Here is a 56,501-nt window from a genome sequence, read left to right as displayed (position 1 = left end):
TCGAAGGAAGCTAAACGCCCTTGAAGTTTCTTGATCATCAGGAAGTTCGTGCTATGCTTGTTTTTTTTTTCAAGCAGAAGACGGCATACGAGTTACTGATCGGTCTCGTGGGCTCGGAGATGTGTATAGAGACAGGTCTGGATGGGCTGTGGTGATGTCGTCGCAGGCGTGGCGCAGCTCGTCGAGTACCGCGAGCGCGCGACGGCGTTCGTCCCGGTCAGGCGCATGCCAGACCCTCCGTTCAGCATCGGTGACCTCGCCTGCAGCCCGGGCGCGCGCGCCGACACCGAGCGCGTCGGCGGCGTCATCGAGGGGAAGGCTGGTGCAGGTCCAGGCCGTGGCCCGGCCGTGGCCAGTGCGGACGATCAGACCTGCGCCGACCAGCTTGTGCAAGCGGGACAGGGCGCCGTAGCTGTGGTCTCCGCGGGGCAGGCCGCAGGCAGCCGCCAGAGCTGTGGTGGAGGTCGCGGGGGAGTGCTGCAGGAGCTGGTAGAGCTGGCGGCAACGCTGGCCTAGAGCGGCCCATAGCGGGTGTAGCGGGGGTAGGGGGTGGGGGTGGGGGCCCTTAGGGGGTGTCCTGTCTTGTGGAGAATCCCCTCGGTAAAGCTCCTTCTCCTCGATTCCTACTGGTAGCAGTGTGTAGTGGTGTGCTTCGGTGCGGTCGATATCGAGACCTGATCGGAGATCCAGGCGTAAAACCCCGTACTCGACGAGGGTGCGGAGTTGCTCATTCGCGGTGGAGGGATCGATCCCGGCATGCAGCCACCCGGCCAGGTCCCGGCACGCGATCGGGCGACAGCTGGTCCCGCGGCCGTCAGTAAAGCGGTGGTAGATGAGTGCGCACAGGGCGGCTTCGAGGTCGGGGCGATCAATCCAGCTGCTCGCGTGCTCCAACCACTGGTCACACAGGAGCTGATCGGCCGGATCGACCGAGCCGCGGTAGTTGGTCCAGCGATCGACCTGGGCCTGCCAGAACACTCGTCCGCGATCGGCCCGGCTGCGGTACTTGGCGAAGACCGGGCGGTCGAAGAACGGTTCGGCGTCGTCCCAGTCACGGACGTTGACCTCCCACAGGGCCCGCCACGCCGCGACGGCAGCCTCCGAGCGCTGACCCGGCTTCGGCCGTGCATCCAGCGCGGCCTGTTGCTGGGTAGTGAACGGTTTCCGCGGCCGCCAGGACCCTGATACCGACACGGACCGGCTCAGGGCGGGAGAGGACTGCTGCGGTGTTTCCTGCGGTGCGCGGGTCGTCTTGTGGCGGCCGTCGGCGCCGGCCGCGTCGAGTGCAGCGGTGTGCCGACGATCGAGTTCGGCCAATGCGGTCTGGGCGTGCTTGAGTGCAGCGGCCGGTTCGATTGGCTCGCCGTCGAGGTCACACGGCGCACAGATGCCACCGTCGCGCTTGAATGAGGCTGACCCCGGCAGGCGTAGCGCGCGTCCACCGGTCACGACATCGACCGCCCGGGTGTCCAGACCAGCCCAGGCACGCACTGCCGCTACCGCCTCGACGAAAACGGTGCGGGCCTGGGCAGTGGGGAAGGCCCACGCCGTGTGGCGGGAGTCCGGTGAGCCGGAGGCTGCCAGATAGACCAGGACCGCCCCGACCGTGTCGGCGGCCTCGCACAGCTCGGGCAACACCAGGCTGGCGCACCTGTCGAGATCGATCGGCAGTAGATCCGACCGGAACGGAGCGACCACACCGCCCGGTCGGTGTTCGTCGTCGAGTCGACGGAACATCTCGGCGATGTCGCCGGCCGCGACGGCGATCGGCTCATTGTCGATCTCCGAACGCACCAACAGCCGAGACGGTGCCTCCGCTTCTGGGGCGGCCAGGAAACGGCACAGGGCAAGCTGATTCGACCGTCCACCGGTTCGCCAGGGCTTCTGTGTATCGGCCACGGGCGCCCGAGTGTCGAGGACGGCGGTCATCGCCGCGCGCCCATCGCCGCGGCCGGGCGGGCGCCGACGACCACGTGCCCATCGACGCGGTCACGCCACACATCAGCGGAGTCGGCGTCAACGAGGACCAGCACGGCATCGACCACCGTGGCCATCGGCTCGTCAACGGCCGCGACCAGCTGCGTCAGGCTCAGCGTGCCGCAACGCGCCAACATGGTGGCGACCGTGTGCTGGGCGTGCGCGATCGCCGCAGGTGTCGTGTGTGCGCCCGCAGTCGCTAGCGCCGAGCGAGCACTACACGCGGCCGCCATCGATAAGGAAGCGGCAGAAGCAGTGTCGTAATCAGCGGTAGCGGGGGCGTAGGCCCCGGTGGTCACCGAATCGGTTCTCGGGGCGTTCCCACACAAACCTCACCACACGTCACGACGAGCGTCTTGACCTGCGGTGATGAGGTGGTGGGGTGTGCAGATGGCGCGACACGAACGCGGTAGTTGCCCGTGTCGAAGGTGTGCTTTACCATCAGAAGTGCCTGAGGCGGCAATTCCTTCCTGTAAAGGGAGGCTCCGGGGTCTAGTTGGTAGCTAGAGTCCGAACCGTTCTTCGGGGTGAAGCGAAGCGGCTAACTTCGCTCCCCACTCGAAATCCGTGTACTCCCCTTCGGGGGGACCGGTGTCTCCGTCACTGTGTAGTTATTTCTCTGCTGGTGTCCTACGGCGGTGAACGTTCGGCCCCGCTACGGGCAAAACCATTGCTGCGCAAGACATTCGCGTGCAGTTCGCTACATGACGGAACCCTCCTTACTGGAAGTAGACATAGGTCCAAGCGTGATCGTTTCACGACCGTGACCTTCGACGATGGAGGCGCGCCACAGGTCGCCAACCTCGGAACGTCGGCTCGGAAGATCACGCGGCGGCTCCAGGGGCAGTGCGACGGTCAGGCTTCGGCCGCCGCCGCAGATACGCCACGAGCGACTGGGCGGAGATACGGTCACCGTCATCGTCGTAGGCATCAGCTGCCCAAATCAGTCCGCGTGGGGTGATGCCGCTCTCGGTGAGGTCCTGTCGACACGCCCGTAACGCTGGGCAACGCAGGCACGCTACGAGTGACTGAGTTGCAGTGGCGGGGGAGTGGACGAGGAAATCGAGATCCCAGTGCGCCGGCCTCCGAGCGCACGGCGTCGGTTGATCGATGACCATCAGCTGGCCTTCGGCGTAGTGGAAGCTACCTTGGCGTGACCACGGGCTCGGGCGTTGACGCCGCCCCACACACCGAAACGCTCACCAGCATCGGTAGCCCACTCTTCGCAGGCAGCCTTAACGGGGCATGCCTGACAGACCAGCCTGGCGGCCGCGGTCGGCCGTCCGACCTCGGGAAAGAAGATGTCGGGATCGGTTTGTGAGCAGATTGCGTCACGGACCCAGTCTCGAGGTGAGGGATCGATATCGAGGATTTCGGCCGCGAGGTCTGCCCATCCTCCGATGCGGCGATAGCCGGCGTTCACGCCACCACCGCCTCATCTGAGGTAGCGACGAATCGTGCAGCCGCCACCGTCGCCGCGCCTTCGGCCCACGCCAAGGAGGCTGTCAACGTGGTGCCGTCTCCGACAATCACGGCGCCGGCCTCGGGGCGGACAGCGACATAGCTGCCGGGAAAGAAGAAGTAGAGATAGCCAGGGTCTCCCCAGGAAGGTGTTGCTGGCGCCGGTAGGACCACCACATCGGTCCGATCGACGTCGGTGAAGGGATTGGTGTCGCGGAAGCCCGCCCACCAAGCAGCCGCGAGCAATGCCACTCCAGTGGTGAACGCGCTGTCCGCGGACAACTCCTGGCCCCGAGGAGTGTGCACAGTCCCAGCTACCGCCAGGACCATGTGCGGGAACTCAGCCACCGTGAATGGGGTGGTCCAGTCGAGTGTTTCTGGCTGTGGTGTTGGTGCTGCAACTGAGAGCACCGACGTGGCAGCGCCATTGAACGCAGTTGTGTTCGTCATGCTGCAGCACCCCCCATTTCGGCGAGATATCTGCGCGGCATCGGCGTGGTCAGCGCGCCGACACCCTTTCCATATCGGAACAGTTTCATATCGGGGTGCTCCTGAATGAGGGTGTGCAGGAGCCGCGGGAGAGGTCTAGCCTGAATTTCGGCCGGAGCCCTTACGTGCGGCTTGGCTTGGTGAAATCCCGGACCCACGTGCGCCGCGGTCTGCAAACTCGATGCGCGTGGGCTCGGGATTTTCTATGTCCGGTGGAGTGCCGTCCTTCCCGGTAGTGTCGAATAAATAGTATGTACACGTGGTACATCCTGAAGCGAGTGTAAGGGCGGTACGGCACAGTGTCTACACGTGAGGGCAACTCCAGTGCAGGCGGCAACGTGAGCCGTCGGGTCATGCGCGGGTTCAGCCCTGAAGCTCTGCGTGCTGCTCGCGGAACGATGCCAGTCAGGACGCTTGCCCGACTCGCGCGTGTTGGCAGGAGCACCGTGCATCACTGGGAAAGTGGGACGACTACACCTCAGGTGGATGTACTCCGGAAAGTGTGTGAACTTCTCGACGTCCCTATCTCGACGGTCGTGCAGATTGATCCAGCGAACGCTTACCCCGCCGACCTTCGAGTTCTTGCTGGTCTCACCCAGCCTGAGCTGGGAAGGGAGGCGAAACTGTCGACTGCGACCGTGGGGTACATCGAGCGAGGGGAGGTTGAGCTCACTGACTCTGCGCTGTCTACTCTTGCGCGTGCGCTGCGGGTCACCGAGACCGCCTACAAGGAGGCGTATGAACGAGCGCGGGTTCGACCACCCGATGAAGAGATGTGATTGCACGCGAGTTGTTCTTCCCTCCAAAGCACGGCCAAACGGGCGACACTAAGCCGCCATTACGTCGACCGTGGAGCGAGTAGCTCAGCTCCTCGGGAAGTGCCTCACACCATCGGCTACTGCTTGTTGGCGTGAGCGCGAACCACACTCTAACTAAGCATGTCGCATTGGTCCACACTTGCGGGTACGTGATTCGCGGCCAGACGATTTTCTAGGGGCCAGTTCATTTGGCCTGTGGTTGCCGGACCATCCCGTAAACTGTCGGTCCTGTGTCACCATGGCGATCGGGAAGTGTTATCGGAGCTGTGATTTGAAATCCGCGTGACTGGTAGAAGTCAAGCGTTCTTGCACGTGTACATACGAGAAATGCCGCCTCACTTCGTTCATCACACAACGACAGACGTTCGTCGAGTAAAGCCGATCCGAGTCCCGCGCCTTGTCGCGTAGGAGCAACTGCCAAATGCGCCAAGTACCAGTGCGCTGTGTCCGGGCGGTGCTGCTCGAGCAACGCGCGAGTTCGCGCGGCATGCACGATGTGCTGGCGAAACTCAATGAGGTGGTGCGGAACACTGAGGACAGAGGCCAGGAGGCCCGGAGCTTGCCCTGGGGGATCCCAATTGGCGACGGCAGAGATAATGCCCTCCTCGATAAGAGCGTGGACTCCACCAAGGGGCACGTGGTCGTATCGAAGGGCGGTCTCAAAGTACCGAGGCAAGATTTGGTGACGACGCGTCTGGCCAGGCCATAGTGAGGTCATAAGCGGGTCATCGGCAAACGCCGACGATAACACGTGGCACGCCGACGGAACGTCTTCGATGCTGAGCGGCTGGATTGTGTTACTCACGTAGCCTTTCTAGTGGACCAAGCCAGTTCTAGCTGAGATCGGTGAACTGAGGGCGATATGCACGATAAGCGATGGATCATCATAGATCTTCTCGACACCGAGACGCCGCGACGCGTGATAGGGCATAGCGCTCGAGCCCACCTGCGAGGTCTCGATCGCGTTCTGCGTGAACGCTTGCCGCCAGTCATGGTTGAGCGTGTGCGTGACGCTATTGCCGGGGCAGTGACGGAGCTGGGAGTGCACTCTCCCGCATCTACGGTTGACCGGTCAGTGGGGGAGAAGACTAGAGTCGTTGTTGCTGGAATCTACGGTCCAGATCATGAACTCTTCGGCGCAAAAGCCTGGGTGGGACCAACCGGAACTGAGCCTGGTGCTCCGCCTAGGGCATCCGGGTTCATTTGGGAAACAGACACGCGACTGATCCATCTTGCTGGGGTAGGTGACATTCTCGTACCTGAGCTGGAGACTGGACGATCTACCATCACTGCGCCGGAGTTTTTTCGAGTCTTCGAGCCGGAGGATAGCCTCTCGTTGATTCGATTCCTCATTGGCGGCATCGATGCCGATGATGGATATCACTGTGTGGCTAGGTATCTCGAGACAGAAGAGTCAGTAGCGGCGGTACATCTCGTGCTATCTGACAAAGTTGGAGATTTGGGCCGGAAGGGAATAGCGCACGATGTTGCCCCACCGGGCGGCAGCTGGCCAACATTAGAATCGGCAGCTTTGTCGGCGCTCCCTACCTTGTCTCCAGCCGATACCCACATCGTTCTAGTCGACATTGCAAAGGTGCGGTTGATTCGATGGCTGACCGACCCGATCAGGGAGGTTCAGTGGAAAGGCATGGTCGACAACAGGGACACGCCTCATCCTGCCGATGTTGAACGAATCTTCGCAACTGTAGCTCCAGTATTGGAAGGCTCCATCAAACGCGCTGAGGTTAATGGGGTTCGGCTGCGTCGCATAGGTGGTGGCTGGACCGTCGTAGACGCTGACGGAGTTCTCGTCGACGACCCTGCGTTGGAAGGCCCGAAACTGGGGCTTATTAGGTTTCGGGTAGTGGGCTTTAGTGACGAACCCGATCCGGTCCCTGCAGACGACCAAGGACATCCGGGGCTGTCGGAAGATGCAGCCCCATCGGTCTAACCGGGAGTGTAGATCGAACCATCACGTGATATCGCCGAACCTGCGTTTGCGTCCTCGTCTCCACGCTGCGGTGATCTGCTTCTCGGTGACGCCGTAGGCTGCGGCGAGTGATGTGCGGATGTGATCGGGGATAGGGGAGATGTAGGTTTCGGCGGAGTATAGGGGCGTTGTTCCGATTCCTGCTGTGTTGGCTGCATCTTCTCCTCGGAGTCCGCGCCATTGACGTAGTTGCTTCAGAGTGGGCTGATTGCGGGGAGTGTTTGTCAGATCTGCCGGGTGGATGTCGAGGATTTCGGCGACGCGAACTGCGTTGGCTTCGCTGGGGATGCTGCGCCCAACTTCCCAGCTACGCACCGTGCTGAGGGTGACACGGCAGCGTACGGCGATGTCCGCGCGGGTCATGCCAGCTCGTTTGCGAAGCAATGCAAGTCGTGATGGTTCGAAGTCCTCTAACCCGCCCGTGGCCATATCGGCACGATATAGGACGTGCTGATATGTGTCGGGGACGTAGTCGGTGAATGGCTCAGTACAAGTGGTCCTGCAGTCCAGGCAGTAGTTGGCAGTCGCCGCAGAATCCGGCAGGGGGTCCAGGCAGCAGTGCCAGCTGTGCTGGTCGAGGTGGTGGTGCTCGCAGTCACAACGGCGAGGTCTCACGGCCGGGGGCGGGTGCGTGTGCTTTTCATGGCCGGCCATTTGGAGGGTTCTCCTCTCGCAGTGCGGGTTTAGGGGTCCACGATGGGTATCAACAGGCCGCGGTGTCGGGCTTGGAGACACGTGAGGGACCTGTTGTTGTCGACTCTGGCGAACTATCTGGCGGCTCGCTGGCGCCACCAACGTCGCGATCACCGCACGTCTGGGTGAGCGCAGGTTCGAGGTCGCCCTGCCCGGACAAGTTGTGGACCGGGCGTGAGTGTTGTGAGGTGTCGGTGTGCAAACGCCGAAAGGGGCGTCCTGGTGGGCATCACTGCTGAGCGGGCAGTGTCTTGATGGGTGTCGGCTGCGGCCAGTCCCATTGGCCGGCTGGTTCGCCGGCCGATCCGGCGGGGACTAGCTGTATCAGCGACAAGGACGCCTCGTCGGAGAGGATGCTGGGTGAGCTGTAGTCGATGAAGGGGATGAGGCCTTCCACGTGGCCGGTCACGGTTGCTTTACCGATCGCGGTCGGTGTCTGCGAGAGTGTGGTGCCGTTGACTTCTTGGCCGCTGAGCGTGCGCAGAACCCAGTGGGTCGGATTCAGGTCGAATTTCCCGTCGACGACGTCGATGGAGACTGGGACGAAGACAGTCACAGTTGATGAACTGACGCGGCGGATGGTCGCTGGGTCTTTGACCTGGACGCGGATGGTGTAGCCCTCGCCGGAGATGGTTTGCATGCTGCCGATCGGACCCACCTTCGTGTTGTCGCTGGCGTCGGAGTTCACTCGAGGCAGCAGCGGCATATCTTCGCTGCTGGTTGCTGTCGTCCCGGTTGCTGTTGTCTCGGTTGAAGGGGAAGTAGTTGACGGTGGTGCGGTCGTCCGCGGAGCTCCGTCACTCGCAGAGTTGTCGCCGCACCCGGCCACAATTGTTGCTACAGCGAGTATTCCAAGAATGCTGCCCTTGACCAAGGCTTCCCGACCCATTCCCATCATTCCTCCGTAGGCTCGCTTCCGAGGACTTCTAGCGCGCGTCATCGTAGTGGTCGACACGGCGTGCAGCCCGGCCGCAGGCAAGGCGAGGGTCATCGCCAGCATCGGCCGATGGGATGACATTGGGGGTTGTGTGATGGAGCGGATGCCAGAGCAGGTGAGTGTGTCGCTTGTCGAACCACAGCTACCGCATGTCTGCATGCGTGGCGGCGGGCAGATGATGAACGTGGGCATCGGGTGCCAGCGTGACCAGTCAATCGGGTCACTGTCCCCAGCGCGGCGGCAAGTCGTGGGCGCGGAGGTTGAGGCTTAACTGGGCCATCGTCCATCACTGGACCGGAGGCCGCGTGGCTCGCGGCTCAGCCCGAGGTAGAAGGCGCAGTCGTCGCAGAACCCGGTGTCAGAGCCGAGGCAGCAGCAGTGTTCACAATGCCGGTCCTCGTGGTGGCAGACGCAGTCGGTGCGCAGTTCGATTGCCGCAGTGCCGGTCATGACGTCTTCCTAAGTGTACGGGGCTTATCGGGGCCTCAGGCGCTGCGGGGGTTGCGGTCGGCGCTGGTGGCGATGATCAGGGTGGGGGCGACTTGGTCGGTGAGCAGCATCCATGCGGCGTCCAGGTGTCCGCGGACGGCCTCGTGGTCAGTGGCTTTGATGCGTTCGATGATGGAGGCGACGATCAGGTCGCGGATCTGGGTGTCGTCGAGGCCGGTCATCTCGCATCCCCAGTAGTCGGGGTCGCAGCGGCTCAGGTGCACGGTCATGGCTTTGTGGATGATGCGCTGTTCGTCGTCGACGTCGGGTTCGGCCGACTGGCAGCGGCGTTGGTGCTGGGCGATGAGCACTTGCAGCTCGGTGCGAGCACCGGGCATAGCGGCTATCGGCGCAGGCTCAGGCGTGGTGGTCGTGGGTGCGGCGGCCGGTGGTGGGGTGTCGGAGGTGGTGGGTGTGGGGCCGAGGGTGGCCACGAGGTAGCGGACGGCGGCGGCGAAGTGTCCGGGTCGTGCGGCGATGCCGTTGACTCGGGCGCCTTCGTCCATGGCGATCGAGAACTCGGTCGAGGCCAGGATGCGGGGCTGCAGGTCACGTAGCCGTAGGTAGGCGGCGTACACGAACGGCTGTGCGGCCAGGGCGCGCACCTCGGGGGTGACCTCAGCAGGAGCGGGGTGGCGGTCAGCGGTCATGGCAGTGGTCCTCGGTCTCGGGGGGTTATCCGGCTTGGTGGTGGCGGTAGTGCGCCGGTGTAGATCTCGGCGATGATCTGGTCGAAGGCGATGATGTCGGTGGGTGCGAGTGCGGCGAGGATGCCCGAGTCGGTGTGGGCGGTGATGTCGGCAGTGCCGAATACCTGTCGCGGGCGCCCGATTCCGGCGGTGATGATGTGAGAGGCGACGTCGTTGTGGAAGGTCCCGGCCACGGTGATCAGTGGCCGGGGCGAACGTGGTTGGCAGATAGTGCGGTTGGTAGATATGCCGAAAGGGAGTGGGTGTGCCGTCCCCTCACGTGTGCCGACACAACCCACTCCCTTTCGCCAGTCCTCACCACGTGGGTGGGCGTATGGAGGTCAGGGGACCAGCAGGTAGTAGGACACCGGCTTGTGTGGGTAGGGGGTGGCGAAGCCCATGCCGAACAGTCCGGGTCCGGTGCGCAGCACCTGGGTGACCGGTGTGCCGCCGCGTGGTCCGGCGATCACTGGCTTGGAGGTGAACAGCATGGCCGGGAACGTCCAGTTGGCCTGGACGCGCACCTTGCATACCGGGTTGTGAGCCCACCCGGGTCCGTCGCCGGTGAATCGGCCGGGGTGGTAGGTGGCGAACACCTTGCCGGGTTGGCGCGGATCGGTTTTCACACTGATACGGATCGGGCCGCGGCAGTTGTCGTGGTTGCCGAGGGTCCAGATGTCATCGCCGGCGATCGCCAACCGCGGCGCCTCGGCGGGGCGAGCCGACGCAGCGCCGGAGGTGCCGGTCACCAGGCTCACCAGAGCGGCTGCCACGGTTGTCAACAGCACCAGCACCAGCAGCGTCACACCGCCGGCGCGGCGGCGGTGACGCTGCACCGAGACCGGGCGGGAGTAGGTGGGTGCCATGGTCGTCTCCTTGTGGGTCATCGCTTGGCCGCCGGCGCGGGTGCGGGCTTGTGTTCCTGGGGCCAGAGGGCCTGCGCGCCGGGCACAACCTTTTCGATCTGGTCGGTGGCCTGGCGGGTGACATCGGTGACGGTTTTCTGTGCCTGAGCGGCGGCGTTGCCCAGGGCTTTGTAGGGGGCTTGGGCTTGCTGGCCGGACCAGTTGGCCGTGACCGTCTGATTGCCAACACTGGCCTGGGCGTTGACATCTCCACCGACGTTGACCTGGTAGTGCACCGACCCGTTACCGGGCAGACCGGCCTTGCCGGCCTGTGCGGGCGGCACGTGGAACTCGAACTGATTGCCGCCAGGGTTGGGCAGCGGCTTGGGCTGCGGTGCCGGTGTTCCGGGTCGCTGCGGTGAGGGCTTGTGGTTCGGGTCGGGTTCGCCGGGCAGTGCCGGGCGGGTGGGGTTGGCGCCGGGATCACCCGCGCCGAGGGTGTGGGCGATCAGGCCGCCGGCGAGGCCGCCGCCGATCGCGCCGATCGTTGCACCTGCAACACCGAGCCCGACCGCGCCGACCCCGGCGCCGATCGCGGCACCGGCTCCCACGCTGGGCAGGGTCTGTGGGCCCGGTGCGGGGAAGGACCCCACCGCCAGACCGGCCAGAGCGCCGATCCCGGCGCCGGCCACACCGCCGACGACGGCGGCCGGCACACCGACCGTGATCGCGCCGGTGGTGCCGCCGACCGCGACACCGATGATGGTGGCCGCAGCCTGCCGCGACGCTTCGTCTTCGGGAACGCCGACCGAGATCAATCCTTGGGCGATCTTGGATTCGCCGTAGGCGGCCCAGGCGTTGATGGAGTTGCGCTGGCGGTCCGACAGCCATGGCGCGTCACGCTTGAGCTGGTCCTCTTCGACGATGATGTTGCCCACGCGCAAGGTCTTGGGCGGCGCCGCGATCGGACGCACCGGAGCGGTCGGGCGGGGCAGCGTGTACGGCCGCGACGGCGCCGGATTGTAGGAGTCCTGGTAGTTAGGCGCCGAGTAGTTCGGTGCGCTGTAACTGGGTTCGGTGTAGGTCACCGGTGGGGTGTAGGGCTGATACGGCGCCTCCTGCGGCGGTCCGGGGATCGCCCCCGGCCCCGGATCGTAGGACGGCGCCGGGGCCGTTTCGGGCGCTGGCGTGGTGGGAGCGGGGTCGGGTTGGCCGGGGTCGGCGCCGCCCTGGCTGGGGCCGCTCTGGCTAGTCGAATCGTCCGGGTCGGCGCCACCTTGCTCGATGGCCCAGGCCGGAGCAGTGGTGAGCGCGGCACCGGTCAGGGTGCCGCCGACGACCAGCGTGGCGATGAGCTTGCGCATCAGAGCCGGTGGGGGTGGGGCAAGCGGTACTGTGCCGCGACGCACCGCCCGAGGCGGTGTCGCCGCCACCTCGTTGATGACCTGACCCGGACTGGGCAAGGTGTTGATCATGTCAGTGCCTTTCGGTGATGGTGAATACAGTTAGGGGAGAGCAGGTGTCGTGGATGTGAGCTATTTCGAGTCGATCTCGGAGATCCAGTACTTGCCGCCGATCACGGTTGTGGTGATGTCTTGGCGGAATGTCTGCCGATCGCCTCCGGTGGACGGGATGAGTGTGTGTTCGACGTCGTAGAGCGTGGTGGCACCGGGGCCCTTGCTCTTCTCGGTGATGGCAAGGCAGTAGCGCAGGTTGGGGTCGAGTGTGTCGATGTAGCGCTGCAGAGTGATGGCGGTGCCGACCTTGGCATTGGACGAGACCACGGCACGTGCCGCGTTTCCGCTGCGCCACTTGTAGTAGCCGTAGTTGAACGCCTTGATCGCGTTCGGGCCGCTGGTCTGGTTGCCGGGGTCGCGACCGGTGGTGAGCGCACCGGTTGTGCGAGAGGGGCATTCGACCTCATCCGACGTCGGATCAGCCGTAGCCGCGGGAGCCATCGCAGCAGCGGGGTCGGTGGGTGCAGAGTCGACCGTGCTGGCACCGAAAAGTCGACCAGCGATGACCCCGAGCCCCACGACGGCGACCAGTGCGATCAGACCGATCACCATCACCGGCATGCGGTGGCGTTGCCACACGGTGCGCAGGCGACCACCCGCTGGTGGCGGCACGTGGGCGCCTCTGCTGCGACGTTCGTTAGCGGATGCCGGCCGTGGCCTCGCGTTGACGCTGAGATGACCGGGAGTGGTACCCCGCCAGGGACTGTCCTGCTCGACAGCTGTCTCAACAACGCCAGACTGATCTACGGCCTCATCGGCGGCAGGCTGCGTCATCGGGGTCGCGGGCGGTGCAGCGGCAGTCGACGGGGATGCAGAGCCGCCGGACCTGTCGCCGGCGTCCCAGTTGTCGTCAGCGATCGGCGGCTCGGGCATCTCGACCGGCGAGGCAGTGCTGGACTCTCCCGGCGCGACCTCGGGATGTTCGGGTTCTGGGTCGTCGGCGTGGGCGGGTTCCCATGCGCCGGAGGGCGTCATCTCGATGACATCGCCGCGTCCGGTTGCCGGATTGCGTAACTCGAGCAGGACCGGCTGATCGTCGCTGGCCGCGAGGTGGTGGGCGTAGTCGAGGATCTGTTCCTGGAGCTCGGCGCCGTTGATAGCGCTGAACTCGATGCCGTCAGTGGTGGTTGCGGTGGTGGCCGAGGTGATTGTGACCACCACTGCGTTGTCGACAGTGGATGCACTCATCGGGGAAACCTCAGATCAAGTCGGGGCCGGGTCCGGGGGCCGATTCAGATGGCCGACAGGGCATGCTCGTGGTGATTGACGCCGTGCTCGCTGGTATCGCCGGTGGTGTCGGTGTCGGTGCCGACGTCGGCGGGTAGCTCTTGACGCCACGCGTCGACCTGGGCGGCAGCTTGGCGATGCCGCTCGATGGCCTTGTCTCGCCGCGGCCCGGCGGGGTAGGTCTCCAGCAGCTGCAACCGTTCGGTGATCGCGGCCTCGAGTTCGTCGAGGCTGGTGTGAGAGATCTCGGTCTTGTCGTCGAAACGCGCGGCCCAGGTCGGCACCGGCTTGGACAGGGTGGCGCGCTGTTCACGTACGACGGGCTCGCTGGTGGCTTTGGCGTCGAGCGCGGTGCGCACGGCGGCCACTTCGTCGGGAGCGGGGGTGAGGATGGAACGCAGGATGCCCATGACAGAGGTGTCCTCTCTTTCGGTGGTGGGGTTAGGCGGCAGAACTGGTGTCGTCGAGATCGATGGCCTCGCCCGGATCGGCGGTGAGGACGACTTCGTCGGGTGCGAACTCGGCGTTGAGGGTGACGCGCGGGTTGGTCTCATCGCGCAGCTTGGCGCGCACGAGCTTCTTGCCGACCCGGGTGACCGCGACGACTGTGGCGACGGCTCCGTCGTCGTCGACGTGCACCCGCATGCCTTCGGTCAGGTCGGCGGCGTAGACGCCGTCGTCACCGGCAGTGGTCGGGTCGAGGCCGGCGATCGGCGCCGGCGGTTCGGGGGTGGCCTCGCGCTGTTCGGTGAGGAAGGTGCGCATCTCAGAGGAGAAGCACGCCATGATCGGCCCATCGCCGGGAGTGCGGATCAACCCGCCGACCTTCTGTAGGTGCTCACGTACTTCGGGCACGAAGTTCTGCAACTGGGCCCCTGCGATGGCGGCCTCGCGTAGCGCGGTCACGATCTCCTTGTCCGGAGGTTCCAGGCGGCTCCACCGGTTGGGATGCATGTCGGGGTTGGGCGTCCAGTGCACCTGTGCGTGCATCGGTCGGCCTTCGGCGTCAGCGACGGTGGCCCGACCGGGCACGCTGGCGTCGACGTCGCGCCCCACGTGGGCCTCACCCCACATCATTTCCGCACCCTGCTGCGACAGGCTCGACAGCGAGATGCGGGTGCCGAAGTTGTCGCGCACCGAAGTGGCGTCTTCACCGAAGTTGGTGGCGTCAGGGCGCTGCACACCGAGGATGATGCGGCCCTGCAAGCTACGGATGAGCGCGAGAATCTCACCGATCTTGCCCAGCGGGTTGGAGTTCTTGACGAACCGCGCCAACACGGCCTGCTCGTCGTCAGGGTCGTCCTTGTCGCCCTTGTAGGCCGCTGCTCGGCGGAGGAACGCGCTCATCACGAAGAACTCATCGAGCACGACGATGAACGGCGGCAGGTTCTCGTCAGGGATACGCAGACGGTGCAGGAACTCCCGGCGTGCCACCATCTCCGCGTGCACGGCGTTGATGAACTCCACGATCTGGCGGACGTGATAGATCACCGACGCCACACCCGGGTACTGATCGAAGCCGTCGAGTTCGAGCATCTTCACATCCACCGCGCCCGCCACCGGAACGCCACGCGCGATCGCTTCGGTGATCAGGGTTCGGATCAGCGAGGTTTTACCGCCACCGGTTCGGCCCGCCGCGAGCACGTGACCGCGAGACGAGGACTTGTGGATGTTCCAGGTCGCCAGCACCCCGTCAGCGGCGGTGGCGTAAGGAATGTCGTAGAGCTGCTTGTCGTTCATCTCCCGGTAGTCGTCGATGCTGCGCGGCAGGTGCCGCACGCCGCTGGGCAGAGGCTTGGCCAGCCGGATGGTGAGCTGGTTCTCTTCGGGGATGATTGCCACGAACCAGTTCCACGACCCGTCCTCGGTGACGTGGCGGGGCAGACTGGCGACCAGCGCCTCCCGCAGCTTCTGCTGCAACCCCGGGAGGGCCGCTGACAGAGTGGTCTTGTAGGAGATCGTGAACCCGATCTCAGTGCCGTTCTCATCACGATCGATACCGGTGATCCGGGCCTCGGGAAGCGGAAACTTCTCGTCGAGAAGTTCGGTCAGCCGCTGCACGATAGGGCTCATCCCTGCGGTCTGCGACTCGGGGTCGTGACGGGTGATCACCAACCGGGCGCTACCGGCCTGCCACTCGACCTGCATCTCCCACACCCGCGCCCGCAGCAACCGGCGGGCCAGCGAGTCACCTCGATAACGGTTGGCGTACTTGGTCAGTGCATCGACAAGGTCTCCGTAACGCCGGTCATTGATGACCGATCCGTCGGTGAACGACACGATCGCCCGCCGCGGAGCGGTGATGCCCGCGGGATGACGAACCCGTACCCGTTTCGGACTCAGGTGGGTGGTCGAAGCAACCAGGTTGGTGATCGCGCGGCGATGACGAAACCCATACCAGCGCAGACCATCCAAGGCGACTGCCCCCACCGTGGCGGTGACCGCGACTGCCTGCCACCCCGACAGCTGGTCGAGTACCGACACCACGTGCACCGTCGCAGGCAGATCACCGGCGGTACTCAGCAGCCAATCACCGAGAGGATCAGCCTCCACGGCCAACACCGTGACAGCAGCCACCGCCGGACTGACCGGCACAAACGACGGCAGACGAACACCGTCACCGTCACCGCCGCCCTGACGAGGCCGCTGGGCACGCTGTGTCAGCGCACCACCGAAGTCATCGACCACCTGCTGCACAAACCGAGCAGCCGGATCAGAGGACCCCGAACTTCCCATCGCTACAACCCCCATCACTCGACGACTACGTGCACTGCATACAAGCTAAGCACACCAAACAACAACAGCATGCCAATAAGTGCACATCCTGCGTGTTTGATCCGCGCCGAACGATCTACATGTCCGACCGAGTCGGGGTGTGTACCTCGCGGCTGGTCGGCAGAAACGGTCGGTGGTGATCGACTCGACACGCCAACATGTCGCGAAATGTCTCCCAGACGTCAGAGCGGCGGCGTAGGGTCGTCCCGACCCGGAGCCGCCGCTCTGCCCCCGAAGGGGGAGTGGTCAGATCCCCGCATCAGACGGCGACTTTCGCTGTTGCTGAATTACTTTTGCGAGCACGTCGACATGCAAGAGTCCAATCGGACGGTGCGGCGTGACCTTCCCTTTCCGGTACGGAGTCGCCTAGGGCGTGACCACACCATCCTCGCTACGGCCTGGGCTGCTTGTGGCACAACGCTTGCGCCGCCGCGCTACTTGGCGCTGGTACCGGCAAAAATAGGCACTGTCGAACAACACGCCCTAACAAACCATGCAAAAGCATTAACCCGCATGCGTAGACTGCACAAATAAGTGCACAAGACCGGTTGGTCGATCACGTGAGATGGGAAGAGGTCAAGCTGGTGACATCGACGGAGCAACGCGCCGAGGGTGACCTGCGTGGAGTCTTTGAATTCCCCGTGGAGCCCGCGGTCGATGACCACGACCCGGTCAGCGCTGAGGCCCCCGACACCACAGCTGTGTCACGGGGGGAGCGGCTCGCACGGCTACGCAGCCAGATCAGCGTGCCCCGGATACTTCGCCGCCACACGGGTTCCGACGACGACACTCTCGGCCCCGAGGAGCAGAGCCCGGAGGCCGCGGAGTTCATCGCCCGTGCCAACGGCACCAGCACACAACGGCTCATGACTCACGCCGCGCGCGCGGCAGTGATTGCCGCGCTGGTGTCAGGCCCACTCGGGTTGTACCTCGCAGCCGGATCGTCAGCTCCCCCTCAAGTAGTCAGCCCACCTCCGGTATCCGCGGTCGATACCGCGGGACAGTTCGCCGCCAGCGACCTGGCCCAGCAGTTCGTGTCGGCCTGGCTGACCACCCATCGGGGTGACGAGGGATCGCTGCAACGCTTCGTCGACGTCGATGCCGGGAACGGCACATTGCCGGCGCAGGCGCTCTACGAGTCAGCAGACACCCACATCGCGGGAGTACGCGAAGTATCCAGCAGGGCTGACGGTGCGGACACCTACGCGGTGACCGTGTCCGCCGAAGTCACCCCAGCAGGCGCTGACACCGCCACCCGCCGCTACTTCCAGGTGCCAGTGGTGGTGTCGGACAAAGGAGTGCGCGCGATGGCGATGCCCGCCGCGGTACCGGCCCCGTCCACCGGTCTGACGATCAACCTCGACTACTCCAACCAGCTCAGCTCTAACGCCGCGATCGTCACCGCCGCACAAGGGTTCCTCTCAGCCATGCTGACCGGCGACGGCGATGTCACCCGCTTCACTAGTCCGGGAACCAACCTCGGTGCGATCACCCCAGCCCCGTACACCTCGATTTCTGTCACCGGAGCCCGCACGCAGAAGTCCCTCGGCGACTCCGCTGACACCCCCGCTGACGGCCAACGAGCACGATTGCTGCTGACCATCTCCCAACAACCGCCTGGGACCGCCAGCTCCACAGACGCACTCACCGGGACCTATGCCCTGACCATGGTCGCCCGCGCAGGTCGGTGGGAAGTCAACGCACTCGACCCCACCCCGGCCGCAGGCATCAACAGATCAGACGTCACGTCCTCGCTGACCGGCGAGGAAGGCGAGAACACCGACAGCCCGGCCGACGTCGAGACCTCCGCTCCCGATAGCGGCGAGCCCACCTCCGACTCCGACCGCACCCCGCGCGCCGGCGGCGACGACGAATCGAACTCTGCGGAGCTGCTGCCCACAGTGACCTCCGAACCGAGCAGCCCCCGCAGCTCCACCTCTGCCCCCACCTCGACACCGTCATCCGGCGGCGGCGGGTCACTACTCGGCCCCGGCGGCATCGATCTGGGACCCCGATAAATCCTCTGCTCATCAACCCCCATCACCGACCACCCCGCATGCGAAAGGACCCTCGTCATGATCACCACGACAGCAACCCAGATCGTTCTGGCCGACGGGCTCATTGATACCTTCAACGGCCTGACTGGCGACGTCATCAAAGCGCTGCTGACCGTCGGCGGCGGCTTCGCCGTCTACATGGTCCTCAAGGAATTCGTCCGCGGCGGCCTGGTCGCCGGCATCGTCGCCGTCGTCGGCGGCGGCGCGATCCTCTGGGGTCTGAACAACATGGACTTCCTGTCCGAGCAGACCGGTGAGACCGTCAAGAACTCCTCGAGCCAGCTGGCGCCGGCGACAGTGGCGCCCGACGGGGCGGCGATGACTGTGCGCCTCGACGACGCCGGTCGCGGGGAACATCCGGTCATCCTCCTGGCACGGCAGGTGCAGCGATGACCGCGACCCGGATCGGCTTCGCCAACATCGACCACCTGGCCGAACAGCTGGCCACCGATACTGGCCACGACTGGTCTGTCCTCTCGATCGATACCCGCGACGTCTATCGCGAACTCGCTCGCCGCCGATTGTCGACAGACTCCTCACCGCGGCGGGTGCTGATCGAGGACCACCTCTGATGGCGGCCTCTCCGGAGGTGCCGACGGAGGTTATCCGCAACTTCACCGCGGCGCGCAAGTTCCCCCAGCTGATCGGCAAAACCCCGGACGGTAAACGCATCGCCGGAGGCCCGTACACGCTGACCCAGTTCGTGGGCGGTGCCGCAGCGTTGGTCGCTCTGTATCTGACCCGGGGCCTGTGGTGGAGCCAGCTGGGTTTGCAGTGGTCGATCGTGCTGGTGGTCACCGTGGTCGTCGGCACCGTGGTGCTCCTCGGCCGTATCCGCCCGGGCGGACGCAGCCCCTTGTCGGTTGCAGCTGGGACAGCGCGCGTCATCAGCGCAGGCGTGGAGACCCGCACGACCGCCGATCGGGCATCGCTATCACCGGCAGCGGCGATCCGCCGCAACCGCGGCCGCCCACATGTGGTGCCGGCCGCGGCTTACATCTGGCCCACCCCGCCCACACCTCAAAACCACTCGACGACCCGATAGATCAGACCGAAAGGAGTGGCGTTGTGGTGCAGCGTCAACCGACATACGCCCTGACCGGCAACCTGCGCTTCACCCGCGATGGCACAGTGTGGGCCGACTACCTCCTCGAAGGCCTGCCGTATCGCTACCGGCGCCTGGCTGACAAGGAAGGGGTCCGCAGCGCCCACACGATGTTGGCGCGCGCTCTGCCCGGCGAGGCGATCCTGCTGGGGCTCACCGCTGATGAGACCCCGGAGCTGATCGTGCAGCGCATGCTCGCCGGGGTCGACCTCGACGAACACGAGGCGTGGCTGGCCGAATGTGAAGCCACCCTCGGCAGTGTCGGCCAGTTCCGTCCCGGCACCCGGGTGTACTGGCTGTCGGTGCCCCTGACCGGCACCACGATGCGGGAGAAAGCCGCGACCGCCGGCCGCGCCATCTGGCATTCGGCGACCGAGATTCTGGGACTACCGCACTCCAGGGTGCCGGCCGAGGAACTGCTGACGCGCAGCGACCAGGCCCGCCGCATCGCGGCGAGCATTCCCGCGGTGTTCAACCCCATCCCGACCACCCCGGCACAGGCGGTGTGGCTGTGGAACCACATGCTGCGGCGCGGCTTGTTCGTCGACCCCGACGTGCCGGTAGCCGCCGACACTCCCGAATCGAAAACGGCTGGCGCCCTGACCGCTGCTCGGCTCGATGAGGGCGCCCTGAGTGACCGACCTGAGTCCGGCGCGAAATCGAAGGTGCCGACCTTTGCCACCGTGCTCAAGATCGACACCCCGTGGGAGGTCGACCCGCCGCCGCCGTCGTATCAGACGCTGTCGGTCATCACCGACACTCCCGCCGGCGGCACCCACTTTCCCGGCTCGGAGTTCTTCACCCTGGCCGAATCCATCACCGTCGAGGACCCGGCGCGCCCGGATACCAAAATCCCTGTCGACGTTGATTTCGCCATTCGTATCGTCACCCGAGCCGGTGGAGATGTGCTGCGCCGCAACCGCAAAGCGCTCAAACAGCTCAATGACCAGTTCCACCAGCGCGAAGGGGAACTCTCCACCGGCCGCAGCATCCTCGACGTCGCGGCCGAAGCACTCGCCGAATACTCCACACTGCTAGAATCAGATAAGAACGAGATCGAGGTCGGCTGGACGGCGATCTTCGCCACCTCCGGCACCACCGCAGCCCAAGCCGCGGCGGCCGCGACCGCCCTGGCCAACGAGTTCGCCAGCCAACAGTTCCGCCTCGCCCAGCCCTTGGGCTATCAGGAAGATCTGTGGTGGGCGATGGTGCCGGGCGCCCCGGCGCCTCGGGTCCTCACCGAGTTCACCCAGATCACCACCAGCGGCAAATTCGGTGCGTTCGTTCCGGTCGTCGCCGCCTCCCTGGGCGATCCGAGCGGACCGCTGCTGGCGTTGTGCATCACCACCCACGTCCCCAGCGCCGTGCACTACGACGTCTCCGCACTGACCGAACGCGACGTGTCGAACTCGATCGGCGTCACCGGTGAACTCGGCGCCGGCAAGTCCGAGACCATCAAGGTCATCGCCGGCCAGATCGTCGATCGCGGTGGACAAATCCTGGTCATCGACCAGTCCGCATCAGGGGAGTACGCGCGCTGGGCGGCCTCGGTGGCCTCCGCGGTCGTCGTCGACATGGTCAACGCGGTCTACAGCCTCGACCCGTTGCTCATCTTCGACGGCGCCAAAGGCGCTGAACAGACCGAGACCATCCTGCGCGCGCTGCTGCGACTTCGCGTGCAAGATTCGCGCGCGACATTGCTGTCCGACGTGCTCTCCGACAGCTACCGAGCCCGCCACCCCTACCTGGGCACCGGCGGCCTGGTCAAACATCTGCTCTCGGGCGACTGCGCCCTCGAGGGTGCGCTCGAGGTGGGCCGCGCCCTGGAGGTCCACGCCCGCAAGACCTACGCCCGCGCCCTGTTCAACGAGACCTTGCCCCCGCTACCCATCGAGGCCCCCGCGATCGTGTTTCGCACCCAAGACGTCTCGCTGCCCTCACGCGAACAGATGGAAAAGGAGCACCTGTTCGACAACCTCACCCCCGAAAAGCAGTACGGCCACGTCATTTACACCCACATCGCCAAACTGTCCCAAGGCATCATGTACGCCGACCCCGCCCAGATGTCGGCGCTGGTCACCGACGAGGTCGCCCACATCCTCTCCGGCGCCGACGGTCTGGAGATCATCACCGAAGTCGTCAAACGCGGCCGCAAGGAGAACGCCGCAGCGATCCTCGGCGACCAGGACTGCGAGTTCGGCAGCCAGGAACTGCGCGGCCTACTCAAGACCCGCATCGCAATGCGTCACACTGACAAAACTCTTGCTCGGAAAGCACTGGACTGGGTGGGGTTGGACCCCGACGCCGAAGACGTCCTGGAGGAGTACACCCGCAACACCGCTCCGATCACCCGCCCAGCACGCCACGCCAAGGACAAGCCCTACGTCAAACCCGAACGCCGCGGCGAGGGCTACATGCGTGATGCTTCCGGCGCAGTGGGCCGCATCAAGATCCTGCGTTCGTTCCGCACCGACCGCCAAACCGCAGGCTCGACCACTCCACAGAAGAAGACCACGAAGACCTTGACCCCCGAGGCGCTTTGATGCACCCGCAGCTTCCCGGTATCCGCCTGGAGTGGCCACGTCCGGTCCGCGCCGCAGCTCGATGGGTGTGGGGGCGACGCTGGGCACGGCGCCTGCTGATCCTGACCGTCGTGTGGCATCTGATCGGTGCGATTTTGCTGGTCTTCGCGCCGACCGCTGATGCGGCAGACGGTACCGCGAGCAGCACTCTGCGCAATCTGTTCGGCTGGATGAACATCAAGGATTCCCAAGGCATCAACTCCGCCGACTACTACCTGTCGATCGACGAAGGTGGAGCCACCAGCCCCATCAAGGCGGTGTGGGCGTGGATCATCAACTTGGAGTACAACGCCTACCGCGGCGTGGTGATGATCGCGATCTGGTTCATCAAACAGGCTCTGTCGTTCAAGTGGCTCGACATGGTGACCAGTCCCATCTCCGACATCGCAGACGCAGTCACCTCGCTGACCGGGCAGTTCCACATGCGGCCGTTGATGCTCACCCTGGCCGGTTTGGCGGTGGCGCTGTGGCTGTTTCGCGGCCGCTATGCCACCGGACTCTACGAGCTGCTGATGTCGCTGATCATCGCCGCCGGCGTGCTGGGATTCCTGGCCAACCCCGTGGCCACCCTCGCCGGCGAGGACGGACTGATCTCCAAGGCCAAGGACTACTCACTCGAGGTTGCCACCGGCATCAGCAACGACGGCAACACCAACGGCAACCCCAATGCCCAGATCGATGACCTCACAGGACAACTCACCGACACATTCATACGCCAGCCCACCCAACTTCTGAACTTCGGGCGCGTTCTGGACACCTCGAAACAAGACGGCGCCGCCGCATGTGTCAAAGCCTTCGACGAGGCCTACTTGAAAAAACCCGGCGACCGCTCGACCCTCGGTGAAATCCGCGACAGCGTCGAAGACATCCCCCTGGTCGGCGGTGCAGTCGACAGTGTGCTGCCCGGCGGGGACGACGCCAAGGCCCATGTCCGCGACGCGGTCGGCAAATGCCCCCAAGGCGATCAAATGAAGGACTACGCCGAGAACCCCGGCCCCGAACAGGCCATTGCCTCAATGTTTCTGCTGCCTGCAGCAGGCCTGGTCTTCCTGTTCGCGCTCTATCTCGCCGGGCGGGTGGTACTGGCGACCGTGGTGGCGTTGTGGAACGGAGTGAAACTGATCCCGGGCGGCCTGCTCGGCATCGCACCGATGTTCCGGACCCAACTGATGCGGTCGTTGGCCGATGTCGCCATGGCGTTGCTACAGGTGTGTTTCTCGGTCATCTTCACCTGCGCCTACTGCATCATCATCACCTCGGTCTTCGACAAAGACGGTGCGCAGTTGATGGCCACCGTGCTCATCGCCGACGTCCTAATCCTCATCGCGTTGGTGATGTTCCGCAAAGGCATGCTCGGACTCAACAAATGGTCCGACCGGCTCACCGAGATCATGTCGCGGCGACCCGGCTCGTCACCGGTGGCAGTGAAACACAAGACCGCACCATCGGCACATGAAATGCTGGCCCGCGCCCATGCGGTTAAACACGGCTACAACGCCGCCAGAAAGGTCGGGGGCACCGTCGGCAAGGTGGTCTCCGGCGGCGGACAAGCCGTGGCCGCGGTCGGCACCGGCGGAGCCTCTGCTGTCGCTGCGACAGCAGCCAAGATCGGCGCCGAGTACGCCGCCACCCAGACCGCGGCGGCCGTGGCCGCCAAACTGGGCGAGACCACCTCAGGCGCTCGCACTGACGGCGATGTCCCAGCCGCCGACGCCCCTGCCCAGCCGTCAGGTCCTGTTCCCCTCCCCATGGGCCCGGGCGGAGGTAGCGCAGCCGCGACTCCCAACGACAACCGGCGCCGCTCGCAGGCGCTGTATGAGACCGTCACCAAGGCCCGCGACATCCAGAACCGCCCGCTGACCCCCGCCGGCACCAGCGCTCCACCGATCGCTTCCGCCCGCGGTGCGGTGTCTGGGGCTACCCGGGCCTCCGATACCCGCTCCGCTACCGATCGAGTCCGGTCGCTGGCCGAGGACAGCCGCAGCTTCCGTCCGCGAACAGCGGCTGATGGCACGGAGGTCTGGGTGCCGACATCCCGCGCTACGGGCTCTTCCGGCCGGCCGACACCTGCCCCGCGGCCGGCGCCGGCACAGACCCCGCCGGCACCCCGGCCGACACCGCCGCCCCGTGATGCTGCCCGCCGGGCCGGTGGCCAGGTTGGTGGGCCACAGCCCACCAGCGTTCGCTAAGCGAGGCTGGCCGTGACAGTCACTGTGCCTGCACCGCCCACGCCAGCACGAAAACCCGCCCCCGCCGCCGCCCCTGGCAAGCGCCGATGGTGGCTGATACTGCTTGCCGTCGTACCGGTCGTGTTCCTGTTACCGCCGCTGATGCTGGTGATGATGCTCAGCGGCAGCAACGGAGCGTGTGGACCGATCCCGACACTCGAGCTGGCTCCCGGCGGGGCCCAGATCGCCGGCCTAAACCCGCAGCAGACACGGATCGCCGCGACCGCGGTCGGCAGGGTCGCTTCCCGGAAACTGCCGGCGAAAGCAGCCATCATCGTCATCGCGGTCGGGCAAGACGAATCCGGACTGCGGAACCTATCGAATCCAGCAGTGCCCGAATCGATGTCGCTGCCCAACGATGGCGTTGGCTTCGATGGCGGCTCGGTCGGCTTCTTGCAGCAGCAACCCCAGTACGGATGGGGCACCGCCCAAGAGTTGATGAACCCGGCGATCGCCACCGACCGGTTCCTCAACGCCCTGATCAAGGTGCCCGGGTGGGAGAACATGGACCCCGCCCAAGCGGCCACCACAGTGCAGCGCAACGCCACCGGCGCCGCTGCCTATCAGGAATTCATGGGATCGGCGAGCAAGATCGTGGCCTCGCTCTCCGACAGCTCGCAGGTCACCGATTATGTCGAGAGCGTCGGTAGCGACGCCGCTGCGACGGTGCCGCAACAGAGCGCATCGCCGGGCACGCAGGTCAAACCGATGAAAGACGGTACCTACCAGGTGTCTTCGCCTTTCGGGCCGCGCGACGGCGCGCAGCACGATGGGATCGACCTGGCCGCTCCCACCAATACGCCGTTCTACTCCGTCGCCGACGGCACGGTCGTCGACGCCGGACCCGCTAGTGGCTTCGGGCAGTGGATCGTCATCAACCATCAGATCGACGGCAAGCTGTTCGCCACCGTCTACGGCCACATGTATCCCGATGGCGTCCTGGTCAAGAAGGGCCAGAAAGTCACCGCCGGACAACTCATCGGCAAGGTCGGCAGCAACGGCCAATCCACTGGTGCGCACTTGCATTTCGAAGTGTGGGACGGCGGTCACCGCGACTTCGACGGCGGCCACGCTATCAATCCCGCCGCGTGGGCCACTACCGGCACCAACCCCAGCGGCACCGCTCCTCCCGGCGGCGACGTCGCCGCGCCCGGCGGCGCAGCATGCCTCCCGCAAGCACCTGTGCCCGGCAGCGCCGACATCCCGGGATTTCGCCCCGGGGGGCCTGCCGGACCGAACATTGTCGCCGCCGCCGCGTCCCAGATGGGTATCCGTTACTCCTGGGGCGGTGGCGACCTCAACGGCCCGACTAAAGGCATCAGTGATGACGGCGGAGCTGGAGACGCCCACCAGGACTACGCCATCCCCGGCTGGGATTGCTCAGGCCTCTCTCAATACGCGGTCCACAAAGCCACCGGAAAAGTCATCCCCGACGTCTCCCAGACACAGTCGGCAGCGGGCATCGCGGTGCCTGATGAAGCCCACGCCGAACCGGGGGATCTGGTCTTCTTCGGAGGACAAGGCAGCGCCACACACGTCGGGATCTACATGGGTGGCGGGAAGATGGTCAACGCCCCCGAATCCGGCGCCAAGGTTCGCATCGACGACATCCACAACGGCTTCTCCCAACCGATCACTTTCCGCCGCTACCACTGACCCGCACAACACAACCGAAAGCCTTGGGGGCCCTTCCATATGAAACGACCACTGGCCATCGCCGCCACCTTCGTCGCTGTAGCCGCGCTGATCGCCGCTGTACTCGCACTGGGCGGTGCCTTCACCGAACACCCATCTGCGGACACATCATCACCGACCTCGACCTCACCGGTCACCATCGCCCCAGGGCACGACGCGCATGCTGATGCCGGCGGCACCGACTCGGCCCCACCACGGTTCGCCGAACCGTTCACCGATATCGACCCGGCCGACCCGATCGCGGTCATGCAGGCCGGACTCGAAACGCTGTTCACCTACCGGCCCAGCGAGGACGCCACACAACTCGCCGCCGCCCGCCGCGCCGAACCGTTGCTCGGCCCTGCCGGCATCGACGCCGGATTCGTTTCCCTGGCCCCGGTCACCGGAGCCCAATGGCGCCAGTGGGCACAGGCACGCGCCACTGTGAAAGCCACCGTGGCGATCCCCGGCGGCAACGACAACCCCGACACACCGACCGCGGTGTCGCGGATCGTCACCGTCACACACCAAGTCACCGATTCCGACGGACGACCTGCCGGGCGCCCACCGACCCCGTTCGCGGCGTACACCACCGTCACCAAAGACGCCACCGGCGCCTGGCACATCACTAGACTCTCAGTCCAGCAATGACCGCCGACGACAACGACCATGACCACACACGAGAGGCATCGGCGATGAGCGAGGACACCGAACTGACCTGCGACTGGTGCGCTCTGTACTCCATCGCCCAACCACGCACCGTGAACTACGGCGTCACCGTGCGGGACTGCTGTGCCCGCACCAATGTCGACTACCTGCTGTGCGACCAGCACTGGGCGATCCTGCGCGATCAACGATTCCCCGCCGAGTGCCCCCGCTGCGGCGACCTCGCCACCACCCTCGACGACATCGTCACCACAGTCATGCCCCTGGGCGACTACGAACGCAGCGAACTGTCGCCCGACACTGCCCAATACCCCGCACCGGCCAACGCCACCACAACACTGCTACGCACCGACACCGACCTACCCAATGCGCTGCGCGCCGTCACCCACCTCACCACACCGCACGCGAAGGCCGACCTCGACGAACCGCAGGCCGCGCCCGCCGCCTCGACTGTGGAGCCCGCCACGGACTACGACTACATGACCATGGCCGAGGACATCTGGCTCTATCGCCGCGAGCAGCAACGTCTCGACGTCGACTACGAGCAGTACGGTCGCCACATCGACGATCTGTCCCGCCAACTACGCGAGGCCACCACCACCAACGATGCGCCGACAGCGCAGCATCTCGATGCGCAGCTCGCGCACTGGCACCAGCAACGCCAACTAGCCCAGGACTACGCCCACGACTCGCTCAAACACGACCGCCAGGCGTTCGCGATCTGGCGGCAAACCAGCGACGGGCAGTTCTTCACCCACTGGGTCACACGCGCCTACACCATCACCACCTGGATCGCCGACATCGACGAACGCTGGCATCAGCACTGGCAAGAACTCCTCGACACCATCACCGCCGAGGAACGCACCGCGCACGCCACCGGCATCTGGATGCCCCGCACACGTCGGCATACATTGCTGCGATATTTGCGTGATGCTGCGGTGGTGATCGCTCTGGCGGGACTTGTCCTCACGGCTCTGCTGGGCCCGGTCTGGCTCGCACTCGCCGCCGCCGGTGCCGTGGCCGCCGGCTACAGCATCTACTCCGCCAGGGACACCACGTGGGAGACGCTCAACAGAGCAGCCGCCCGGCATTCCCACGCACAACGTGTTGAGCGCTTCGGTTACGACCCCCTCGACGAGCCGGATCGGTCCGCGCCGCGGTGGTCGGTCGAGCCCAATCCCATTGGCTACGTTGTGACACTTCAGACCGCGGCAACGACGGGATTTGAGACCCATCCGCGACCAGACGCACTCCCTGAGCTGCACTACCCGGTGGTGGCTTCCTCCCACACCGTCCCCGAGGGGATGCGCGGACTTCTGACATCTTTCACTTCGCCTGCATAACGCGCAGGAACACCGGTCGCCGCGCAGCCTGTGACACGCCCGTAACCAGCTAAACCACACGTCGGGCGGGGGAGCGCCGTAGTACTATAGTGCATATATTCGTTGTAGATAAGTGGCTTATATGTTCTGGAACTGCGGAGGGGACAGCGAAGATGAACGTCGCGAATGCGTCACGGCGCCGGCTCAACCGGTCGACAGCAGTGGGCGTTCCTACCGCGTGCATCAGCCTCATCATCGCCGTGTTCGCGACATTCCTTACGCCCGCGGCCTCCTCGGCGGCGCCGAGCTGCCCGAAGGTGGCAGTGGTGATGGTGCCGGGCACCTGGGAAACCACGCCCACCGCCAGTCCGCACCAAGCCACCGGGATGCTCAAGCAAATCACCGACCCCATCTCTGCGAAATATGGTGCGGCAGTACAAATCATCTACACCCCCTACACGGCCGACGCGTTCCGCCAAGCGACTTATGGTGCGTCGAAGGCCAACGGTGTGCGCGCACTCAACACGCAACTGTCAAAGATCGTGGCCGCCTGCCGGGCGATCAAGGTCGCATTCGGCGGCTTTTCTCAGGGGGCTGACGTCGCCGGCGACGTGGCCAGCAACATCGGCAACGGCAAGGGCCCCATCGCCCCTGGGCAGGTCCTGGCCGTAGCTCTGCTTGCCGACCCCAAGCGAGGTAGTCCCGGGGAGGTCGGCGTGGGACCGCAACCGGCGGGCACCACCGGCATCGCCGGGCCCCGCCAACAGGGGATGGGCTCACTGTCCGGCAAGGTGGCTACCATCTGCGCCCCCGCCGGTCCCGGCCGCAGCGCAGACCTCTACTGCGGCGTTGACGCCAAACGCGATGGCCTGCTTGCCAGTCTCGGCACCATCCTCAGCCAGAGCGGGGCCACCCCCACCGGTCCCACCACCGACTCGGCCACGAGCGGTCCTGGTGGCGCCGACGAACTGGCTACCTCGCTAACCAGCAATCTCGATCCGGAAGCTCTAGGCAGTGTCAGTGCCACCCATGCCGACCTCACCAGCGCGGCCACTCCGACCAACGGTTCGGTCAACCCCAGCCAACTCGCCCAGACGGCGTCGTCTCTGGTTGATGCTCTTTCTCCGCTCATTGACATCGCCGACTCGGTCGCGGGCGATCCTGGACTGGCCAAACGACTCGGCTCGGCACCGGGAGATTCACCCGAGCACGCAGCGTCCACCGTGCTTGGCGCGGTCAACAAGGCTGATCTCTCCCAAGCAGTGGGCACCGCACGACAGCTCGCTCAGACCGCCGGCCAGCTCAGTACCTCATCGCTTCCGGCGAATACCCCGCAGGCCCAGCAACTGACCTCCACGGCCAAAGGCCTGTCCGACCAGATTGCCCCTGTAGCGGCGACCCCTGCTGACACGCTGACCACGGCCAGCAATGTGCTCTCGGTGCTGCAGCCCCAGGTCCTTGTCGACCAGCTCACCAACGTCGCCAGCGGGGTCGGCGGAATGGCGGCCAACCTGCCCAAGATCATCGCCAACCTGCAAGCCCTGCCCGCACGGATCGCCGCCGCCGACATCGACGGAAGTCACCGCATCGCCGGTGAGCTCAACAACCTGTTCCGGCCGCTGGTGGCTATGGCCGCACAGATCGATTTCAAAGCCGCCTCGCAGGTCCTGGCGATGATCCCGGACCCGCAGGGCTACACCCAGATCGCGGCGATGGTGCTCTCGATCATCGGCAACGTCGACATCGTCCGCTTGGCCAACGACATCGGCCAAGCACAGGAAGTCGCCTGGGCCGCACTCAAGAACCCGACCGCGCTGGCCGGACTCATCCCCGTCGGGCTCGACATCGCCTCGGTCGCGACCGGCATGCTCACCGGCACCGCAGCCAAGACCGACCCGCAGCTGCTGGGCCAGTCGACCCAGGTGTCCTCGCAGGCAGCGTCGATGATCCAGGCCGGCCAGAACAAGAACCTCGCCGGCCTCGCCGGCTCGCTGACCGAGCTGGCTTCCTCCAGCAACACCGGCGACCTGATGAAGCTGGTCTCTCAAGGGCTCGACGCCGCAGCGTTCTTCGGCTCTCAGTCCCACGTCAGCTACGGCAAGCTCACCGTCGACCAACACGGCCGCAGCGCCACCCAATGGCTTGCCGACTGGATCAACCAACGCATCGCCACCGTCATCGGAGGGACCAGCGTATGACCACCCACCCGCACCACCCCGGGCAATGTCTGTCGGCAGAACTCGTGGTCGCCGACATTCTCGACCTCAGGCCCGACGACGAGATTGACCTGGCCGGCCTGGCATGCGAACTCGCCACCAGCGGTATCGATCTCGACGATCCCGCCAACGAACACCTCATCCTCACAGCGGCCGAGGCCTACACCCACACCGCCCCGGCCGCCGCCAACACCATCTGATCACTCAGAAAGGTCGTGCGATGACACACACCCGTCTGCAGCTGTCCCGCCGTGAGCGTCTGCATACCGATCCGGCGGAGGTAAGGCTGATGCCCCCCACCCACGTCCCCGATGTCGTGCACTACGACGTCTCAGCACTGACCGAACGCGACGGGTCGAACTCGATCAGCGTCGCGGGTGAACTCGGCGTCGGCACATCCGAAACCACCGCGGTCGACCACCGCAACGGCGTGTTCCACGCCCGACTCGCTGTGGCGATCGTGGTGATGGTGTTCGCCGTCTTGATCGTCGGCACCGGCATCGGCCTGGCCCGCGCTGATGACACCCCGAGCACCCCGGACACCGCGCCCACCGACAAGATCGGTGTACTCACCATCAGCCACGTCACCGCGGACGGCGCACCGGTCGAGAACTCGGTGATCCAGTTCAAGCGTGTCAACGATACGACCACCACAACGTCGCGCGCGACGGCCGATCCCAGCGAATCGCCCACCCCGACGTCGACCACCCCATCTGCCACCGAATCTTCGGCCGATAGCCCATCAGCCTCAGCAAGCCCCACGCCGCAACCGTCGAGCCTTCGACTGCCGATCGGCACCACCTTTGATCTGATCACCGGCACAGAACCGATCGTGCTCGCCGTGCCCGAAGGCGACTACACCCTCACCCAACTCGGAGTCGTGGCCACCGACACGAACGGCGAAACCGGCCCCACCGCCGAGGAAACGACCGTCCACGTCACCGCCGGCACACAGGTCGACGGCAAGCTCACCAACCGGAAGTCGACCACACCACCAGCTTCCACCGAACCGGTCCCGGCTAACTGATGCGCCGCCTGATCCGCCTAGCGATCGCCATCAGCGCCGTCCTCGGTATCGGCGTGGCAACCGGGTTCATCGATCCACACCACCCCACCGATGTGATCGGCCGGTCCCTGTCAGCCCTCTCGCCGGCAGCAGCCGACACACCACACAAGCCAGCTGACCCGCAGCCATCCACCGACCACACCCGACGTCTACTGAGCGACGTACGTGTCGTGAACACGATGCCCGAGGTGGCGGGCTATGAACGGTCGTGCCGCAAGAACAAGGCCTGTGTGTTCGGGCCGGCCTGGACTGACGACTCGACTGCGCCGTTGTCGCACAACGGTTGTGACACCCGCAACGACGTGTTGCGCCAGCAACTCACACAGGTTGTCACCGACCCAAAATCTCGTGGCTGCACCGTGATCTCCGGTGTCCTGGACCCGGACCCGTACACCGGTGCGGTGATCGAGTTCCGCAAGGGCTCCACGAGCGGCGATGTGGAGATCGACCACGTGTTCCCGCTCGAGCAGGCCTGGCATTCCGGCGCGTCGGCGTGGCCGGCGGCCACGCGGGTGCGCTTCGCCAACGATCCCGCCAACCTGCTCGCCGTCGACGGCGGACGTAACAGCGCCAAGGGTTCTAAGCCGATCAGCGAATGGCTGCCACCGAATCAGGCCTACCGGTGTGACTACATCACCCGCTACCTCGAGGTAGCCGCCACCTACCAGCTGCCCATCACCGCCGCCGAGAAAACCACCGCTGAGCGCACCTGCTGACGCGTCGACGACGCACAGGGAACACCGACAAAGCACACCGAGCAAGGAGAGACACCTGATGACCACCACCATGTCGCGCACGCCCACCCGATCACGCGTACGCTGCGTCGCCGCCAGCCTCGCGATCGCCAGCGCCGCCGCGACCGGAATCGGACTGGCCACCGCGGCACCTGCTTCGGCCGCGGTCACTCCGATCGGCGCCATCAACGGCCACCCCGCCTTCGCGATCGGCCCACACGGTGACAGCGGGGCCTGCGCCGCCACAGCGAACCGGCTGACCGGCTACGGCGCCAAGAAATTCGGTCCGACGTTCGGCACCTGCTACCGCGCCGCGGGCGGCAGCTGGTACGCGATCAGCCCCTGGTCGGCCTAGAACCCCTTAGACCCCTCCGGGTTTGTGTCGAGACTGGTCTGGCCCCCAACCAACGGTGAACGACTCAGCAACGGAGACGAGGAAACTCGGTGGCTCCCGCCCCTGGCCCCTGGCCCCGCGGGAACTACGGCCCCCAACCGCACCCTGGCCGGCAAACCAGGAGCACCGGGCTGGAGCCACCGAGTCCCTACCACCCACACAGCGAAACAGGGCAGCGCATGAACCTCACCGCCGATCACACACCGCGCCGGCGCGCTCTGGTCACGATGCTGGCGCTGCTGGTCGGCCTCGGCGGACTCGCGTTCACCCCGTTCGCATCTGCTGCCCCGGCCGAGGCCACGATGGTGCGGGTCTCGGATCTGCCGATGGGTGCGGAGTTCGGCTGCACCCTGGGCTTGGCCGGCACCGACGCCGACGGTCACTCGATCGTCACCACTGCACGGCACTGCACATCCGGACGTCCCGGCACACCGGCCTACCTCGATGAGCAGATGACCCCGTCAGGGCATCTGGTCGCCTCCTCACCGATGATGACGCTGGACTACGCCGCCCTGCGACTGCGTCGCGAAACCACGGTCACGCAGCCGGTGTCGGTGAGCGCACCGCCTGCGGTGGGTGCTCAGGTGTGTAAAGCCGGCCGGGTCACCGGCCTGTCGTGTGGACCGGTCATCGAGGTCACCGCCACCACCTTCACCGCCCTGATCCGGGTCGCCTGGGGCGATTCCGGTGCGCTGGCCACCAACACCGCCGGCGCCGCGGTCGGCACCGTCAGCCGCGGACGCAGCGGGTCGCTACCCGCCGACCCGATCGCCGCCGGTACCACTTTGGCTGCGTCGATGGTCGGGATCAGTCCACCGCTGCCCACGGTCTTCATCCGCGCTGATGCCATCGCCGCCGACATGGCCGCACGCATCGGATTCCACACACACTGATCATTTCTGGTGTGAATCCCTGGAGTGCAACGCTATTCATGTCGTGCCCATGACGTTGAGGGTGAGAGTGTTTGCGGCGCAGTGGGCAAGTCTCTACGGTGGGCAAGGTTTGACCGGCCTCTCTAGTGGCGATACCCGCCACACGGTCTGATCCCCTGTGCGGGGAGATTGCGAGAACTCTGATGAACAAAGCTGAACTGATCGCCGCTGTCGATGCCGGACTCGGTGACGAGGTCACCGCCCGGGAGGCCACCGTGCTGGTCGAGCAGGTCGTCGACACGATCGTGCGCACGGTCAACAAGGGCGAGTCGGTGACGATCGCCGGGTTCGGCGTCTTCGAGAAGAAACGCCGCGCAGCCCGGACCGGACGCAACCCGCGCACCGGCGAGCCGGTCAAGGTCAAAGCCCGCTCGGTCCCGGCATTCCGGCCGGGCACGCAGTTCAGGGCGATCATCGGTGGACAGCAGAAGCTGCCGCGTACCGGACTGGCGATCGTGCGGGGCGCCGCCGAACCCACCGCCGCCGCGAAGAAAACAACCAAGGCTGCGGCCGCGAAGAAGACCGCACCAGCGAAGAAGGCCACAGCGAAGACGGCGCCCGCGAAAAAGACGGCCGCCAAGCGGAACCGCTGACGCTGCGCCGACAAGGGGAGGACTGATGGGTGGCCATGACGTCGACGATGCCGGCGAACCGACCCCGTTGCTCGAGCTGGCGCAGGCACCGATTCACGTGCTCGCCTTGGCCGAACTCGGATCGTCGATGGCGCAGCAGATGAGCGCAACCCTGGCCGGCCACGCCGAGCTACTCGAGCAGACCGTCCCGCCGACCTTTCGCGACCTCGACGACGCCCACACCCACATCGACGCCGCCCTCCGCGCCCACCTGACTCACCTGGGCGCCGAGTCGGTGTGGCGCCGCCACGTCGAGGACTACACCGGCAGCACGGCCACGGAGCGACGCATATCGCTACACGGCAAACTCGCCCTACTCGTCCTCCTCGAACACCTCAGCAGGATCACCTAAGCGCGACCGAGTCGGGGGAATGGGCGAGAGCCTGACAGTTCTCTGACGCAGAGCTTCCCGGCGCGACGTGCAGACACTTTCGTGGTGCCAGGCCCTCGCCCACACCCCGAGGCTACTGTCCTGCGTCAAGTAGGTGGCAGGAGCTGCCGTCTGCGTTGATGGTGCGGCGTTTGTGATCTGGTTGGGGTGTGGACCCTTCGATTCGTTTGCACCAACTCTTGCCACTGGTGGAGCGTCAGCATGCGGTGATTGAGCACCTGCGGGCCCGTTATCCGAAGGTGACTACGGCGGGGCAGCTTGCCGACCTCGTGGGAGTCAGTACTCGCACGATTGAGCGGGATGTCGCGCGTTTGCGCGGGGCTGGTATTCCGCTCGAGGTGGTCACGGGGTTGCGAGGCGGGTACCGCCTGGCCGGTAACGACCGAGAGTGTGAGGTGTCGCTGTCTCCGGGCGAGGTTTCGGCGCTTGTCGCTGCTCTCGTATGTATTGGTCCATACAGTTCGGCCACGGCCCAGAGCGTGTTCGCCAAGCTTTCCGACGCCCTCACCGATAAACATCAAACACCGACGTAGCGGTGACGGTGTTTGGGAATAGGTTCAGGACCATGAACCAGATCAACCCGGAAATCGACGACTACCTCAACCGCTACGCCGAGACGCTGAGCGCCTTCGACTCGACCGCAGCAGCACAATTGTGGTCCACCCCCGGCACGATCATCGATGATCGATTCGCCGGCGTCGTTGACGACCGCGAAACCATGGCACACAGTCTTGAGCAGTCCTACCCGCTCTACCGCGCACTCGGTTTGGCGTCGGTCAGCCACGAATGCCTCGGCGTCGACCACCTCACCGAGAAGATCAGCCTGGTCAGAGTGCGCTGGATCTTCCACGACGCCAATGGCAGTCAACTCACCGACAGCAACGCCTACTACATCCTGCGCCGCGACAACGACGGCCTACACGCCTGCGTCTGCATCCAAATCGACGACGCCGAGAAGCTCAAGTCGCTGGCCGCGGAACGCGGCATAGATCTCGCCGAGTTCATCGCCGAGTAGCCGACCCCAACGACTCGCCAGCAGAATACGCAACCAGCCACAGCATGCTGCTGGGGGCTCAGGCGCGATACCTGAGGCCAGGTGTAGTCCCACCTAAACCCTGATGCGGCCTAATCGAGTTGTAGATGTGGCGGTAGCGGTGGACTTCCATGTCGAGGGCGTCGCCGTCGCCGATCAGTCCGCGGTAGAGGTGTTCATACTTGAGGGTGCCGAAGAATCGCTCGATCACCCCGTTGGTCTGGGGTGAGCGTACTCGCGTTCGTACATGGCGTAGCAGCGGGTCATCCCCGGCGAACGCTGCTTTGAAAACTTCGCCGCGAAAGCATGGGCCGTTGTCGGAGACCACGGCGATCGGTGCCGACGCCTGCCCGATCACGGTGTCGGTGTCGTCGACAACATCCATCACGCCACGATCAGTACGCAGGTCGTCGAGATCGAGGACCCGCTCGGCCTCGGCGACAGCCAGCTGGAGACAGGCCAACGCGTCGGCGCCGCGGGCGGTCGGTGTGACGGTGATGGCCAGGCAATACTTGGTGGCGTAGTCGATGACCGCGCAGATCCGCCAGATACCGCCGTTGATGGTTTCGAATTCGGAGAAGTCGGTCTGCCACACCCGATTGCGCACGGTAGGCGGATTGTGAAAGACCCGGCGGCGCAACTTGGCCCACGACTTGCGGTCCGCCCGGAACCCCAGCGGCAACAACAGTCCACGCCGGCGCAATGCTCGTTCGACAGTCGAGTCCGACACGTCGTGGCCATCAGCGCGCATCAGCGCGGCGATCTTGCGATGACCCCACGCCGGCCAGTCCTGGGCATACTTGGCGGCGATCGGCTCGCATCGATCTACCTGTCGGGCGGGCCACGGCCCCTTGACCGGCACCCCGTCACGCAGACGAGATAATCGTCGTCGGTAGGTGCGCTCAGGGATGTCTGCGAGTCGAGCGAACCTCGATACCGGCAGCCCCGCTGCCACTCTCAGGGCATCGAGGTCCGCGAAGGGACCCGATCAACATACTCGGCGCCGTGCTGCCAAATACGAAGCTGAACCGTCGCCTCGGCCAGAGCGAGTTTGAGTTCCTGATTCTCCCGCCGCAACCGTCGCTGCTCCGGTGAGCCTTGGGCACCGGGCGAGCCGCCGAGACGGTCTTCGAGCTCCTTTGTGCCGGCGGTGATGAACGCGTGTTTCCATTTGCCGACCGTGGTCTCGGACAACCCATGGCGGCGTGCCGCCTCCGCGGCCGACATCTCACCGGCCAACACCGACAACACGATGCGCACCTTCTCCGCTGCCGGCGTCTTCGACTGCCGTGTTCGAGCCATCTCGCCCATCAACTCCCTTCCAACTCGACGCCGAGATCCTGCACTCAGCGACCCTGCCAGAAAGTTTGACGCACTAGACTACCGTAAGGTCGCACGTGTGTTCGAACAGTGGTCTGACGCGAGGACGCTGCGGGTGTTCGATCCGCCCCGGGCGGTCACCGTCGATATGACCGTGATCGATCCGACGCTGGGGCGTGGTCGCCGGTTCGGCCGGTCCGGGGTGAGTCTGCACGTGCGCGCCAACGGCGCCCAGATCAACCCACAGCTCGCTGGGTGGCAGATGGCATGGCTCGGTATGGCCGATGGGCAATGGCGGGCCCTGGTCTACGTGCAGATCTCCAGCGCCAACGGGCAGTCCCGGCTGCCGGTCACCTTGTGGGTACCGCCGGATGCGCTCACCGTCGCCGCCACCGCCTCTGAGGACGGCGCGGTCCCGCCGGCGGCGAGCTGACCCCACGATTCCACCGGCGCCCGATAGGGTTACGGGTACTTCTCATCTATCAGGTCTGTGCGCAGTATCGCGTTCAGAACGGGCCCGGTTAGGGGGTGGTGATCGATTGATGACCTCCCCGGCCGGGTCTCCTGCATTCACGGCCTGGCGAGCCGCTGGCGCCCCGGAACCGACGCCGTCGGCGGCGGCCACTGCCGCGGCTGGGGTGTGGTGCGCGGCGTGCGGCAGCGACGAGCTGACGATGATCGCCGCGACACAGGTGGTCTCGCGCAAGTTCACCGACCTCGAGTCGTGGGTGTATGGCGGTGACTGGCTGTGCGCGGCGTGTGCCTGGACGTATGCGAGCGCCGAGTTGCGCCGCACCGTCTACGTCGTCGACCAGCAGCCACCGGCCCGCACCCTGCTTGAACGACCTGCGCTCGGCCAGCTGCTGGCCGTGAGGCCGTTGCCAGCCGATCGGGTGGTGGTGATCCCGGTGCGCGGGCGCCGCCATATCCTGCCGACGGCGCGGTGGGGGCATGTTTGCACCGATGACACCGCGCTGCGGTGGGATGATGCCGCGGTGGACCTTCTGCACGCGTTGCGCTGGCTACGCACCCTGCCCGGGATACGCGCAGTCATGCTCACCGACCCGGCCCCGCCGATCACGGTCTTGCGCGCCACCCCCACCGAGCGGTGGCCGATGATCTTGGAGCGCTGGGACGCCTTGCAGGCGTGGCGCACCCACCCAGGGGCGTGGTGGGACGCCGCGATCGCCCTGTCCACACCCACCACCGTCGGAACTCCTCGGTGACCGGCCAGATGCCGGCAGTGTCGCCGACGGAGCGGTGGCTGGCCGCGGTCCCGGAACTCCCAGCCTTGACGCAGCCGGCGGCGATCACCGCCGAACGCCTGCTGCTGTTGGTGCACTACAACCTGGACTGGGATTCCTGGATCGGTGAGCACCGCCGCCGCTACTGGGACGAACTGCTGCCGTCGCGGGTCCGCACCGCCACCTATCGCGCTGACACCTTGCCCGCCTGGTGGTCACTGCTCGCGCAGGCTCTGCCGATCGTGGTCACCGACAAGGCCCGGCGCCTCGAGGTGGCCCAACTGCTGGCTGAACCGTCCGCGCCTGTGCTGGCGATCCTGCGTGAGCAGCTACCGGCCCTCGTGCTGCGAGTGCGCATCATCGCCGAGACCGTCGCCGAACACCGCCGCACCACCGAGGCCGTCGACGCGGCGGGTGAGGGGAGCTGATGGGGCAGCAGGGTGCGCCGCTGATCTCGGCGGTGTTCGACGTCGACATCACTGCCCTGACGTCGATCGTGCATCGCGATGACACACGCAATACCTCCTCGATACAAAGCTTGTTCCGGCGGGAGAAAGTGCTGACCCCGGCCGGTGAGGTGGCGGTGGTGCCGATCATCTCCGGCAACGCCTGGCGCGGCATCCTGCGCCGCACCGGCGAAACCCTCCTCGCCGATGTCCTCGACTACGCCGGACAGCTGCCCCCGGCCGCGGCGCACCTGTTGCGCAACGGCGGCTTCCTGCGCAAATCCACTCGCGAGATGACCCCGGAGCAGGAACGCGAACTCAAGACATTGGTGCCGCTGATCGGACTGTTCGGCGGGGCGGCGAACGCGCGCATCATGTCCGGGAAACTGGTGGTGTCCAAGGTCGTTCCCATCACCGCCGACACCACACACCTACTGCCGACGCCACCGTCGGCTGATGGGCCGGTGCCGGCGTCGATCCACACCGTCCTCGGGCAGGAATCCACCTCCCACCTCAACGACCTGCAGACAGACGTCTCCACCGAGACTGACGGTCAGGCTGTGGTGGGGGAGGCGTTCAGTCCGATCCGCCTGGACACCGAAACCCTGATCGCCGGCACCCGACTAGCCGGCCAACTCCGCGTCACCCATGCAACACCCGTCGAATACGCACTCCTGCACGACATCCTCACCGTCTTCGCCGAGGCCGGTCACCTCGGCGGGCGCGTCGCCGCCGGCTACGGCCGCATCCACGCCCACATCACCACCACCCACACGCCGGACCCGACCACCGACTGGCGCACCGCGGTGGCCGGCAACCGCGAGGCGGCGCTCGCCGCGCTGGCAGAGCTGCGGTGAGCGTGGACATCACCGAAAGCCCGGCGGCGCTCGAGGTCGCGCAGCTGCGGTGGGAATGGACGTATGCCACCGACACGAGCACCCCGCCGTGGACAGCGGAGGAGAACTTTGTTGCCGCTGTCGCGGAGTGGATGACCGATGGGCGCCGCTCGGTGTGGGTGGCCCGCACCGCGATCAGACCGGTGGGGATGGTGTGTCTGACCGAGTACCAGCGGATGCCGCGACCCAGCACCCGGTATCCGGCCTGCTGGGGCTACCTCGGTCACCTGTTCGTCCACCCCGCTCATCGCGGCCACGGCATCGGTGCGGCGTTGGTGACGGCCGCGACCGCCGTCGCCGATGACCGTGGCTACAGCAAAGTGATGCTCTCGCCCACACCAGCATCGATCCCGCTCTACCTGCGCTGCGGATTCACCGGCGACACCGACACTATGATCCGCACGCCCACCACCAATTCGGCACCGACTGTCCGGTCCGGCGAGCCGGGCCGCGGGAATCCGCAGTGACACAGCCGGTCCGGATACCACTGCGGGTGCGCGCGGACCTGCCGCACGGCGTGTGTTTCGGCCAACCGTGGGGCATCAGCCTCGACGGGCTACTCGCCTCAGTCATCTGGCACCGCCGCAAAGCTGCTGCCGCAGCCCGCGGCGACGTGTTGACCTACGACCCGCTGGCCACACCCGAGGACCTGGACCTGCCGCTGGCGCGCTGCACGCTAGGGCAGCCGTGGCACTGGATGTGCACCTTCGCAAACACCACTCCCGCCACTTCACATCCCGATACGCGGACCCGGTCGAGCCGCACCGATCACGCCGACCTGCAACGTCTTTCCGCACTGGTTCCGTCAACGGTGTCGGATGCGCGCGGGCACTACCGCAAGCGCCTCATCCCCGCGGTCGCCACCGTCACCGCGACTGTGACGTGGCGGGCCGTCGGTGACCCCGATGCCATTCGTGAGTTGCTGGCAGAAGTGAGCGAGATCGGCAAATACCGCACCAGCGGCGAAGGCCGCGTCAACGCCTGGACCGTCGACGACGCCCCGGCCGACGACTGGTGGTCGGCCGGACATGAACACACGCCAGGAGTGCTGGGGCGCATAGCGCCGACTGCCTGCCTCGCCGACCACCCCGACCTCACCCATGGAGGACGCTCACGGGCAGCCGTTCGCGCTCCCTACACTCATCCTAGCCGACACGCACCCGACGCCTACCTACCTGGCGTCGCAGCGGCAGGCCTGGGACGACGATTCTGAGGGATGTGGAGAAACACCCGGGAACCTTTGCCGCGGACTAGGGTTGGGACTATGCCTCAGTTGCCGCCCGGTCAGTCCTTGCTTGTGCGTGTGTCTTTCACGGATGAGGATCAATGGCGTGCTGTTCTCGCGAGCATCACCGGTGATTCCTCGGACGGTCACTATCTGACAGTGGTTGATGATCGCTCCTGGGAGGGTGCGGAGCCTTCGGTCATCGGTGATGCGCTCCGTGCATCGGATCGTTCCTACGCTCTGATCGCTGACGATGAGTCGATGACGAGTGCAGATCATCGTCTTTTGGTGTTGTCGCTGTCGGTGGACTCCGATGACGTGGAGATGCTGCGTGTGGCGGCCTCGCAAGCCAGCCCGGTCAGTGACAACTTGGCGATCGCGAACCTGTCACTTAGTGATTTCGCCGCAGCTGTCGACGCCGACGGCGTCTACCGAGGGCAACCGGAGTACACGCCACCGGAAACGCTGACCAAGACCGAACTCCTGGCCCTTGCAGAACACAACACCTCCACCCACGGTTTGGCCCAGTTTCACCAGGAAGTTCTCGATCTTGATCCTGATCGCCTTTTCGCAGTGGACCGATGGGACCTGGCAGAGCTGCACGAGAAACAATTGCACAGGGAGTTCCGCTATTCGCGGGCAATCGGTTACGACGACTTCCTCGCGGTGACCGCCCGCGGTGGTCAGGCCGAGACCATGGTGGTCACTCTGGCACGTGGCTACTGGGAAGTGATTATTGACCGTGTCGCCGGGGAGTGTCTTGCTGCGATGAAGGTGGCTCCCCTCGGAAAGCAGTGACATGCAGTCGCCAGGAGAGTGGCGACGAGACAGTGGTGTGGTCCCGGCAGCGTAAGTGCTGCGCACCTTGCTCACTGAACTTCTCGGTGCCCTGGTTCTCACCCGCGTTGCGGATCACAGGCCAGGGGCATCGGTTACTTACGAGAGGCGTTGATGCGTGTTATAAGCGCCTCAAAATTGGTGAGCGTTCTTTCGCTCAAGGCATAAACCCGTTTTGGATCACGCAGCAGGACTTCGGCAGGTTTGTAGTGATCGAATTTGTCCCGAAGTTTCTGCAGACGGTAAACGATCCGATCACCAGGTGGTAGATCAGTTTCTCTGACGCGTCGATTGAAAGCCTTGTTGTAGAGTGAGAGATAATCCGCGACTGTGAACAGGTCCTCGATATCGGCATGCCGGGCATCGATGATTTCTCCAATGCGAATCAGCCTCTCGCTGCTGAGACGCCCGGCTTCCATGGCGGTCGAGAGGCGTTCAGCCCCCTCAGTTCCGGAGTCGACGACAACTGTCACCTCTAGTCCCCGTCCTACAAGTGCGACGAACGCTGGAATATTGGACGCGCTTCCCGCTGGCAGGATTCTCCAGTGTTGTTCTAGTGCCGTGCGGCCCTCGTCAGCGAGTCTGCGGCTCATCAGGTCGAGAAACACGAAGTCACTAGGGCCTTCGACAAGAAGGTTGCTATCACCGATGAACAGGTGTTGCGCGATGTCGTAGCCGAGCGCGGCTTGGAGTGGAAAGAGGCTGTCAGCGTCAACAGATAGCACCTCCTGGCTAACAACCGCTCCGTCCTTGGGCCCCTTGTCCTCCACAATGCGCACGCGCTCGATCCGCCCGGTCTCGACCATGAACGGCGAGTGGGTGGTGTAAATTACCTGACCGGCGGGAGCGAGACGCTCGTTGATGAATCGGAGGAAGTCCGCTTGAGCCCGTCCATGGAGCGTCAGACCTGGTTCGTCGAGCAGGATCACGAAGGTGTCAGTTCTTGCTTCGAACTCGGTGAAAGCGGCAAGGAACGAGAAGAACCAGCGGAACCCGCTCGAGCGCTGGGAGAAATTGTTCGTGAAATAGTGCCGCGTGTCCTCGACTCGTACATCCAGGACGTTTCCTGCAGTCTGCGGTTGACCCTGCGTGACATTGCTAGCCGCGCGATCAAGGTCAAATCGGACACGCAGGCTCGGATTCTGCTTCCAATACTCGAAGACTTGCGCAGTGAGGTCGTTACTGACGGCCTCCAGCTCCGCCCGTCGATCTTCATAGTCCTCGCTGGAGAGCGCCTCCGGTGTCGTGTCTGCAAGCGTGAGCAAGGCACGCGCGGTCTGATCCGAAGATGACGCGGTCTGTTCGGTGGCAGTTTGCGATAAAAGGTGTAGGTCGATACGTCCTTCCAGGACGCTGTATTCGCCGAAGTAGAAGAATTTCGGGACGCGATCGCCGAGGAAGTGGATGATTGCCTTGCTAACCGTGTCGGTCCCCACCAAAGCGGTGATCGCCTCAGAGACGGTCGCGATTGTTGCCGTGACCGCCGGATCGTCAGCCGATCGCTCAGCCAGTGCGGTCAAACGCGCCCGAAGATCCTCAAACGATCTGGCGTCCAACAACTCCGCATTCACTGGCGGGGCAGGATCTATGCGATCCAAGAGTGCTGCAACAGCCTTACTCTCGTTCGATGCTGTCGACCACCACGTTGTCGCATCGTCATAGAGACGGTAGATTGTTAACTCGCTCTTGGTCAGCACGCCTTCGCCAAAGTGGTCGGCGACCTGGGTCATCTCGTCTTTCGACAATGTAAAGACAGCCTCGATTGGCCGAGTATCCGCAATCAGTCCTGCTTTGCGGTCCTTAGTCAGAAGCCACCGTGGGTAGTCGTGCTGAGTGCTGAAAGTCGCGCCATCAACTGGCTTGAGACGGTGTAACGCCGATAGCACGGCAGTCTTACCGGCCTCGTTCATACCCACCAAGCAGGTCACCCCTGACTCGACGTTAATGATGCCGCTGTCAACAATGTTCCGATACTTTCGAACGCGGAACCTAGCGAGATGCATGGCGATCCTTAGATGGATGAGTGTGGGTTAGTCATGTAATTTAGGCGACATCGATGACGTTCTCCCGCATCGACACTCGGACCTCTGCGCAAGGGTGATATGACTGTAAGCGAGTGCGATGGGAGCCATCCTGCCTGAACCGGGGTGCTCATTGTGGCCTGTTGACCGACCGCGAGGACTTCGACCTAAGCTCATGGACGGACGTCCGTGGGCTCACCACGGTTTCCTCGAGCGCCGCCGCGTGTCTGACAGCGCATCCGAGCACCCGGTCTACACGTTGAGCGCGCGGGAGGATGTCACCATCTATCTGCCCATGCAGGCGATGCATCTGCTGAGTGAACTCGTGCGGCTGCGCGACCGCCGGGCGGGAGTGGAAATGCCGCCGCGACCCGATGGGGAACCTGACTACGAACGTGCCAACCCCACATGAGGTCTGCGCAACACGACCCACCGTGAAATTGAGAGGGTAGACTGGGAGCGCTGATGGGTGAGACACCAGGGTCTGAGCCCAGCACAACGGAAGGGACGCGCTCATGGTGGCGCCGATGATGATGACGAATCTTGATGCCGCTGGGGTGCGCTGTGCGCGTTTGGCGGCGGGTATGCGTGAGGGTGAACTCGAGCAGCTTGCCGGTGCGCCGGCGGGCAGTGTGGCCGGCTGGGAATCGGGCCGGGCGCCCATCCCGGAGAATGTCGCGAACCTGTTGGGCGACTTCACGGCCACGGCTGCGACGGAGACGGTCCGGTTGATCGAGCAGGCGGCCGCGACCGGGACGATCACCACGTTCGCCGGCGACGACGTCGTGGCCGCCCAGACCGACGGCCGTATCCGGCTGGAGAGCGTGCACCGGGTGTGTGCCGGGCGAGCGGCAATGGCCGTCCCCCAGGCGCAGGTGGTGCGCCGTGACGTCGACGGCACCGAACGACAGGCATGGTTGCTATGCGTGACCGCCGCCTGGGGTATCGGGTTGGGCCAGATGCAGCGCTGGTTCGATGTGCGCCGCCGCGGCCTGCAGTACTGGATGTTCGGTGAGCGTCCCGCCGCTGACCGGGTGCTGGCCGAGATCGCCGAGATCGCTGAGGCGGCCCGCGCGCACGTCGATGAACTCGCCGCCTTGATCGATCCTGATGATCCGGTGGTGTGGGTGTGTGGCACCGATGAGCAGATGGACTCGCGGTGGCCGGCGCGTGCCCAGCTGCCGTTGGCGACCCATCAGGTGTGTGCGGCACGCGCGGCCGCCGGTATTGACGGTGCGCGTCTGGTGTTTCTGCCACGCTGAACACGTGAGTTCCACGCGGACGGCTTACACCGGGCACGGGGTCATCGACCTCGAGGCCGGGCCGGTCGATGATGCCGCGATCAAGACCGCCGGGCTGGTCGCGGAGAAGTTCTACGACAGTCTCGAACAATCGCGTATTGATGCCGAGCTGGCTGACCGCATCCTCGAAGACGATGCCGACCGCAACCGCGCCGCCCGTGATCGTGACCGCGCGTTTCCCCGCGACACCTCCGAGGTCGAGGACGAACGCAAACGACGCCAGCTGCCCAATCGCGGCGAGTTTCGTGCCGATCTGTCGTCGCGGCAACGCAAAGACCGCTCAGCGGCCAAACGCCGGGCGCTCGAACGTGCGGCACGAACACAGGTCGCCGAGTTGCAGTGGGCGACCGGTGACCCGGATCGCTGGCGGCACATGAACGCTACGCTTCGCCAGGCCACCGGCAACGCCCAGCACCTCGATGCCCGTGATCGCCGATCGGTGCAACGCATCGACCGACTCATCCAATCCTATGAACGAGACAGCGGGCGTGGACATGTCGTCTATGCGGTCGTCGAGCTGCCCACCGACACCCCCGTCGACCGGCGCCGCGAGGTACCCGAAACCCTGCAACCGGGCGCCCGGATCTCGTTCGACCAGTACACGATGGCCACTCACACCCTGCACGAGGCCGCCGCGGTGGCCGCCCGACGGCGCGCGCAGGAATCGACCGCCTCGTCGGTGATCTTGGAGATCGAGACCTCCCGCGGCATGTATCTGGGCCGCTCGGACAGCGTCAACGACACCAGCCACCTGCTGCCGCGCGGGCTGGGCCTGCGGGTGGCCGGTATCGACGAGCACGCCGACTACGCCCGCCCGGGCGGGCACGACTCGACCCTGGTGGTGCAGCTGCGCGAGGAACCGCGCGATCCCGCCTATCAGCCGCCGGTCACCGGCCGGCGGGTGTTTCGTGACCGCAGAGCCGAAGCCGCCGCGCGTGCCGCGGCCCGAGACAGCAAGGAGCCCTAACCGATGTCTGCCACCCGACGCCCGAAAGACCTGCCACCCATCCCGCCGAAGAGGAAGAACCCCGGCGGTCGGGGTCGGTGGGTCGACCCGATCCGCGTGCACGACGACATCCGGTTCGGCATCACCACCTTCCGCTCGGTTGAGCCCGGTGACTCCTCAGCCACAGACGAGACGCCCGAAGCGCCGGCGAGCAGCACGCGGCGTCCGCGTGGGTGGTGATCGCCGCGGCCGATGACCCGATGAGTCCGGGCGAGGATGACCCCGGCCTGGACCTGCACAGGGTGCGTGCGGTCCGTGGCCGGCGCAGCGCCCCCGCCCATCTCCTCGAGCGCATCGCCGACTACCGCGACCGCCACCGCGGGATGTGGGTGGCCTGGTCCGGTGGCAAGGACAGCACCGTCGTGCTCGATCTGGCCCGCCGCGTCGACCCCGATGTGCCGGTGGTGTTCTACGACTGTGGGCTGGACTTTCCCGAAACCCGCACCTATATCGCCGAACTCACCCGGGCGTGGAACCTGAATCTGCATGTGGTGCCCACTGAACCCGACCTGCTCACTCTGCTGATCGCGGCCGGCGATTTCGATCCGGCCGCTCCCACTCGCCAGGTCCGCCTGGATGTGCGTCGCGCCATGATCACCGACCCGGCCGCCCGTGCGCATGCCCGGTTCGGCCCGGCGAACCTGTGGGGCGTACGAGCGCTGGAATCGTCCGGCCGGATGCACCTCTACCGGACCCGCCGGCGTGGCTGCGTCGTGATACGCGGCAACGGCGAGATCGATCGCGCCGACGGAACCACCAGCTTCGGACCGATCTGGAACTGGCGCACCGAGCAGGTGTGGGAATACCTCGCCGCACGGAAGATCCCCGCAAACCCGGTCTACGCCAAGCTCGATCGGCTCGGTGCCGATGTCCACGCCGCCCGGGTGGACGCCATGATCGACCCCGCCCGCCTGGACAACGGCCACATCACCCGCCTCGCCGCTGGCTGGCCGACCATCTTCGACCGCCTCACCGAGGTACTGCCCCGCTTGGGTGACTACCGGTGACCGACGCGCTGCTCACATAGCGTCCACGCGCGCAGCCTCCACGCACGGTGCGAGCCCGTGCGGCCGGGTGTCTGGCCGCACGGGCTCGTGCCCGGGTGTCGTCCCTTCTGTCCTAGAAGATCCAGCCGTAGGTGACCGGTTCGATGGGCAGGTCCTCGGCGTCGTTGAATTGGTAGGGGTGGCCGATGTTTTCGAGCACGGGGCTGCGCACCCGGAAGTGCCAGGTGTTCAGTCCGGGGGTGGCTAGGTCGAGATTGAAGTCCATCTCGGCGTATTGGCGCACGGGGTTACCGAGTTCGGAGTGCATCTCTCCGTAGTCGGCGGCGTAGTGTTTGTCGCCGGGCTCGTTGTACACGGTCTGCTGGTCATAGGACACGTTCTGGTTGTTGACCCATTCCCGGATCTGGTGGGAGAAGAACGCCCGCCGGTTGTAGGTCTCGTTGAGGGTGAGTTCGATGAACGCGGTGTCGACCCGCACTTCGTCGCCGAAGCTGTCGACCTTCCACTTCACCATCATCTTGGCGGTGTCGAAGTAGAGGCCGGGGAAGGGGCCGCGTGTGATGTCGACTTCGCCTTCGAAGACGGCTTCGGTGCCGCTGGCACCGATGCTCCAGCACATCGAGTCGTCGCCGTAGCAGTAGGTGGTGACTGCCTCGGCGCGGCCGGCGCTGGCGGTGAGCGACAGCGCCAAACACAGTGCCGCAGTCAGCCCCCACAGGGTCCGTGAGGCGGATTTGGTGGCGATCATGACGACGGCGCTACTGGATGCGGAAGGTGTCCACCGCGGTGACACCGTCGGCGGCGTAGACGGTGATCGTGCGCGGTGCCGGGTCGGCTGCGGCCGCGGCTTGTTCGGGTGTGGCGGGGATGTCGGCGAGCAGGTCGTTCTTCTTGACGAACCCGGTCTTGCCGTTGACGCCGATCGCTTCGATCAGATCCGGCAGGTCTTCCTCGCGTTTGATGTTCTCGGCCGAACCCTTCGACTCGCCTTGCTCATTGGTGCTTCGAGCTGACGAGGTCGCCGGGTAGATCAGGGGATCAGACGGGAAGGTCAGGAACTCGGAGTAGTCACTGCCGTTCCAGTAGCGCACGAATCCGTGGCTGTTGTAGTAGCCGTCGCCGCAGTCGCCGGCAGTGGCGTTGCTCAGCTGCGAGGCAGGTGATGAGTTGAAGTTGTAGGCGGTGATCTGGCACAGCGCACCAGATTTGAACAGTCGTGCGCGTACCCCCATCTGGCCGCTGGGCACGGCGTTGCCGAACGGGGTGTACATCCGTGTCGATGCCGACAACGGCGAGTTGTTGATTGTGGAGGTGGTCAGGAAGGTCTGCCCACTGGCATTGGGCGGGGTGGCGCCGATCCACCCGGTGCTGGTGGCCGCCGACGCAGACCCCAGACTCAACGGGGCGATCGCCGCCGCTGCCACGATCCCCAACAGGCCCTTGGTAAGTGCGCGCATGATGCATTACTCCAATCCCATGAATTACTACCTATCTGGTATTCGGAGCGTAAAGAAACAATCACCAATTCGCGGTTCGATTGACATTGTTTTAAATATTGCAAAACAGCATGCAACAATGATTCTTTGAAAGAATGTCAGCATGTTAGAAAGTCAACATGTTAGAAATCTGACGTGGCAGACCGATGCCGGGTACATGCGTCCGCGACGGGGGGATTGAAGGTGAGAGCCAGAGGCGCGCGGTCAGCGCGGCCGAACGTCGTCTAGGAGGTGGCGCCGAGCTGGTGAGGAGGCTCGTGGGCGGCCAGCCGTGCTCGCAGCCATAGGCGCAGAGCCTGATCGGTGATCTCTTGCACGGTGAGGTCGTCCAGCGCTGAGCGCACCTTCACCTCGTGAATCAACTCTCGGGGCAGCCTCGTGGAGAAAGTACGTAGTTGCGCGTCTTTCATCGTGGCTCTCCTAGCCTGTACCCCGATTTACCTATATCGGGCATGAGGGCTACGAGATTACGACCCGAGGGCAGACGTGTGTGCCGATTCGCAGAATCGGACACACGTAGACGGATACTTGAAAATGTAAGCAGTGCAACACATGTTGGAACTCATCGACAACATCGACCGGAGGCACAACGCGGCCCGCTCCGTCAGGTGCCGGCGCCGCCGGGGCCAGGGTCGCCAAGTTGCCCGCGCAGCTTGCCGGCGAACTCGGGAATGAAGTAGCGCAGCGCCATGGCCTCGACGGCGTCAGCGCCGATCTCACTGATCTCGAGCAGCGCGCACAATGCTGTGCGCGCCTGCTGAGGGTCTGGGGCCCCGAGTAACACATCGAGTACCTCATGGGGACGATCCAGCGCGGCGACCGTCGCGGCCACGGTCTCGCGGTGACGCCGTTGGCGATCGGCGTGGCCGGCGTCGGAGCGATCGGTCCGAGGAGCAGGCGCCACCTCGCCGTCCCACACGAAACGATTGGCCGGCACCGTGTCATGTTCGACCAGCTCAGACACCGACAGAGCCAGTGTGGCGCTGCGCAAACCGACGAGCACGCCGGTGGCGTCGTCGATATCGACGGCCGTCTCTTCGCGGCTGTCACCGAAGCCGAGCAGCGTCGACCACGACCGCCGGCCGCCGGCATCGACTGGCGTGGGCTCACGCCGGATCTGCAGGGTGCGCATCACACGGTTGAGCAGCGTGTCCGGGCCGAACAGCTCGAGCGGACTGACCGCAGCCCGCCCCACGCGCACACGCCCCTGGCTGCGCTGCATCCGCCCGTCGACCCGGACGACCGGAGCTTCGCCGGCCGCGCTGACATACACGGCGTCGCCATCGCTGTCGATTCGCCACTGATCGGCGGGACCATGCCAAAAACGGTAGTGCTCGACATGACCGTCAACGCTGACCGTCAACTGGCCCGACAAATACAGCATCTGCGCCGCATAATTTCGGCCGACCAATTCAATCCACGAGGGATTCACCATACCCGCGACGATATACCAACAATCGAATAGCCGAGATCGATCATTGATGACAGATTAACCACGTCACCCGGCCGCGATGTGTCCGCCTCGACTGCGCCTCAGGGGTAGGCCCAGGGCGCCCGGCAGCGTGCCAGTGTGATCTGTCCGGCGCCGAAGTCGTCGCGGGTGACCGCAACGCCGGTCACGTGGTGGGCCAAAGCCATTGCTGCGCCGATGAACTCTGCACGACCGGCGCGGCGGACCGCCGCGTGCGGACCGTCGTCGCCGGCCAGGTCGTCGATCGGGTACTGGTTGTAGATGACGGCGGTGGGCTGCCCGTGGTCGAACCACTGCACGCGTGGCGAGGTCCGCGACGGCGAAAGATAGATGCTGACGATCGAGTCGGCGGCGAGTTCACGTAAGAACGAGCCAGATGCACACAGCCCGAGCGCATCCACCAGCAGCCCGCCCCCACCCGCCAGATCGATGCCGGCCACCGGGATCACGTCGATGGTTCCGTCGATGCTGGTGCCGACCGTGCGGCGGATCTCGGCGCCGATGTCGTCGACCGGATACCGGCGATACCCGTCGACGTAGAGCTGCGACCCGGTCAGGGCATGGTCGCCGATCGGCTGCCCGGCGACGGCCACGCTGTAGGACAGTGGCATCCACTGGGGCCACTGCTCGTTGAGCCACCCAAACTGCTCACCGCCAGCCATCACCGCAGTGTAGGACGATACCGCCGGACATGAGTGGTTAGGTGCTGGCGCGCATGGCGTCGCGGCGCAGGGCGGCGGCCAGGTCGGTGTTGTCGGTGAGGTCGGCGGCGGTGGTGAGCATGCGGGCGATGCGCACCGGTAGTGCCGGCGGGATCGGCACGATCGGGGTGGTGGTGTCGGCTTGGATGATGCCGCAGATCGATAGGGTGGCCAGCGTTTCGTGCAGGCGGCGGGTGCGGTCCTCGCTGCTGAGAGCGGCGACGTGTGTGTTGGTGGGATCGGTGTAGAGCTGGGCGGTTTCGGCGAGACCGGCGATCAGCCGGCCCAGGGTGTCGACACGCATGCTGGCGGTGCGGGCAGCGGTGGTCAGGTCGGTGCCGGGGGCTTCCTCAGCGAGGCTGTCGGTCAAGGCGGCGGCCATGTCGGTGAGGACGTCGTCGGTGAGGTAGCGCTGCGCGGAGGCGATGGTGATGCGCATACGTTCGGCGGTCAGCTCGACTCGCTGGGTGATCACCTCGGCGGCGTGGTCCTCGGTCATCGTCATCCCGCGCTCGTTGAGCAGGTCGACGAAGTAGCTGGCACGCTCAGCCAGCCACGCCCTACCCGGTCGAGTGGTAGCAGCCATCAACAGATCACCTCGAGTCACATTCGCACGCAGAACCTTGTCCGGGTGAGGTTAACCCGACCGTCCGGTCGTCGGGGCCGGAATGTCACGCACACTGCAGTCACTCGGACGAGACCGATCCGTCGTGCTCGCACAAGACATACCGGGCCGACCCCGGTATCAGGTCGGCCCTCCGTATTGCGTTGTGCGGGTGCTGGTTTGTTGTCGGTGGGTGTGGTTAGGGTGTGGGTTAGTTCCGGTGAGACATCAGCGTCTGGGCCGGGTGATCCCGAAGGGGTGTGTGGCGATGGATATTGCCGATGTGGTGGCGGAGATGGAGAGTGCGACGGCGGATGTGTTCGCCGCGATCGGGTGGGCCGAAGAGGAGATCGCAGCGGCGCAACGCCGGTGGCCTGCTCGCGCGGATGCGCTGTTTCATTCGTTCTCACTGATCCGCCCACCGGATGAGCTGCAGACGCGGTTGAGTGTGGAGTCGGTGTATCGGGCCTACGCCCGTGAACTGTTGGATCGGGTCGGGCAGGAGCAGGACACCCGGCCGGGCACGGCGGTGGAAGTGGTGCTGGGGATCAGCGGGGCCAGTCTGCGGGCGCCGTTGAATCATGAGGGGTTCGGGCTGTATGCGCGGATGTGGCAGGCGGCCGGGTTGCCGTTCATCGACGGAATCTCCGACAGGTCGGGACATTACGAAGCACTGAGCGCGGATGCGCTCGATGATGCCGAGGAGTACGCACGGCGGGTATGCCGACGACCCGACCGGGTCCTGACCGTCGACAGGTGCAGCGGGCAGCATCACGGCGAGCCGGTCGACTGCGCTTACGCGGATAGCACCCAGGTTGTCGGCGACGAGGGTGAGGCGGTCGCATGAACACCAGCAGCACACAGCAACCCTTGCCGGTGTTCGCGGTGGAGGTGACCGAGACGGTGACGACCCGCTATCGGGTGCGCGCGGCTGATGTGGAGCGGGCGCAGGAGGTCGCCACCGACCACAACATCGAGGACGGCTCCGAACGCGGTGAGGTCATCACCTGCGAACGCGATGTCGAAGCCTACATAGCGCCCTCAGATGGTCCTGTGGCGCGGCTGGAGGTGATCGACGACCCACAGGCACCCCCACAGGTGAGCGTCGGCGATATCGCCGATCAGATCCCAGCGTGGGCCGCCCAGATGGCGTGCGCTGCCATGATGGCCACGTTGGGCGGTCAGGCCGAGTGGAGCAGCGAGACCGTCGAGTGGGTCGCGGCGCACCTGGTCGCGATCGCCCCCGCCTCGGTGCCGACCTTCACCGAGTCGGCGGGCGACAGCGGGGCGGTGGAGTTCTGGCAGAACATCGACACCACCACCCCGGACCCGGCCGACGGCGGACAGGACGCCGCGTGGCAGGAGCTGCGCGTCGCCCTCACCAGGGCGCGCACGATCGCCAGCAGAATCGCGGAGGCTTCCGACGCGTGTGATATCGGGCGGATACGAGACCTGGAAGAGGCTGAGGTCGACTACCTCAAAGCTGTGCGTGACGCGGCTGAGGAGGTGCGTCGTGGCTGCTGAGATCCCGAAATACGAACGCCGCGACGGACGCACCGCCGGGGCACATTACATCGAAGAGGCGGTGTCGGTGTACCTGATGCGCCACCCCGACCGCGATGCATGGGTGATTGATCCGCTCACCGTCGACGGGTGCGCGTTGGACTCCACCCACGACGAGTATCCGTCCAACGCCGAATGCCACTGCCAACACACGTTTCCCGCACCCGGCTGCGACGCGGCCCGCGACCGGATGACCGGCGTCAGTCTGCCCAGCGGACACGAGCTGCTGGAGCTGCTCGCCGACACCCTCGGCTACCAACTCATCACACCAGCGGCCGGAGGTGATGGGCGGTGAAGTGGAGCGAGCAAGGCCAGCGCGCCCGCACCGCACTGGAATCGCAGTTGAACCTGCGCAGTCTGGTGGCCCGTCACACCGAGTTCGCCGCGTTGCGCACTCTGCACGAGGTGATGACGGTGAACGAGTGGACGGCGCTGCAGGTCGACATCGAAGACCACTCGGTGATCGACACCCTCACCCTCGCCGACGGCCAGCGTTGGCATCTCGGTGCCGACAACGAGCTGGAGTCGATCAACGACGAACTGTTCGAGATCGTCGGCACCTGCCCACGCTCACTGTTCACCTACCGCGACGGCGAGCACTGGGCCACCATCGACGACATCCACGCCGCGATCACCGGCACGCTGCGCGCCCAACTGCCACCCACCTGGAACAGGCTGAGCTAGACCGGCCCAAAGAGCCGCACTCGAACAAGGCGATACCGGACCGACCCCGGTATGAGGTTGGACCGATGTATTGCGTTGTGCGGGTGCTGGATTGTTGTCGGTGGGTGTGGCTAGAGTGTGGGTTAGTTCCGATGAGACATCAGGGTCTCGCCGGATTTTCTGAGAGGAACAGTGCGATGACTGTTGCGCAGTGGGATGGACGTTCGTTGGCCGCGGATCTGGCCTATGTGAAGCGGGTGACCGGACTGTCGGCGCGCCGGGGTGTGGCGGCGTGGCTGCGGGTGGTCACCGTCGCGGCTGCTGGTGGTGTGGGCTCGGTGCGCCACGAAAACTTCGATGCCGGGGTGGTGGTGCGCACGCAGGTCGACGGCGGCCTGGAGCCGACCACGGTGGACATGCCGGAACTGGCTGCTGCGGTCAAGGCAGCCGGACGCGGTCCGCTCACCCTCGAGCGTGACGGCGATCGCCTCACCGTTGCCGGTGACGACGGGCAGGTGTCGGTGGCGGTGTTCGACGCGCTCGACGAGGTGCCGGTGATGCCGGCCGTGGACGGGCCCGCAGTGCTGGTGGCTGATGCGCCGGTGTTCGCCGCGGCAGTCGCGGCGGTAGCCCCGGCGGCCGGTGACGATCAGACGCTGCCGATGCTCACCGGTATCTACCTCGACGCCGACGAGACCGGCACGGTGGCGTTGGCCGCCACTGACCGGTTCCGGCTGGCGACCACCGAGCTGGCCACGATGGCGCCGGTGGAGCTGGCGGCACCGGTCCTGGTCCCGGCCAAGGTGCTCGCCGCTGCAGCGGCGCGGGTGGCCAAGCGGGAGGGTCTGGTCAGCGTGCACGTCGACGATGGCGCTCTGGTGCGGATCTGCGGGCCGGGAAGCGATGTCGTGGTGCGGGTGATCGATGCCCAGTTCCCGCGCTGGCGTCGACTGCTGCCGGATGCGGGCGCCGACCGGATGCGCGCCCGGGTCGCGGCGCCGGATCTCGCGCGGCGACTCAAGAAACTCACCGACCAGTACTCGGTGCGCCTGCTCGTCGGCGCCGACAGCGCCCGGGTGGAGGCCGGCGATCTCGACGCGGTCGTCGCCGGGCGCCCGGCGACCACGTTCACCGTCCCGGCGGCCGCTGTCGACGAGCGCGCCACCGGTGTCGTCGCCGGATACAACCCGGGCTATCTCGCCTCGCTGCTCGCAGCCGCGCCCGGTGAGGTCGAGGTCACCTGGTCACCGACGCGACCGGCATCGACGCCGATGACCATCGAATACGGCGCGGTGCGCAACCTGCTCATGCCGGTCCGACTGCCAGGCGCCGAACCCGAGACCGCAGCCGCCTGACCCCGGGTGCCGGCGCCCGCTCGACCACGGGGCGCCGGCACAAGGCCCCGGGCACACAAGGCCCCGGGCTGAGACGGGCAGTACCGGGCCGACCCTGGTATCAGGTCGGCCCGGTGTATTGCGTTGTGCGGGTGCTGGATTGTTGTCGGTGGGTGTGGTTAGTGTGTGGGTTAGTTCCGGTGAGACATAAGGGTCTGGGCCGGACACCTAAACCGAAAGGGCGGTCATGGCTACTGCTGATGTGTCAGGTGTACGGGTGGATGTGGAGGGCGCAGTCTCGCAGGTGACCGCGTCCGGTGGCGACACCTTGCGGATGTTGCAGACCGCCGTTGGCGGTTTCGTGGATGTGGTGCGCCTTCCCGAGGGCATCGACATGTGGGTCAGCGACGAAGGCGCGTACTGCCAGCCGGTGAACGCGTGGGCGTCGCTGCTCAATGATCTGTTGGGTGGTCAGCCGGTGATCTGGGGTCCGGTGGTGTTCGCTTCCTCGACCGAGGAGGGCGACACGGTGTCGCTGTCGGTGGCGCAGACCGCACAGCTGGCGGCATGGTTCGCCGAGAAGGTCGAGGCTCCCGACGTCGCGGAGGCCATCGCCGGTATCGGCGGCGTCCCGGCTCCGGCGACGGTGCGCTGATGCCGCTCACACGGGGCGGGCCGTGTTCGTGCTGGACGGTCGGGGCGGCGCTGCATTCGGGGCACTGTTGTTTCACCGGCCCATCCGAGGCCTACGAGGGTGACGCGGTGCTGGGCCCGTGCGGGCACTGGCACCCCACCCTGACGCTCACCGACATCACCGGGCACCACACCCCCACAAACCACCCGATGAGACATAAGGGTCTCGCCGGGAGCATGGAAAGGAAAAGTGCATGACCACAATGGAATCGAGGAACGGACAGGCCGTCGCGGGTGTGGAGGCACACCAGGTGTGGCCCTCGATCGGTGAGGGCGTATTGAACCTGTCTGATCCGGTGAGCGGGGCGGGTGCGTGGGTGTCGGTCGAGGACATGCGCCGCGCCGAGACCGAGGCGGCGACGTTGCGGGAGGCGTTGCGACGCGCGGAACTCGACCGTGACACCGCGCGTGAGGAGATCACGTCGCTGATGGAGCAGGACCGGGAGCGTAACGCTGCCGCGCGGGAGTGGGCTGACGACAACGACCTGTGCGACCGGTTTGAGCGGTTCTGCGAGGCCTATGGCTGGCAGGGTCGCACCGACGACATGACCGTCACGGTGCGGGTCAGCGTCGATGTGGATCTCATCGTGCCCGGTGTGCACCGTGGCGATCAGGACACCTACTCACTGACCGAGCAGATCGACGACACCGATGTGCGGGAGAAGCTGGAGGCGGGCGCGTACGCGCTGAACTCCTACGACGTCACCGACTACGAACGCGCCTAGAACGGGCCCTGTACGCCCCGTGGCGGGTCAATCCCCACCACGGGGCGTACCCCGGCTCTCAGATGCCCACACAGCCCGCTACAGACGGGGGAGAGGACCACTCGAAATGACCAGCGATGTGCAGGACTCCACGCCCTACCGGTGCACACCACGATTCGCCGCTGCCGACCGTCTCGACGAGACGGTCGGGTTCGGCGACCTCGAGGCGGTGTTCGCCGACGTACCCGCCACCCTGACCGGACATCACAACGAGCACCCCGACAACCTGATCCGCGCCGGATTCGCCCTGGCCGCGCTGACGGCGTACGCACAGCACACCAGGGCCTATGACCAGTCAAGTACCGGCACAGCGTTATCGGACCTGTGCGGCGATCTGGGACACCTGTGCGATGTGCTCGGACTCGATTGGGACCAGCTCGCCGAGGCGGGCCGCTACCACTACGACCACGAAATCCGGCACCTCGACTAGGCGTGAGAAGGGCGGCGACGCGGGCCGAGGGGGCACTCCGGGGGTAGGGGACATGCACCCCGTGGCCCGCGTCGCCGGGTGGGGTCGGTCCGTGCAACCGAACACGAACCATCCACCACGGTAGCAAACCGACAATGTGCGATAGCGCACAGGTGATTGGTTGATCATGCTAGTAACGGACGGCACAGACGACCGTAAGGTATCGAATACTGTTGCAGCACAGTAGAATTAAAACACGTTGTGCGGTAGCATGTTTCACATGAGCACAGTAAGAGCGCCGAAGGCGGGATCGACACCCCACACACCACACCGGGGACGGCCGCAGGCCGGCACCCACCCCACCCCGTCACACCACACCACACCCATGATAGACTGAACGACATGAAACACAGTGCAACACAAGCACTCACGCACCAATCGACCGAAGGTCGATGCGACGACGGCAACGTCACAGCACCCATCACGTCGGCGCTTGCGCCGACCCCCGACGGGCGCCGAAGGCGACCGGCTCCGCCCGACGGCGACGAAGTCGCCGGAGCA

General features: G+C 65.5%; 61 protein-coding genes and 1 pseudogene. 40 read left to right on the top strand and 22 right to left on the bottom strand.

Annotated elements, in window-relative coordinates; genetic code table 11:
* Positions 1-69: 69 nt before the first annotated feature.
* From EEB19_RS22415 to EEB19_RS22400, 4 genes are all read right to left on the bottom strand, one after another.
* On the bottom strand, positions 70-1,899 hold the full coding sequence (locus EEB19_RS22415) for a hypothetical protein (protein WP_187589525.1): 1,830 nt from the start codon (positions 1,897-1,899) through the stop codon (positions 70-72).
* Between the two features lie 26 nt (positions 1,900-1,925).
* On the bottom strand, positions 1,926-2,114 hold the full coding sequence (locus tag EEB19_RS22410; RefSeq protein WP_187589524.1) for a hypothetical protein: 189 nt from the start codon (positions 2,112-2,114) through the stop codon (positions 1,926-1,928).
* A 980-nt stretch (positions 2,115-3,094) separates the two neighbouring features.
* A complete protein-coding gene (locus tag EEB19_RS22405; RefSeq protein ID WP_222929970.1) occupies positions 3,095-3,400 on the bottom strand; it encodes a WhiB family transcriptional regulator in 306 nt (101 codons plus the stop codon).
* A complete protein-coding gene (locus EEB19_RS22400) occupies positions 3,397-3,888 on the bottom strand; it encodes a hypothetical protein (protein ID WP_187589523.1) in 492 nt (163 codons plus the stop codon). Before EEB19_RS22400 ends, EEB19_RS22405 begins: the two co-directional genes overlap by 4 nt.
* Before the next feature lie 392 nt (positions 3,889-4,280).
* On the opposite strand from EEB19_RS22400, the gene EEB19_RS22395 reads away from it, so the two are divergent.
* On the top strand, positions 4,281-4,706 hold the full coding sequence (locus tag EEB19_RS22395; protein ID WP_262365857.1) for a helix-turn-helix transcriptional regulator: 426 nt from the start codon (positions 4,281-4,283) through the stop codon (positions 4,704-4,706).
* A gap of 223 nt (positions 4,707-4,929) precedes the next feature.
* Here the strand turns inward: EEB19_RS22395 and EEB19_RS27225 are convergent, their stop codons facing one another.
* On the bottom strand, positions 4,930-5,463 hold the full coding sequence (locus EEB19_RS27225; RefSeq protein WP_369074061.1) for a GNAT family N-acetyltransferase: 534 nt from the start codon (positions 5,461-5,463) through the stop codon (positions 4,930-4,932).
* Positions 5,464-5,748: 285 nt separating this feature from the next.
* Here EEB19_RS27225 and EEB19_RS22385 point away from each other — a divergent pair, with 285 nt between their 5' ends.
* Entirely contained in the window at positions 5,749-6,696 is a 948-nt protein-coding gene (locus tag EEB19_RS22385) for a hypothetical protein (RefSeq protein WP_187589520.1), read from the top strand.
* A 21-nt stretch (positions 6,697-6,717) separates the two neighbouring features.
* On the opposite strand, the gene EEB19_RS22380 is transcribed toward EEB19_RS22385, so the two are convergent.
* The 9 genes from EEB19_RS22380 to EEB19_RS22340 all read right to left on the bottom strand — a co-directional run bounded on the left by EEB19_RS22380 (position 6,718) and on the right by EEB19_RS22340 (position 15,685).
* Positions 6,718-7,164: a helix-turn-helix transcriptional regulator gene (locus tag EEB19_RS22380; protein ID WP_262365856.1), complete on the bottom strand. Its 447-nt coding sequence runs from the start codon at positions 7,162-7,164 to the stop codon at positions 6,718-6,720.
* Positions 7,165-7,657: 493 nt separating this feature from the next.
* On the bottom strand, positions 7,658-8,116 hold the full coding sequence (locus EEB19_RS22375) for a hypothetical protein (RefSeq protein ID WP_187589518.1): 459 nt from the start codon (positions 8,114-8,116) through the stop codon (positions 7,658-7,660).
* A gap of 734 nt (positions 8,117-8,850) precedes the next feature.
* Positions 8,851-9,504, bottom strand: a complete 654-nt coding sequence (locus EEB19_RS22370; RefSeq protein WP_187589517.1) for a hypothetical protein — start codon at positions 9,502-9,504, stop codon at positions 8,851-8,853.
* Positions 9,501-9,737: a hypothetical protein gene (locus EEB19_RS22365; RefSeq protein ID WP_187589516.1), complete on the bottom strand. Its 237-nt coding sequence runs from the start codon at positions 9,735-9,737 to the stop codon at positions 9,501-9,503. The genes EEB19_RS22370 and EEB19_RS22365 overlap by 4 nt, the downstream gene beginning before the upstream one ends.
* A 147-nt stretch (positions 9,738-9,884) precedes the next feature.
* Positions 9,885-10,409, bottom strand: a complete 525-nt coding sequence (locus EEB19_RS22360; protein WP_187589515.1) for a hypothetical protein — start codon at positions 10,407-10,409, stop codon at positions 9,885-9,887.
* Positions 10,410-10,426: 17 nt separating this feature from the next.
* Complete coding sequence (locus EEB19_RS22355; protein ID WP_262365855.1) at positions 10,427-11,863, bottom strand: hypothetical protein; 1,437 nt, start codon at positions 11,861-11,863, stop codon at positions 10,427-10,429.
* 60 nt (positions 11,864-11,923) lie between these two features.
* Positions 11,924-13,093 carry a hypothetical protein gene (locus EEB19_RS22350; RefSeq protein WP_187589514.1) on the bottom strand — a complete coding sequence of 390 codons (1,170 nt, stop codon included), beginning with the start codon at positions 13,091-13,093 and terminating at the stop codon, positions 11,924-11,926.
* Positions 13,094-13,137: 44 nt separating this feature from the next.
* Positions 13,138-13,542, bottom strand: coding sequence for a hypothetical protein (locus tag EEB19_RS22345; protein ID WP_187589513.1), 405 nt, complete (start codon positions 13,540-13,542; stop codon positions 13,138-13,140).
* A gap of 31 nt (positions 13,543-13,573) precedes the next feature.
* Complete coding sequence (locus EEB19_RS22340; protein WP_187589512.1) at positions 13,574-15,685, bottom strand: FtsK/SpoIIIE domain-containing protein; 2,112 nt, start codon at positions 15,683-15,685, stop codon at positions 13,574-13,576.
* Between the two features lie 806 nt (positions 15,686-16,491).
* On the opposite strand from EEB19_RS22340, the gene EEB19_RS22335 reads away from it, so the two are divergent.
* From EEB19_RS22335 to EEB19_RS22245, 19 genes and pseudogenes are all read left to right on the top strand, one after another.
* Complete coding sequence (locus EEB19_RS22335) at positions 16,492-17,925, top strand: conjugal transfer protein (RefSeq protein WP_187589511.1); 1,434 nt, start codon at positions 16,492-16,494, stop codon at positions 17,923-17,925.
* Positions 17,926-17,982: 57 nt separating this feature from the next.
* The gene (locus EEB19_RS22330) at positions 17,983-18,357 is read left to right on the top strand and encodes a hypothetical protein (protein ID WP_187589510.1); all 375 of its coding nucleotides are present in this window, start codon (positions 17,983-17,985) and stop codon (positions 18,355-18,357) included.
* On the top strand, positions 18,354-18,536 hold the full coding sequence (locus EEB19_RS22325; RefSeq protein WP_187589509.1) for a hypothetical protein: 183 nt from the start codon (positions 18,354-18,356) through the stop codon (positions 18,534-18,536). The genes EEB19_RS22330 and EEB19_RS22325 overlap by 4 nt, the downstream gene beginning before the upstream one ends.
* Positions 18,536-19,009 carry a hypothetical protein gene (locus tag EEB19_RS22320; RefSeq protein WP_187589508.1) on the top strand — a complete coding sequence of 158 codons (474 nt, stop codon included), beginning with the start codon at positions 18,536-18,538 and terminating at the stop codon, positions 19,007-19,009. Before EEB19_RS22325 ends, EEB19_RS22320 begins: the two co-directional genes overlap by 1 nt.
* Before the next feature lie 26 nt (positions 19,010-19,035).
* Positions 19,036-21,612 carry an ATP-binding protein gene (locus tag EEB19_RS22315; RefSeq protein WP_262365854.1) on the top strand — a complete coding sequence of 859 codons (2,577 nt, stop codon included), beginning with the start codon at positions 19,036-19,038 and terminating at the stop codon, positions 21,610-21,612.
* Between the two features lie 110 nt (positions 21,613-21,722).
* Positions 21,723-23,840: a hypothetical protein gene (locus EEB19_RS22310; protein WP_187589507.1), complete on the top strand. Its 2,118-nt coding sequence runs from the start codon at positions 21,723-21,725 to the stop codon at positions 23,838-23,840.
* A gap of 12 nt (positions 23,841-23,852) precedes the next feature.
* Positions 23,853-25,535, top strand: a complete 1,683-nt coding sequence (locus EEB19_RS27090) for a peptidoglycan DD-metalloendopeptidase family protein (RefSeq protein WP_187589506.1) — start codon at positions 23,853-23,855, stop codon at positions 25,533-25,535.
* Between the two features lie 39 nt (positions 25,536-25,574).
* Positions 25,575-26,204 carry a hypothetical protein gene (locus tag EEB19_RS22300; protein WP_187589505.1) on the top strand — a complete coding sequence of 210 codons (630 nt, stop codon included), beginning with the start codon at positions 25,575-25,577 and terminating at the stop codon, positions 26,202-26,204.
* Positions 26,201-27,562, top strand: a complete 1,362-nt coding sequence (locus EEB19_RS22295) for a hypothetical protein (protein WP_187589504.1) — start codon at positions 26,201-26,203, stop codon at positions 27,560-27,562. Before EEB19_RS22300 ends, EEB19_RS22295 begins: the two co-directional genes overlap by 4 nt.
* Before the next feature lie 152 nt (positions 27,563-27,714).
* Positions 27,715-29,739, top strand: coding sequence for a cutinase family protein (locus tag EEB19_RS22290; RefSeq protein ID WP_187589503.1), 2,025 nt, complete (start codon positions 27,715-27,717; stop codon positions 29,737-29,739).
* Entirely contained in the window at positions 29,736-29,957 is a 222-nt protein-coding gene (locus EEB19_RS22285; RefSeq protein WP_187589502.1) for a hypothetical protein, read from the top strand. The genes EEB19_RS22290 and EEB19_RS22285 overlap by 4 nt, the downstream gene beginning before the upstream one ends.
* Before the next feature lie 20 nt (positions 29,958-29,977).
* Positions 29,978-30,784: a hypothetical protein gene (locus EEB19_RS22280; protein ID WP_187589501.1), complete on the top strand. Its 807-nt coding sequence runs from the start codon at positions 29,978-29,980 to the stop codon at positions 30,782-30,784.
* A 218-nt stretch (positions 30,785-31,002) separates the two neighbouring features.
* Positions 31,003-31,539 (top strand): HNH endonuclease family protein, encoded by a 537-nt coding sequence (locus EEB19_RS22275; protein ID WP_262365858.1) that lies wholly within the window; start codon positions 31,003-31,005, stop codon positions 31,537-31,539.
* 58 nt (positions 31,540-31,597) lie between these two features.
* The gene (locus EEB19_RS22270; protein WP_187589499.1) at positions 31,598-31,912 is read left to right on the top strand and encodes a hypothetical protein; all 315 of its coding nucleotides are present in this window, start codon (positions 31,598-31,600) and stop codon (positions 31,910-31,912) included.
* 218 nt (positions 31,913-32,130) lie between these two features.
* Positions 32,131-32,844, top strand: a complete 714-nt coding sequence (locus EEB19_RS22265) for a serine protease (RefSeq protein WP_187589498.1) — start codon at positions 32,131-32,133, stop codon at positions 32,842-32,844.
* A 182-nt stretch (positions 32,845-33,026) separates the two neighbouring features.
* Positions 33,027-33,467 (top strand): annotated as a pseudogene (locus EEB19_RS22260) (HU family DNA-binding protein); the annotation flags it as partial.
* Between the two features lie 34 nt (positions 33,468-33,501).
* On the top strand, positions 33,502-33,867 hold the full coding sequence (locus EEB19_RS22255) for a hypothetical protein (RefSeq protein ID WP_187589496.1): 366 nt from the start codon (positions 33,502-33,504) through the stop codon (positions 33,865-33,867).
* Between the two features lie 188 nt (positions 33,868-34,055).
* Positions 34,056-34,439, top strand: coding sequence for a YafY family protein (locus EEB19_RS27220; protein ID WP_187589495.1), 384 nt, complete (start codon positions 34,056-34,058; stop codon positions 34,437-34,439).
* Between the two features lie 32 nt (positions 34,440-34,471).
* A complete protein-coding gene (locus EEB19_RS22245) occupies positions 34,472-34,921 on the top strand; it encodes a hypothetical protein (protein WP_187589494.1) in 450 nt (149 codons plus the stop codon).
* Between the two features lie 58 nt (positions 34,922-34,979).
* On the opposite strand, the gene EEB19_RS22240 is transcribed toward EEB19_RS22245, so the two are convergent.
* Both EEB19_RS22240 and EEB19_RS22235 read right to left on the bottom strand, forming a co-directional pair.
* Entirely contained in the window at positions 34,980-35,801 is an 822-nt protein-coding gene (locus tag EEB19_RS22240; RefSeq protein ID WP_222929968.1) for an integrase core domain-containing protein, read from the bottom strand.
* A gap of 95 nt (positions 35,802-35,896) precedes the next feature.
* Positions 35,897-36,250: a helix-turn-helix domain-containing protein gene (locus tag EEB19_RS22235; protein ID WP_262365853.1), complete on the bottom strand. Its 354-nt coding sequence runs from the start codon at positions 36,248-36,250 to the stop codon at positions 35,897-35,899.
* A gap of 124 nt (positions 36,251-36,374) precedes the next feature.
* On the opposite strand from EEB19_RS22235, the gene EEB19_RS22230 reads away from it, so the two are divergent.
* The 7 genes from EEB19_RS22230 (at position 36,375) to EEB19_RS22200 (ending at position 40,868) form a co-directional block, all read left to right on the top strand.
* Positions 36,375-36,692 carry a hypothetical protein gene (locus EEB19_RS22230; protein ID WP_262365852.1) on the top strand — a complete coding sequence of 106 codons (318 nt, stop codon included), beginning with the start codon at positions 36,375-36,377 and terminating at the stop codon, positions 36,690-36,692.
* A 109-nt stretch (positions 36,693-36,801) separates the two neighbouring features.
* On the top strand, positions 36,802-37,485 hold the full coding sequence (locus tag EEB19_RS22225) for a hypothetical protein (protein ID WP_262365851.1): 684 nt from the start codon (positions 36,802-36,804) through the stop codon (positions 37,483-37,485).
* 8 nt (positions 37,486-37,493) lie between these two features.
* Entirely contained in the window at positions 37,494-37,931 is a 438-nt protein-coding gene (locus EEB19_RS22220) for a hypothetical protein (RefSeq protein WP_187589527.1), read from the top strand.
* Positions 37,931-38,806 (top strand): hypothetical protein, encoded by an 876-nt coding sequence (locus EEB19_RS22215; RefSeq protein ID WP_187589492.1) that lies wholly within the window; start codon positions 37,931-37,933, stop codon positions 38,804-38,806. Before EEB19_RS22220 ends, EEB19_RS22215 begins: the two co-directional genes overlap by 1 nt.
* Positions 38,807-38,808: 2 nt before the next feature.
* Positions 38,809-39,312, top strand: coding sequence for a GNAT family N-acetyltransferase (locus EEB19_RS22210; RefSeq protein WP_187589491.1), 504 nt, complete (start codon positions 38,809-38,811; stop codon positions 39,310-39,312).
* Positions 39,309-40,058 (top strand): hypothetical protein, encoded by a 750-nt coding sequence (locus tag EEB19_RS22205; RefSeq protein WP_262365850.1) that lies wholly within the window; start codon positions 39,309-39,311, stop codon positions 40,056-40,058. The genes EEB19_RS22210 and EEB19_RS22205 overlap by 4 nt, the downstream gene beginning before the upstream one ends.
* A gap of 51 nt (positions 40,059-40,109) precedes the next feature.
* A complete protein-coding gene (locus tag EEB19_RS22200) occupies positions 40,110-40,868 on the top strand; it encodes a hypothetical protein (RefSeq protein ID WP_187589490.1) in 759 nt (252 codons plus the stop codon).
* A 134-nt stretch (positions 40,869-41,002) separates the two neighbouring features.
* Here EEB19_RS22200 and EEB19_RS22195 read toward each other — a convergent pair whose 3' ends face one another.
* Complete coding sequence (locus tag EEB19_RS22195) at positions 41,003-42,910, bottom strand: AAA family ATPase (RefSeq protein ID WP_187589489.1); 1,908 nt, start codon at positions 42,908-42,910, stop codon at positions 41,003-41,005.
* A 241-nt stretch (positions 42,911-43,151) separates the two neighbouring features.
* On the opposite strand from EEB19_RS22195, the gene EEB19_RS22190 reads away from it, so the two are divergent.
* The 4 genes from EEB19_RS22190 (at position 43,152) to EEB19_RS22175 (ending at position 46,242) form a co-directional block, all read left to right on the top strand.
* Positions 43,152-43,340, top strand: coding sequence for a hypothetical protein (locus EEB19_RS22190; RefSeq protein ID WP_187589488.1), 189 nt, complete (start codon positions 43,152-43,154; stop codon positions 43,338-43,340).
* 115 nt (positions 43,341-43,455) lie between these two features.
* Positions 43,456-44,190 carry a hypothetical protein gene (locus EEB19_RS22185; protein ID WP_187589487.1) on the top strand — a complete coding sequence of 245 codons (735 nt, stop codon included), beginning with the start codon at positions 43,456-43,458 and terminating at the stop codon, positions 44,188-44,190.
* A 4-nt stretch (positions 44,191-44,194) separates the two neighbouring features.
* On the top strand, positions 44,195-45,196 hold the full coding sequence (locus EEB19_RS22180) for a hypothetical protein (RefSeq protein ID WP_187589486.1): 1,002 nt from the start codon (positions 44,195-44,197) through the stop codon (positions 45,194-45,196).
* A 239-nt stretch (positions 45,197-45,435) separates the two neighbouring features.
* A complete protein-coding gene (locus EEB19_RS22175; protein WP_187589485.1) occupies positions 45,436-46,242 on the top strand; it encodes a phosphoadenosine phosphosulfate reductase family protein in 807 nt (268 codons plus the stop codon).
* 112 nt (positions 46,243-46,354) lie between these two features.
* Here EEB19_RS22175 and EEB19_RS22170 read toward each other — a convergent pair whose 3' ends face one another.
* The 5 genes from EEB19_RS22170 to EEB19_RS22150 all read right to left on the bottom strand — a co-directional run bounded on the left by EEB19_RS22170 (position 46,355) and on the right by EEB19_RS22150 (position 50,496).
* Positions 46,355-46,990, bottom strand: coding sequence for a hypothetical protein (locus tag EEB19_RS22170; protein ID WP_187589484.1), 636 nt, complete (start codon positions 46,988-46,990; stop codon positions 46,355-46,357).
* Between the two features lie 10 nt (positions 46,991-47,000).
* Positions 47,001-47,699, bottom strand: coding sequence for a hypothetical protein (locus EEB19_RS22165; protein WP_187589483.1), 699 nt, complete (start codon positions 47,697-47,699; stop codon positions 47,001-47,003).
* A gap of 643 nt (positions 47,700-48,342) precedes the next feature.
* Complete coding sequence (locus tag EEB19_RS22160; RefSeq protein WP_187589482.1) at positions 48,343-49,173, bottom strand: hypothetical protein; 831 nt, start codon at positions 49,171-49,173, stop codon at positions 48,343-48,345.
* 98 nt (positions 49,174-49,271) lie between these two features.
* The gene (locus EEB19_RS22155) at positions 49,272-49,871 is read right to left on the bottom strand and encodes a hypothetical protein (protein WP_187589481.1); all 600 of its coding nucleotides are present in this window, start codon (positions 49,869-49,871) and stop codon (positions 49,272-49,274) included.
* A gap of 37 nt (positions 49,872-49,908) precedes the next feature.
* Complete coding sequence (locus EEB19_RS22150; RefSeq protein WP_187589480.1) at positions 49,909-50,496, bottom strand: hypothetical protein; 588 nt, start codon at positions 50,494-50,496, stop codon at positions 49,909-49,911.
* 286 nt (positions 50,497-50,782) lie between these two features.
* Between EEB19_RS22150 and EEB19_RS22145 the strand changes: the two genes are divergently transcribed.
* From EEB19_RS22145 to EEB19_RS22110, 8 genes are all read left to right on the top strand, one after another.
* The gene (locus EEB19_RS22145; RefSeq protein ID WP_187589479.1) at positions 50,783-51,361 is read left to right on the top strand and encodes a hypothetical protein; all 579 of its coding nucleotides are present in this window, start codon (positions 50,783-50,785) and stop codon (positions 51,359-51,361) included.
* Complete coding sequence (locus tag EEB19_RS22140; RefSeq protein ID WP_187589478.1) at positions 51,358-52,038, top strand: hypothetical protein; 681 nt, start codon at positions 51,358-51,360, stop codon at positions 52,036-52,038. The genes EEB19_RS22145 and EEB19_RS22140 overlap by 4 nt, the downstream gene beginning before the upstream one ends.
* Positions 52,028-52,372 (top strand): hypothetical protein, encoded by a 345-nt coding sequence (locus EEB19_RS22135; protein WP_187589477.1) that lies wholly within the window; start codon positions 52,028-52,030, stop codon positions 52,370-52,372. Before EEB19_RS22140 ends, EEB19_RS22135 begins: the two co-directional genes overlap by 11 nt.
* Positions 52,369-52,761: a hypothetical protein gene (locus tag EEB19_RS22130; RefSeq protein ID WP_187589476.1), complete on the top strand. Its 393-nt coding sequence runs from the start codon at positions 52,369-52,371 to the stop codon at positions 52,759-52,761. Before EEB19_RS22135 ends, EEB19_RS22130 begins: the two co-directional genes overlap by 4 nt.
* 176 nt (positions 52,762-52,937) lie before the next feature.
* Positions 52,938-54,095 carry a hypothetical protein gene (locus EEB19_RS22125; RefSeq protein ID WP_187589475.1) on the top strand — a complete coding sequence of 386 codons (1,158 nt, stop codon included), beginning with the start codon at positions 52,938-52,940 and terminating at the stop codon, positions 54,093-54,095.
* Positions 54,096-54,351: 256 nt separating this feature from the next.
* Positions 54,352-54,729: a DUF3846 domain-containing protein gene (locus tag EEB19_RS22120; RefSeq protein WP_187589474.1), complete on the top strand. Its 378-nt coding sequence runs from the start codon at positions 54,352-54,354 to the stop codon at positions 54,727-54,729.
* A gap of 232 nt (positions 54,730-54,961) precedes the next feature.
* Positions 54,962-55,492, top strand: coding sequence for a hypothetical protein (locus tag EEB19_RS22115; RefSeq protein WP_187589473.1), 531 nt, complete (start codon positions 54,962-54,964; stop codon positions 55,490-55,492).
* Positions 55,493-55,598: 106 nt separating this feature from the next.
* Complete coding sequence (locus EEB19_RS22110) at positions 55,599-55,961, top strand: hypothetical protein (RefSeq protein WP_187589472.1); 363 nt, start codon at positions 55,599-55,601, stop codon at positions 55,959-55,961.
* Positions 55,962-56,501: the final 540 nt, after the last annotated feature.

Source organism: Gordonia sp. OPL2 (assembly GCF_003797825.1).
Lineage (GTDB): Bacteria > Actinomycetota > Actinomycetes > Mycobacteriales > Mycobacteriaceae > Gordonia.
This window is presented reverse-complemented; position numbering and strand designations above follow the sequence as displayed.

What these genes read in the sequence shown, in the direction of transcription:
- EEB19_RS22370 (WP_187589517.1), bottom strand. Translation starts at nt 9,504, where the DNA reads ATGACCGCTGACCGCCACCCCGCTCCTGCTGAGGTCACCCCCGAGGTG.
- EEB19_RS22170 (WP_187589484.1), bottom strand. Translation starts at nt 46,990, where the DNA reads ATGATCGCCACCAAATCCGCCTCACGGACCCTGTGGGGGCTGACTGCG.
- EEB19_RS22155 (WP_187589481.1), bottom strand. Translation starts at nt 49,871, where the DNA reads ATGGCTGGCGGTGAGCAGTTTGGGTGGCTCAACGAGCAGTGGCCCCAG.
- EEB19_RS22395 (WP_262365857.1), top strand. Translation starts at nt 4,281, where the DNA reads ATGCGCGGGTTCAGCCCTGAAGCTCTGCGTGCTGCTCGCGGAACGATG.
- EEB19_RS22345 (WP_187589513.1), bottom strand. Translation starts at nt 13,542, where the DNA reads ATGGGCATCCTGCGTTCCATCCTCACCCCCGCTCCCGACGAAGTGGCC.
- EEB19_RS22265 (WP_187589498.1), top strand. Translation starts at nt 32,131, where the DNA reads ATGAACCTCACCGCCGATCACACACCGCGCCGGCGCGCTCTGGTCACG.
- EEB19_RS22300 (WP_187589505.1), top strand. Translation starts at nt 25,575, where the DNA reads ATGAAACGACCACTGGCCATCGCCGCCACCTTCGTCGCTGTAGCCGCG.
- EEB19_RS27225 (WP_369074061.1), bottom strand. Translation starts at nt 5,463, where the DNA reads ATGACCTCACTATGGCCTGGCCAGACGCGTCGTCACCAAATCTTGCCT.
- EEB19_RS22220 (WP_187589527.1), top strand. Translation starts at nt 37,494, where the DNA reads ATGCCGGCAGTGTCGCCGACGGAGCGGTGGCTGGCCGCGGTCCCGGAA.
- EEB19_RS22110 (WP_187589472.1), top strand. Translation starts at nt 55,599, where the DNA reads ATGACCAGCGATGTGCAGGACTCCACGCCCTACCGGTGCACACCACGA.
- EEB19_RS22360 (WP_187589515.1), bottom strand. Translation starts at nt 10,409, where the DNA reads ATGGCACCCACCTACTCCCGCCCGGTCTCGGTGCAGCGTCACCGCCGC.
- EEB19_RS22295 (WP_187589504.1), top strand. Translation starts at nt 26,201, where the DNA reads ATGACCGCCGACGACAACGACCATGACCACACACGAGAGGCATCGGCG.
- EEB19_RS22270 (WP_187589499.1), top strand. Translation starts at nt 31,598, where the DNA reads ATGACCACCACCATGTCGCGCACGCCCACCCGATCACGCGTACGCTGC.
- EEB19_RS22280 (WP_187589501.1), top strand. Translation starts at nt 29,978, where the DNA reads ATGACACACACCCGTCTGCAGCTGTCCCGCCGTGAGCGTCTGCATACC.
- EEB19_RS22400 (WP_187589523.1), bottom strand. Translation starts at nt 3,888, where the DNA reads ATGACGAACACAACTGCGTTCAATGGCGCTGCCACGTCGGTGCTCTCA.
- EEB19_RS22380 (WP_262365856.1), bottom strand. Translation starts at nt 7,164, where the DNA reads ATGGCCACGGGCGGGTTAGAGGACTTCGAACCATCACGACTTGCATTG.
- EEB19_RS22195 (WP_187589489.1), bottom strand. Translation starts at nt 42,910, where the DNA reads ATGCATCTCGCTAGGTTCCGCGTTCGAAAGTATCGGAACATTGTTGAC.
- EEB19_RS22320 (WP_187589508.1), top strand. Translation starts at nt 18,536, where the DNA reads ATGGCGGCCTCTCCGGAGGTGCCGACGGAGGTTATCCGCAACTTCACC.
- EEB19_RS22290 (WP_187589503.1), top strand. Translation starts at nt 27,715, where the DNA reads ATGAACGTCGCGAATGCGTCACGGCGCCGGCTCAACCGGTCGACAGCA.
- EEB19_RS22150 (WP_187589480.1), bottom strand. Translation starts at nt 50,496, where the DNA reads ATGGCTGCTACCACTCGACCGGGTAGGGCGTGGCTGGCTGAGCGTGCC.
- EEB19_RS22145 (WP_187589479.1), top strand. Translation starts at nt 50,783, where the DNA reads ATGGATATTGCCGATGTGGTGGCGGAGATGGAGAGTGCGACGGCGGAT.
- EEB19_RS22165 (WP_187589483.1), bottom strand. Translation starts at nt 47,699, where the DNA reads ATGCGCGCACTTACCAAGGGCCTGTTGGGGATCGTGGCAGCGGCGGCG.
- EEB19_RS22245 (WP_187589494.1), top strand. Translation starts at nt 34,472, where the DNA reads ATGAACCAGATCAACCCGGAAATCGACGACTACCTCAACCGCTACGCC.
- EEB19_RS22255 (WP_187589496.1), top strand. Translation starts at nt 33,502, where the DNA reads ATGGGTGGCCATGACGTCGACGATGCCGGCGAACCGACCCCGTTGCTC.
- EEB19_RS22285 (WP_187589502.1), top strand. Translation starts at nt 29,736, where the DNA reads ATGACCACCCACCCGCACCACCCCGGGCAATGTCTGTCGGCAGAACTC.
- EEB19_RS22115 (WP_187589473.1), top strand. Translation starts at nt 54,962, where the DNA reads ATGACCACAATGGAATCGAGGAACGGACAGGCCGTCGCGGGTGTGGAG.
- EEB19_RS22410 (WP_187589524.1), bottom strand. Translation starts at nt 2,114, where the DNA reads ATGTTGGCGCGTTGCGGCACGCTGAGCCTGACGCAGCTGGTCGCGGCC.
- EEB19_RS22200 (WP_187589490.1), top strand. Translation starts at nt 40,110, where the DNA reads ATGCCTCAGTTGCCGCCCGGTCAGTCCTTGCTTGTGCGTGTGTCTTTC.
- EEB19_RS22325 (WP_187589509.1), top strand. Translation starts at nt 18,354, where the DNA reads ATGACCGCGACCCGGATCGGCTTCGCCAACATCGACCACCTGGCCGAA.
- EEB19_RS22275 (WP_262365858.1), top strand. Translation starts at nt 31,003, where the DNA reads ATGCCCGAGGTGGCGGGCTATGAACGGTCGTGCCGCAAGAACAAGGCC.
- EEB19_RS22125 (WP_187589475.1), top strand. Translation starts at nt 52,938, where the DNA reads ATGACTGTTGCGCAGTGGGATGGACGTTCGTTGGCCGCGGATCTGGCC.
- EEB19_RS22215 (WP_187589492.1), top strand. Translation starts at nt 37,931, where the DNA reads ATGGGGCAGCAGGGTGCGCCGCTGATCTCGGCGGTGTTCGACGTCGAC.
- EEB19_RS22235 (WP_262365853.1), bottom strand. Translation starts at nt 36,250, where the DNA reads ATGGGCGAGATGGCTCGAACACGGCAGTCGAAGACGCCGGCAGCGGAG.
- EEB19_RS22225 (WP_262365851.1), top strand. Translation starts at nt 36,802, where the DNA reads ATGACCTCCCCGGCCGGGTCTCCTGCATTCACGGCCTGGCGAGCCGCT.
- EEB19_RS22330 (WP_187589510.1), top strand. Translation starts at nt 17,983, where the DNA reads ATGATCACCACGACAGCAACCCAGATCGTTCTGGCCGACGGGCTCATT.
- EEB19_RS22350 (WP_187589514.1), bottom strand. Translation starts at nt 13,093, where the DNA reads ATGAGTGCATCCACTGTCGACAACGCAGTGGTGGTCACAATCACCTCG.
- EEB19_RS22160 (WP_187589482.1), bottom strand. Translation starts at nt 49,173, where the DNA reads ATGGTGAATCCCTCGTGGATTGAATTGGTCGGCCGAAATTATGCGGCG.
- EEB19_RS22185 (WP_187589487.1), top strand. Translation starts at nt 43,456, where the DNA reads ATGATGATGACGAATCTTGATGCCGCTGGGGTGCGCTGTGCGCGTTTG.
- EEB19_RS22175 (WP_187589485.1), top strand. Translation starts at nt 45,436, where the DNA reads ATGAGTCCGGGCGAGGATGACCCCGGCCTGGACCTGCACAGGGTGCGT.
- EEB19_RS22140 (WP_187589478.1), top strand. Translation starts at nt 51,358, where the DNA reads ATGAACACCAGCAGCACACAGCAACCCTTGCCGGTGTTCGCGGTGGAG.
- EEB19_RS22355 (WP_262365855.1), bottom strand. Translation starts at nt 11,863, where the DNA reads ATGATCAACACCTTGCCCAGTCCGGGTCAGGTCATCAACGAGGTGGCG.